This window comes from Microbacterium paraoxydans, from assembly GCF_900105335.1.
Classification (GTDB): Bacteria; Actinomycetota; Actinomycetes; order Actinomycetales; family Microbacteriaceae; genus Microbacterium; species Microbacterium paraoxydans.
Genome location: NZ_LT629770.1, coordinates 2,679,033 through 2,734,134, shown reverse-complemented (window position 1 = coordinate 2,734,134; position 55,102 = coordinate 2,679,033). Strand labels below are relative to the sequence as shown.

At 70.7% G+C, this 55,102-nt stretch carries 58 protein-coding genes (2 of these 58 only partly in view); 22 read left to right on the top strand and 36 right to left on the bottom strand.

The window, feature by feature from the left end:
• The 4 genes in view from BLU02_RS13425 to BLU02_RS13410 are tightly spaced (at most 15 nt apart) and all read right to left on the bottom strand, a layout consistent with a single transcriptional unit that may run on beyond the window.
• Positions 1–115, bottom strand: partial view of an AMP-binding protein gene (locus BLU02_RS13425; protein WP_082750067.1) — the 5' portion only. The gene continues 1,037 nt to the left of window position 1, outside the view; 115 of the gene's 1,152 nt are visible here — the first part of the coding sequence; the start codon lies at positions 113–115; its stop codon lies off the left edge, out of view.
• A gap of 15 nt (positions 116–130) precedes the next feature.
• Entirely contained in the window at positions 131–1,051 is a 921-nt protein-coding gene (locus BLU02_RS13420) for a 1,4-dihydroxy-2-naphthoyl-CoA synthase (RefSeq protein ID WP_060922345.1), read from the bottom strand.
• Between the two features lie 5 nt (positions 1,052–1,056).
• On the bottom strand, positions 1,057–2,019 hold the full coding sequence (locus tag BLU02_RS13415; protein WP_060922346.1) for a permease prefix domain 1-containing protein: 963 nt from the start codon (positions 2,017–2,019) through the stop codon (positions 1,057–1,059).
• 1 nt (position 2,020) lies between these two features.
• Entirely contained in the window at positions 2,021–2,353 is a 333-nt protein-coding gene (locus BLU02_RS13410; RefSeq protein WP_060922352.1) for a PadR family transcriptional regulator, read from the bottom strand.
• 89 nt (positions 2,354–2,442) lie between these two features.
• On the opposite strand from BLU02_RS13410, the gene BLU02_RS13405 reads away from it, so the two are divergent.
• A complete protein-coding gene (locus tag BLU02_RS13405) occupies positions 2,443–3,429 on the top strand; it encodes an o-succinylbenzoate synthase (protein ID WP_060922347.1) in 987 nt (328 codons plus the stop codon).
• Here BLU02_RS13405 and BLU02_RS13400 read toward each other — a convergent pair.
• Positions 3,426–4,052 carry a TetR/AcrR family transcriptional regulator gene (locus BLU02_RS13400; RefSeq protein ID WP_060922348.1) on the bottom strand — a complete coding sequence of 209 codons (627 nt, stop codon included), beginning with the start codon at positions 4,050–4,052 and terminating at the stop codon, positions 3,426–3,428. The genes BLU02_RS13405 and BLU02_RS13400 overlap by 4 nt on opposite strands.
• A gap of 129 nt (positions 4,053–4,181) precedes the next feature.
• Between BLU02_RS13400 and BLU02_RS13395 the strand changes: the two genes are divergently transcribed.
• From BLU02_RS13395 to BLU02_RS13385, 3 genes are all read left to right on the top strand, one after another.
• Positions 4,182–6,968, top strand: coding sequence for an MMPL family transporter (locus BLU02_RS13395; protein WP_083371010.1), 2,787 nt, complete (start codon positions 4,182–4,184; stop codon positions 6,966–6,968).
• Positions 6,965–8,932 (top strand): YhgE/Pip family protein, encoded by a 1,968-nt coding sequence (locus BLU02_RS13390; RefSeq protein ID WP_083371009.1) that lies wholly within the window; start codon positions 6,965–6,967, stop codon positions 8,930–8,932. The genes BLU02_RS13395 and BLU02_RS13390 overlap by 4 nt, the downstream gene beginning before the upstream one ends.
• Positions 8,933–9,055: 123 nt before the next feature.
• The gene (locus tag BLU02_RS13385; RefSeq protein WP_231919578.1) at positions 9,056–9,646 is read left to right on the top strand and encodes a 2'-5' RNA ligase family protein; all 591 of its coding nucleotides are present in this window, start codon (positions 9,056–9,058) and stop codon (positions 9,644–9,646) included.
• A gap of 106 nt (positions 9,647–9,752) precedes the next feature.
• Here BLU02_RS13385 and ccsB read toward each other — a convergent pair whose 3' ends face one another.
• The 5 genes from ccsB to BLU02_RS13360 are packed head-to-tail and all read right to left on the bottom strand — an operon-like array spanning position 9,753 to position 14,438.
• Positions 9,753–10,736 (bottom strand): c-type cytochrome biogenesis protein CcsB, encoded by a 984-nt coding sequence (gene ccsB / locus BLU02_RS13380; protein ID WP_060921718.1) that lies wholly within the window; start codon positions 10,734–10,736, stop codon positions 9,753–9,755.
• A 9-nt stretch (positions 10,737–10,745) separates the two neighbouring features.
• Entirely contained in the window at positions 10,746–12,527 is a 1,782-nt protein-coding gene (gene resB, locus BLU02_RS13375) for a cytochrome c biogenesis protein ResB (protein WP_060921717.1), read from the bottom strand.
• 16 nt (positions 12,528–12,543) lie between these two features.
• Positions 12,544–13,311 (bottom strand): cytochrome c biogenesis CcdA family protein, encoded by a 768-nt coding sequence (locus tag BLU02_RS13370; protein ID WP_060921716.1) that lies wholly within the window; start codon positions 13,309–13,311, stop codon positions 12,544–12,546.
• A gap of 16 nt (positions 13,312–13,327) precedes the next feature.
• Complete coding sequence (locus BLU02_RS13365; protein ID WP_082749996.1) at positions 13,328–13,978, bottom strand: TlpA family protein disulfide reductase; 651 nt, start codon at positions 13,976–13,978, stop codon at positions 13,328–13,330.
• A 55-nt stretch (positions 13,979–14,033) separates the two neighbouring features.
• A complete protein-coding gene (locus tag BLU02_RS13360; RefSeq protein ID WP_060921714.1) occupies positions 14,034–14,438 on the bottom strand; it encodes a MerR family transcriptional regulator in 405 nt (134 codons plus the stop codon).
• A gap of 55 nt (positions 14,439–14,493) precedes the next feature.
• On the opposite strand from BLU02_RS13360, the gene BLU02_RS13355 reads away from it, so the two are divergent.
• Positions 14,494–15,387 carry an NAD(P)/FAD-dependent oxidoreductase gene (locus BLU02_RS13355; protein WP_060921713.1) on the top strand — a complete coding sequence of 298 codons (894 nt, stop codon included), beginning with the start codon at positions 14,494–14,496 and terminating at the stop codon, positions 15,385–15,387.
• Positions 15,388–15,453: 66 nt separating this feature from the next.
• Here BLU02_RS13355 and BLU02_RS13350 read toward each other — a convergent pair whose 3' ends face one another.
• Both BLU02_RS13350 and BLU02_RS13345 read right to left on the bottom strand, forming a co-directional pair.
• Positions 15,454–16,095 (bottom strand): histidine phosphatase family protein, encoded by a 642-nt coding sequence (locus BLU02_RS13350; protein ID WP_060921712.1) that lies wholly within the window; start codon positions 16,093–16,095, stop codon positions 15,454–15,456.
• A gap of 1 nt (position 16,096) precedes the next feature.
• On the bottom strand, positions 16,097–16,486 hold the full coding sequence (locus BLU02_RS13345; protein WP_025104449.1) for a DUF5684 domain-containing protein: 390 nt from the start codon (positions 16,484–16,486) through the stop codon (positions 16,097–16,099).
• Between the two features lie 132 nt (positions 16,487–16,618).
• Here BLU02_RS13345 and aspS point away from each other — a divergent pair, with 132 nt between their 5' ends.
• Complete coding sequence (aspS, locus tag BLU02_RS13340) at positions 16,619–18,397, top strand: aspartate--tRNA ligase (protein WP_060921711.1); 1,779 nt, start codon at positions 16,619–16,621, stop codon at positions 18,395–18,397.
• Between the two features lie 114 nt (positions 18,398–18,511).
• Here aspS and BLU02_RS13335 read toward each other — a convergent pair whose 3' ends face one another.
• Positions 18,512–19,285 carry a sulfite exporter TauE/SafE family protein gene (locus tag BLU02_RS13335; RefSeq protein ID WP_060921721.1) on the bottom strand — a complete coding sequence of 258 codons (774 nt, stop codon included), beginning with the start codon at positions 19,283–19,285 and terminating at the stop codon, positions 18,512–18,514.
• Positions 19,286–19,390: 105 nt separating this feature from the next.
• Here BLU02_RS13335 and BLU02_RS13330 point away from each other — a divergent pair, with 105 nt between their 5' ends.
• The 5 genes from BLU02_RS13330 to BLU02_RS13310 all read left to right on the top strand — a co-directional run bounded on the left by BLU02_RS13330 (position 19,391) and on the right by BLU02_RS13310 (position 23,992).
• Positions 19,391–19,906, top strand: coding sequence for a GNAT family N-acetyltransferase (locus BLU02_RS13330; protein WP_060921720.1), 516 nt, complete (start codon positions 19,391–19,393; stop codon positions 19,904–19,906).
• A 135-nt stretch (positions 19,907–20,041) separates the two neighbouring features.
• Positions 20,042–21,181: an ABC transporter substrate-binding protein gene (locus tag BLU02_RS13325; RefSeq protein WP_060921710.1), complete on the top strand. Its 1,140-nt coding sequence runs from the start codon at positions 20,042–20,044 to the stop codon at positions 21,179–21,181.
• Entirely contained in the window at positions 21,178–22,116 is a 939-nt protein-coding gene (locus BLU02_RS13320) for an ABC transporter permease (protein WP_082749997.1), read from the top strand. The genes BLU02_RS13325 and BLU02_RS13320 overlap by 4 nt, the downstream gene beginning before the upstream one ends.
• A complete protein-coding gene (locus tag BLU02_RS13315; protein WP_060921708.1) occupies positions 22,113–22,904 on the top strand; it encodes an ABC transporter permease in 792 nt (263 codons plus the stop codon). The genes BLU02_RS13320 and BLU02_RS13315 overlap by 4 nt, the downstream gene beginning before the upstream one ends.
• On the top strand, positions 22,901–23,992 hold the full coding sequence (locus tag BLU02_RS13310) for an ABC transporter ATP-binding protein (protein WP_060921707.1): 1,092 nt from the start codon (positions 22,901–22,903) through the stop codon (positions 23,990–23,992). Before BLU02_RS13315 ends, BLU02_RS13310 begins: the two co-directional genes overlap by 4 nt.
• A gap of 97 nt (positions 23,993–24,089) precedes the next feature.
• Here the strand turns inward: BLU02_RS13310 and BLU02_RS13305 are convergent, their stop codons facing one another.
• From BLU02_RS13305 to BLU02_RS13260, 10 genes are all read right to left on the bottom strand, one after another.
• On the bottom strand, positions 24,090–24,845 hold the full coding sequence (locus BLU02_RS13305; protein WP_060921706.1) for an amino acid ABC transporter ATP-binding protein: 756 nt from the start codon (positions 24,843–24,845) through the stop codon (positions 24,090–24,092).
• Positions 24,842–25,639 (bottom strand): amino acid ABC transporter permease, encoded by a 798-nt coding sequence (locus BLU02_RS13300; protein ID WP_060921705.1) that lies wholly within the window; start codon positions 25,637–25,639, stop codon positions 24,842–24,844. The genes BLU02_RS13305 and BLU02_RS13300 overlap by 4 nt, the downstream gene beginning before the upstream one ends.
• A 34-nt stretch (positions 25,640–25,673) precedes the next feature.
• Positions 25,674–26,486, bottom strand: coding sequence for a basic amino acid ABC transporter substrate-binding protein (locus BLU02_RS13295; protein WP_060921704.1), 813 nt, complete (start codon positions 26,484–26,486; stop codon positions 25,674–25,676).
• A 143-nt stretch (positions 26,487–26,629) separates the two neighbouring features.
• Positions 26,630–26,932, bottom strand: a complete 303-nt coding sequence (locus BLU02_RS13290; RefSeq protein ID WP_025104460.1) for a Dabb family protein — start codon at positions 26,930–26,932, stop codon at positions 26,630–26,632.
• Positions 26,929–27,225, bottom strand: coding sequence for a glutaredoxin family protein (locus BLU02_RS13285; RefSeq protein WP_060921703.1), 297 nt, complete (start codon positions 27,223–27,225; stop codon positions 26,929–26,931). Before BLU02_RS13285 ends, BLU02_RS13290 begins: the two co-directional genes overlap by 4 nt.
• Positions 27,222–27,524, bottom strand: coding sequence for a rhodanese-like domain-containing protein (locus BLU02_RS13280; protein ID WP_060921702.1), 303 nt, complete (start codon positions 27,522–27,524; stop codon positions 27,222–27,224). Before BLU02_RS13280 ends, BLU02_RS13285 begins: the two co-directional genes overlap by 4 nt.
• Positions 27,525–27,603: 79 nt before the next feature.
• The gene (locus BLU02_RS13275; protein ID WP_003792170.1) at positions 27,604–27,702 is read right to left on the bottom strand and encodes a 30S ribosomal protein bS22; all 99 of its coding nucleotides are present in this window, start codon (positions 27,700–27,702) and stop codon (positions 27,604–27,606) included.
• Positions 27,703–27,816: 114 nt separating this feature from the next.
• On the bottom strand, positions 27,817–28,008 hold the full coding sequence (locus BLU02_RS13270; protein WP_025104463.1) for a helix-turn-helix domain-containing protein: 192 nt from the start codon (positions 28,006–28,008) through the stop codon (positions 27,817–27,819).
• Between the two features lie 75 nt (positions 28,009–28,083).
• Entirely contained in the window at positions 28,084–29,010 is a 927-nt protein-coding gene (locus BLU02_RS13265) for a cyclase family protein (protein WP_060921701.1), read from the bottom strand.
• 245 nt (positions 29,011–29,255) lie between these two features.
• Positions 29,256–29,672, bottom strand: a complete 417-nt coding sequence (locus BLU02_RS13260) for an ArsR/SmtB family transcription factor (RefSeq protein WP_060921700.1) — start codon at positions 29,670–29,672, stop codon at positions 29,256–29,258.
• A 104-nt stretch (positions 29,673–29,776) separates the two neighbouring features.
• Between BLU02_RS13260 and BLU02_RS13255 the strand changes: the two genes are divergently transcribed.
• From BLU02_RS13255 to BLU02_RS13240, 4 genes are read left to right on the top strand one after another with little or no spacing between them, the layout of a single operon-like run.
• Positions 29,777–31,207 (top strand): TrkH family potassium uptake protein, encoded by a 1,431-nt coding sequence (locus BLU02_RS13255; protein ID WP_025104469.1) that lies wholly within the window; start codon positions 29,777–29,779, stop codon positions 31,205–31,207.
• Positions 31,200–31,871 carry a potassium channel family protein gene (locus BLU02_RS13250; RefSeq protein WP_025104470.1) on the top strand — a complete coding sequence of 224 codons (672 nt, stop codon included), beginning with the start codon at positions 31,200–31,202 and terminating at the stop codon, positions 31,869–31,871. The genes BLU02_RS13255 and BLU02_RS13250 overlap by 8 nt, the downstream gene beginning before the upstream one ends.
• A 57-nt stretch (positions 31,872–31,928) precedes the next feature.
• Positions 31,929–32,705, top strand: a complete 777-nt coding sequence (locus tag BLU02_RS13245) for an ABC transporter ATP-binding protein (RefSeq protein ID WP_060921699.1) — start codon at positions 31,929–31,931, stop codon at positions 32,703–32,705.
• Positions 32,687–34,279, top strand: a complete 1,593-nt coding sequence (locus BLU02_RS13240; RefSeq protein ID WP_060921698.1) for a hypothetical protein — start codon at positions 32,687–32,689, stop codon at positions 34,277–34,279. The genes BLU02_RS13245 and BLU02_RS13240 overlap by 19 nt, the downstream gene beginning before the upstream one ends.
• 115 nt (positions 34,280–34,394) lie before the next feature.
• On the opposite strand, the gene proC is transcribed toward BLU02_RS13240, so the two are convergent.
• Entirely contained in the window at positions 34,395–35,234 is an 840-nt protein-coding gene (proC, locus tag BLU02_RS13235; RefSeq protein ID WP_060921697.1) for a pyrroline-5-carboxylate reductase, read from the bottom strand.
• Positions 35,235–35,293: 59 nt separating this feature from the next.
• Between proC and BLU02_RS13230 the strand changes: the two genes are divergently transcribed.
• On the top strand, positions 35,294–36,265 hold the full coding sequence (locus tag BLU02_RS13230; protein WP_060921696.1) for a cation diffusion facilitator family transporter: 972 nt from the start codon (positions 35,294–35,296) through the stop codon (positions 36,263–36,265).
• 4 nt (positions 36,266–36,269) lie between these two features.
• On the opposite strand, the gene BLU02_RS13225 is transcribed toward BLU02_RS13230, so the two are convergent.
• The gene (locus BLU02_RS13225; protein ID WP_060921695.1) at positions 36,270–36,725 is read right to left on the bottom strand and encodes a nucleoside deaminase; all 456 of its coding nucleotides are present in this window, start codon (positions 36,723–36,725) and stop codon (positions 36,270–36,272) included.
• An 81-nt stretch (positions 36,726–36,806) separates the two neighbouring features.
• Between BLU02_RS13225 and upp the strand changes: the two genes are divergently transcribed.
• Positions 36,807–37,439, top strand: coding sequence for a uracil phosphoribosyltransferase (gene upp, locus BLU02_RS13220; RefSeq protein ID WP_025104476.1), 633 nt, complete (start codon positions 36,807–36,809; stop codon positions 37,437–37,439).
• A gap of 19 nt (positions 37,440–37,458) precedes the next feature.
• On the opposite strand, the gene BLU02_RS13215 is transcribed toward upp, so the two are convergent.
• From BLU02_RS13215 to nadE, 3 genes are all read right to left on the bottom strand, one after another.
• The gene (locus BLU02_RS13215) at positions 37,459–38,262 is read right to left on the bottom strand and encodes a GNAT family N-acetyltransferase (RefSeq protein WP_231919577.1); all 804 of its coding nucleotides are present in this window, start codon (positions 38,260–38,262) and stop codon (positions 37,459–37,461) included.
• Positions 38,259–41,741 (bottom strand): TM0106 family RecB-like putative nuclease, encoded by a 3,483-nt coding sequence (locus tag BLU02_RS13210; protein ID WP_060921694.1) that lies wholly within the window; start codon positions 41,739–41,741, stop codon positions 38,259–38,261. Before BLU02_RS13210 ends, BLU02_RS13215 begins: the two co-directional genes overlap by 4 nt.
• 86 nt (positions 41,742–41,827) lie before the next feature.
• The gene (gene nadE / locus BLU02_RS13205; protein WP_025104479.1) at positions 41,828–42,646 is read right to left on the bottom strand and encodes an NAD(+) synthase; all 819 of its coding nucleotides are present in this window, start codon (positions 42,644–42,646) and stop codon (positions 41,828–41,830) included.
• A 110-nt stretch (positions 42,647–42,756) separates the two neighbouring features.
• Here nadE and BLU02_RS13200 point away from each other — a divergent pair, with 110 nt between their 5' ends.
• Positions 42,757–43,314 (top strand): phosphorylase family protein, encoded by a 558-nt coding sequence (locus tag BLU02_RS13200; protein WP_060921693.1) that lies wholly within the window; start codon positions 42,757–42,759, stop codon positions 43,312–43,314.
• A 2-nt stretch (positions 43,315–43,316) separates the two neighbouring features.
• Here BLU02_RS13200 and BLU02_RS13195 read toward each other — a convergent pair whose 3' ends face one another.
• The 4 genes from BLU02_RS13195 to BLU02_RS13180 all read right to left on the bottom strand — a co-directional run bounded on the left by BLU02_RS13195 (position 43,317) and on the right by BLU02_RS13180 (position 48,577).
• Positions 43,317–46,310, bottom strand: a complete 2,994-nt coding sequence (locus BLU02_RS13195; protein ID WP_083371008.1) for an AAA family ATPase — start codon at positions 46,308–46,310, stop codon at positions 43,317–43,319.
• Entirely contained in the window at positions 46,310–47,479 is a 1,170-nt protein-coding gene (locus tag BLU02_RS13190) for an exonuclease SbcCD subunit D (RefSeq protein WP_060921404.1), read from the bottom strand. Before BLU02_RS13190 ends, BLU02_RS13195 begins: the two co-directional genes overlap by 1 nt.
• A 254-nt stretch (positions 47,480–47,733) precedes the next feature.
• The gene (locus tag BLU02_RS13185) at positions 47,734–48,216 is read right to left on the bottom strand and encodes a DIP1984 family protein (RefSeq protein WP_060921403.1); all 483 of its coding nucleotides are present in this window, start codon (positions 48,214–48,216) and stop codon (positions 47,734–47,736) included.
• 52 nt (positions 48,217–48,268) lie between these two features.
• A complete protein-coding gene (locus BLU02_RS13180) occupies positions 48,269–48,577 on the bottom strand; it encodes a GNAT family N-acetyltransferase (protein WP_025104484.1) in 309 nt (102 codons plus the stop codon).
• A 330-nt stretch (positions 48,578–48,907) separates the two neighbouring features.
• Here BLU02_RS13180 and BLU02_RS13175 point away from each other — a divergent pair, with 330 nt between their 5' ends.
• From BLU02_RS13175 to BLU02_RS13160, 4 genes are read left to right on the top strand one after another with little or no spacing between them, the layout of a single operon-like run.
• Complete coding sequence (locus tag BLU02_RS13175; protein WP_060921402.1) at positions 48,908–49,621, top strand: winged helix-turn-helix domain-containing protein; 714 nt, start codon at positions 48,908–48,910, stop codon at positions 49,619–49,621.
• 55 nt (positions 49,622–49,676) lie between these two features.
• Positions 49,677–50,636 carry a DNA-3-methyladenine glycosylase family protein gene (locus BLU02_RS13170; RefSeq protein WP_060921401.1) on the top strand — a complete coding sequence of 320 codons (960 nt, stop codon included), beginning with the start codon at positions 49,677–49,679 and terminating at the stop codon, positions 50,634–50,636.
• A gap of 38 nt (positions 50,637–50,674) precedes the next feature.
• The gene (locus tag BLU02_RS13165; RefSeq protein WP_025104487.1) at positions 50,675–50,872 is read left to right on the top strand and encodes a hypothetical protein; all 198 of its coding nucleotides are present in this window, start codon (positions 50,675–50,677) and stop codon (positions 50,870–50,872) included.
• A 4-nt stretch (positions 50,873–50,876) separates the two neighbouring features.
• A complete protein-coding gene (locus tag BLU02_RS13160) occupies positions 50,877–51,548 on the top strand; it encodes a nucleoside/nucleotide kinase family protein (protein ID WP_060921400.1) in 672 nt (223 codons plus the stop codon).
• Here BLU02_RS13160 and BLU02_RS13155 read toward each other — a convergent pair.
• The 4 genes in view from BLU02_RS13155 to BLU02_RS13140 are tightly spaced (at most 48 nt apart) and all read right to left on the bottom strand, a layout consistent with a single transcriptional unit that may run on beyond the window.
• Positions 51,542–52,297 carry an iron ABC transporter ATP-binding protein gene (locus BLU02_RS13155; RefSeq protein ID WP_060921399.1) on the bottom strand — a complete coding sequence of 252 codons (756 nt, stop codon included), beginning with the start codon at positions 52,295–52,297 and terminating at the stop codon, positions 51,542–51,544. The genes BLU02_RS13160 and BLU02_RS13155 overlap by 7 nt on opposite strands.
• Complete coding sequence (locus BLU02_RS13150; protein ID WP_060921398.1) at positions 52,294–53,322, bottom strand: iron chelate uptake ABC transporter family permease subunit; 1,029 nt, start codon at positions 53,320–53,322, stop codon at positions 52,294–52,296. Before BLU02_RS13150 ends, BLU02_RS13155 begins: the two co-directional genes overlap by 4 nt.
• 7 nt (positions 53,323–53,329) lie before the next feature.
• Complete coding sequence (locus BLU02_RS13145) at positions 53,330–54,316, bottom strand: ABC transporter permease (RefSeq protein ID WP_060921397.1); 987 nt, start codon at positions 54,314–54,316, stop codon at positions 53,330–53,332.
• Between the two features lie 48 nt (positions 54,317–54,364).
• On the bottom strand, positions 54,365–55,102 hold the 3' portion of the coding sequence (locus tag BLU02_RS13140) for a siderophore ABC transporter substrate-binding protein (RefSeq protein WP_060921396.1). Its footprint extends 258 nt past the window's final position; the window shows 738 of its 996 coding nt (coding positions 259–996); the start codon falls outside the window, past its right edge — the gene reads right to left on this strand; the stop codon is at positions 54,365–54,367.

Sequence of the window (55,102 nt, the reverse complement as noted above, 5' to 3'; positions counted from 1 at the left end):
CCGGGGCGTCGGCGAGCATGCCGAAGCCGAGAGCCGGTCCCGCGTCGAGAGCTCGGAGCAGCGCCTCCCGCAGGAGCCCGGTGTCTTCGGCGTCGGTCGGGATGAGGGCGGTCACGATCGTCCCTCCGGCTCAGTAGTGCCAGGGGAACGAGGACCAGTCGGGGGCGCGCTTCTCGAGGAACGAATCCCGCCCCTCCACCGCCTCGTCGGTGCCGTAGGCGAGACGCGTGGCCTCGCCGGCGAACACCTGCTGCCCTACGAGCCCGTCATCGACGGCGTTGAAGGCGAACTTCAGCATCCGGATCGCGGTCGGCGACTTCGTCAGCACGGTGCGCGCCATCTTCAGCGCCTCACGCTCGAGCTCGGCGTGCGGCACGACGCGGTTCACGGCGCCCGCCTCGTAGGCCCGCTGCGCCGAGTACTCCTCGGCGAGGAAGAACACCTCCCGCGCGAACTTCTGCCCCGTCTGCCGGGCCATGTAGGCGGAGCCGTACCCGGCATCGAAGCTGCCGACGTCGGCGTCCGTCTGCTTGAAGCGCGCGTGCTCGGCCGACGCGATGGTCAGGTCGCACACCACGTGCAGCGAGTGCCCGCCGCCGGCCGCCCACCCGGGGATCACGGCGATGACGACCTTCGGCATGAACCGGATGAGCCGCTGCACCTCGAGGATGTGCAGCCGCCCGACAGCGGGGGCGGCTCCTTCCCCCTGGGTTGCTGAGCCTGTCGAAGCATACTTGTACCCGTCCCGGCCGCGGATGCGCTGATCACCGCCGGAGCAGAACGCCCAGCCGCCGTCCTTCGGGCTCGGTCCGTTGCCGGTCAGCAGCACCGCCCCGATACGCGCGTCCTGTCGCGCGATGTCGAGCGCCCGGTAGAGCTCGTCGACCGTGTGCGGGCGGAAGGCGTTGCGCACCTCGGGTCGGTGGAAGGCGATGCGGGCGACCCCGCCGTCGCGGCTCACGTGCGCCGTGATGTCGGTGTAGTGCTCGGCGCCGGGCGCCAGCTCCCACTCGGCGGGATCGAACAGGTCGGAGACGAAGGCATCGGTCACGATCTTCAGCCTATTCCCCGGGCACGCGCCGTCTTCATCCACCCGTCGACGATGTCCCAGGCCGGGAAGGCCACGAGGCAGACGCCGGTGATCACCGTGAGCACGCGCATCGTGTCGGCATCCACCCCGTTGTCCGTGAACACGAACTCGAGGAAGGCCGGGTTGAGGAGCTCGCCCTGCAGGAGCAGGGTGAGGGCCCACACGGCGAAGCCGACGGCGAGGACGGTGTTCACGACGGCCGCGGCGACGGTCCACCGCCGACGCGCGTACACGGCGACGGCCAGGACGGCCTCCGCGATCATGAGCGCGAGGAGGATGCCGATGCCCACCGGCCAGAGCGCGGGCGCCAGGATCGGGATGGGGTCGCCGCCGGTCGGGAAGAATCCGAGCGTCGCGTCCCACACGATCGCGCCGATGCCGGCGAGGAGGAACACGAGCGAGGCGATCACGTCGGCGCGGGCGGCCCCGTGCTCCGTCGGCTCGGGAAGCTGGTCCACGTTCCAGCGCACGCCGGTGTCGGCGCCGGTGCGCTCCAGCACGACGAAGACGAGCGTGACCCAGAAGCACAGGTGCACGATCACCGACAGCGTGACCGAGACGACCGCGCCGATCACCTCTCCGGGTCCGCCGCCGTTGATCAGCTGCCCGATCGCGACGCCCACCGCGGCGAACGGCGGCACGATGAACAGGAGCAGCTTCAGCAGCCGCCACCAGGTGAGGTAGTAGCGCGGACCGATGAGGTGGAGCGGTCGGTCGGCGTATCCGGCGGCGAGGATGCCCGGGTCGCCGAGGTCGGTGAGGACGGCGCGCTCCGCCTCCTCCGGGCTCTCGCCCTGTTCCCGCCGCGCGTCGACGGCGTCGGCGATGGCCGCTTCGAGTTCAGCACGGACCTCGCCCTGCGCCTCCGGCGCGAGGCTGCGGATCGTGGCGCTGATGTAGCGCTCGGTGAGCGTGCTCGTGGGGGTCATGTCAGTTCTCCTCGGGGGTGAGGGAGGCGATCGCGGCGGTCAGCGCGCGCCACTCGTCGGTGAGGGTGTCGGCGAGCCGGGCTCCGGCTTCCGAGGTGCGGTAGAACTTGCGAGGCCGGGCCTCGTCGGTGTTCCACTCGCTCGTGAGGTACTCCTGCTTCTCCAGACGACGGAGCAGCGGGTAGAGCGTGTTCGCATCGGTGGCGAAGCCCCGACTCTCGAGCTGCTCGAGCAGCGCATACCCGTACTCCGGCGTGCGCAGCAGCTGCAGGCAGGCGAGCACCACGGTGCCGCGGCGCAGTTCCTGCAGATGCGTGTCGAGCGATTCGTTCATGCCGACCACATTAGTGTGCGTCACACACCATTGTCAATGGCACAGATACGTGCCACATCCTGTCGAGGGTCGTGGCGCACAATGGGGTCATGATCCCCGCCGTCACGGAGCTCCTCGATTCCGCCCGCGTCGTCGCCCTGCCGATGCAGACCCGCTTCCGCGGCGTCGACACCCGCGAGGCCCTGCTGTTCGAAGGGCCGGAGGGCTGGGCCGAGTTCTCCCCGTTCGTCGAGTACGACGACGCCGAGGCCGCGACCTGGCTGGCGGCCGCGATCGACTACGCGTACGCCCCCCAACCCGCACCGCTGCGCGACCGCGTCGGCGTCAACGCCACCGTGCCCGCCGTCGACGCCACCCGCGTGCCCGAGGTCCTCGGGCGTTTCGCCGGATGCCGGACCGCGAAGGTCAAGGTCGCCGAGCCGGGACAGGTACTGGCGGACGACGTCGCCCGGCTCCGCGCTGTCCGGGAGACGCTCGGGCCGGAGGGCCGCATCCGGATCGACGCGAACGGCCTCTGGAACGTCGATGAGGCCGAGCACGCCGTGCACGCCCTCGCCGTCTTCGACCTGGAGTACATCGAGCAGCCCTGCGCCTCCGTGCCCGAGCTCGTCGAGCTGCGCCGGCGCATCGCCTACATGGGGATCCCGGTCGCCGCGGACGAGAGCATCCGGAAGTCCGGCGACCCCCTCGCCGTCGCCCGCGCGGGCGCGGCGGACATCGTCGTCATCAAGGCGCAGCCCCTGGGCGGCCTGACCCATGCCCTGCAGATCGTCACCGCGGCCGGCCTTCCCGCGGTCGTCTCCAGCGCCCTGGACACCGCGATCGGCCTGTCGCAGGGGGCCGCGCTGGCCGCCGCGCTCCCCACCCTCGACTACGACTGCGGTCTGGGCACGGCCTCCCTGTTCCAGGACGACGTCGCCGACCTCCGCCCCGTGGACGGCGCGATCCCGGTGGGACGCCTGTCCCCCGACCCGGCAGCGCTCACCCGGCTCGCCGCCGCGGACGAGCGTCGGGAATGGTGGCTGGCCCGACTGGCCCGCTGCCACCACGAGCTGCTCGCAGCCCGCAGCGCCTAGGACTCGACGAGGAGTTCCACGAGCCGCCCCAGCTCCTCGCCGCCGGAGTGCCGCAGGGCCGCGTCGTCACGACCGGCCATCGCACCGCGGACGGTCATGCCCTCCCAGAGGATCATGAGCATGCGCGCCGCATCGGTGGCCGGCAGCCGGAGGCGCAGCGTCCCCGCTGCCTCCACGATGTCCTCCACGATGCGCGCGATGCTCGCCACCATCTCGCGCTCCTGGGCGAGGTAGGCCTCGCCGAACTGCGGATCACGCAGGGCGCGGATGCGGATCTCGCTCATGAGCATCACGCCCAGGCGGTCGTCGCTGCCGAGCTCCATGATCTGCTGGACGAGATCCTTCGGGTCGCAGTCGTCGGCGAGCTCGCCGTCCGCCCGCATCTGCTCCACGCGAGTCCGCACGGCTGCCACCCTCGCGTCGGCAACCCCGGCCGCGAGGGTCAGGAACAGCTCGTCCTTCGACTCGAAGTTCGAGTAGAACGCCCCGCGCGTGAAGCCGGCGCGCTCGCAGACCGCCTCGACCGAGGCCCCGTCCAGGCCGACCTCGGCGAACACCTGCGCGGCGGCCTCCAGCAGACGCGCTTTCGTGTTCTCCCGGCTGCGGGTGGCGGGTGACGACATCGGAACCTCCTGGCCTTCCCTCTCGACGATTCACACCCGGTGCACAGACTCCGGATGGCGGATGACCTTACGATACATCTATGTATCGGATACACCTGTGTATCCACCCGGCACCCCACGGAGATTCGCGTGTCCACACTCCTCTCGTCCCTCGGACGCTGGTCCTTCCGTCACCCGTGGCGCGTCCTCGTCTCCTGGCTCCTCGCCCTCGGCATCGCCGGAGCCGGAGCCGTGGTCCTCGGCGCCGGCACCGACAACACGTTCTCCATCCCCGGGACCGAGTCCCAGGCCGGCCTCGAGCAGCTCTCCCGCTCCTTCCCGCAGGTGAGCGGCACGAATGCGCAGTTCATCGTCGTGGCCGCCGACGGCGACGAGATCACCGATGACGAGTACCGCGAGCCGATCGAGGATGCCGTGTCGGAGCTCGGCGACCTCGACGAGGTCCTCGCCGCCACCTCGCCGTACGACGAGATGGTCAACGGCATGATCAACGACGACGGCACGGCGGCCATCGTGCGCCTGCAGTTCGACGGTGAGTCCACCGACGTCTCCGAGGAGACCAAGGACGCCCTGCGCTCCACCGTCGACGAGCTCGCGGCAGAGCTCCCCGACGGTGCGCAGGCCTCTCTCGGCGGCGACCTCTTCGCGATCTCGATCCCCGGCGTCACCCTCACCGAGGCGGTGGGCCTGCTCATCGCGCTCCTCGTGCTCATCGTCACGTTCCGGTCGTTCGTGGTCGCCGGACTCCCCCTGCTCACCGCGATCCTCGGTGTCGGCATCTCCATGGCCGGGATCTTCACGGCGACCGCCTTCGCGACCGTCTCCTCCACCACGCCGCTGCTCGCCCTGATGCTCGGACTCGCGGTGGGGATCGACTACGCGCTCTTCATCGTCGCGCGCCACCAGGACCAGGTCCGGGACGGCGTGGAACCCGAGGAGTCGGCCGCACGGGCCGTGGGCACGGCCGGGTCGGCGGTCGTCTTCGCCGGCGTCACCGTGCTCATCGCGCTGATCGGCCTGGGCTTCGCGGGCATCCCGTTCCTCACCACCATGGGCGTCGCGGCGTCCGTGGCCGTCGCGGTCGCCGTGGCGATCGCGGTGACACTGACCCCGGCCCTGCTCGGATTCCTCAAGGGCCGCGTGGCCGGACGACCGAAGCGCGCGAAGGCCCCGAAGAAGGCGCCCGCGAAGGACGCCGTCACGAAGCCCCGCGGCAGCCGTCGGTGGGTGGAGGGCGTGACGAAGCACCCCGTCCTCGTCTCCCTCGCGGTCGTCCTCGGCCTCGGCATCGTCGCCGTCCCCGCTCTCAGCCTCGACCTCGCCCTGCCGAACGCCGGCGTCTTGCCGAAGGACTCCGAGGCGCGACAGAACTACGACCTCGTCGGCGAGCAGTTCGGCCCCGGGTTCAACGGCCCCCTCATCCTCACCGGCACCATCGTCACCTCCACCGATCCGCTCGGTCTCATGGAGGACCTCGGAGACGCAGTGGCCGAGGTTCCCGGCGTGAAGGAGGTCGCCCTCGCGACGCCGAACGAGACCGCCGACACCGGCATCGTCCAGATCATCCCGGAGACGGCTCCCGACGACCCCGCGACGGCCGATCTCGTGCGCGAGCTCCGCAGCCACCACGACGAGTGGCTGGACGAGTTCGGCATCGACCTCAAGGTCACCGGTTTCACCGCCGTCGGCATCGACATCTCGGATCAGCTCGGGGCGGCTCTGCTGCCGTTCGGGATCTTCGTGATCGGTCTCTCGCTGATCCTCCTCACCATCGTGTTCCGCTCCCTCTGGGTGCCGATCACCGCCGCGGCGGGCTACCTGCTGTCGATCGTCGCCGCCTTCGGCGTCGTCGGGGCGGTCTTCGAGTGGGGCTGGTTCGCCGACCTCCTGCACGTCGCGAAGGTCGGCCCGATCATCAGCTTCATGCCGATCATCCTCATGGGCGTGCTCTTCGGCCTGGCGATGGACTACCAGGTGTTCCTCGTGTCGCGGATGCGCGAGGACTTCGTGCACGATCCCGACCTCCGCGAGGGTGCGGGATCGGTGAACCGCGCCACCCGACGGGCCGCAGCTCTGCGCGCGGTACGGAGCGGGTTCACCGGTTCGGCGAAGGTCGTCACGGCGGCCGGCCTCATCATGTTCGCGGTGTTCGTCGCCTTCGTGCCGGAGGGCGACTCCTCCCTCAAGCCCATCGCCCTCGGACTCGCCGCCGGCATCGCCTTCGACGCCTTCCTCGTGCGCATGACGCTGATCCCGGCGCTCATGGCGATCCTCGGGGAGCGCGCGTGGGAGATCCCGTCGTGGCTCGAGCGGATCCTCCCCCGGGTGGACATCGAGGGTGAGGCGGTGGAACGCGAACGGCACCTCGAGGCGTGGCCGAGCGACGGGTCGCTCGTCGCGGCCGATGACCTGGAGCTCGGCGCGGGCGCCGCGGCGACGGAGGGACTGTCGCTGCGGCTCGCACCCGGCGCGGCCCTGGTCGCGAGCGGCGCGGACGCCGGGACGCTGCGGGCCCTCGCGCTCACCGTCGGCGCCCGCATCGCTCCGGCCGACGGACGCCTCCGCGTCGCCGGGCACCTGCTCCCCGGTCGGGCGGCCTGGGTCCGTTCCCACGTGGGCTGCGTGCTCCCGGGTGACGACGCCCCGGTGCTCGCCGACCTCCGCGAAGCCCTCCGCGGCCGTTCCGAGCTCGTGGTGATCGACGGCGCGGACCGGCTCCGCGGCGGCGAGCGCGACCAGGTCGCCGCGATGCTGCGCGACGCGAGGTCGCGCCGAGAGCTCGCCGTCTTCGCCACGGCCGCCGACCCCGACGCGGCCCGCTCCCTCCTCGCGGATGCCGGATGGCCGTCCGCCGACGTACTCGACACGCGCGCGCCCCGCCCGAGCGCCGCAGAAACGACCGAGGTGCCCGCATGACCCTCCCCCTCGAGCGTGCCCGCTCACGCAAGCCCATCACCTGGCTCACCGTCCTCGGCGTTCTGCTGCTGCCGGCCGCGATCGGCGGCATCCTCATGGCCGCGCTCTACAACCCGACCGAGCGTCTCGACTCCATGACCGCGGCGATCGTGAACCTCGACGAACCCGTCGAGATCGACGGCCAGACCGCTCCCCTCGGGCGACAGCTCGCGTCCGGCCTCGTCGAGGGCTCGGACGATCTCGACTCGAACCTCACGTGGGTCATCTCCAACGAGGAGGACGCCGCCGACGGGCTCGCCGACGGCACCTACCAGGCCGTCATCACGATCCCCGAGGACTTCTCGGCCGCGGCGACCTCCGCGGGTCAGGCGGTCGCGGACGGCGGCGGGGACGCGGAGCAGGCGACGATCCAGGTGACGACGCCCGACGACGGCCTCGTGGCGGACGACCTCATCACCGGGCAGATCGCCGACGTGGCGGCCTCGACGCTCGGCACCACCCTGTCCGAGGCCACGACCGAGAACATCCTCGTCGGCTTCACCACCATCGGCGACCAGATCGGCGATGCGGCGGACGGGGCCCTGGAGCTGGCGCAGGGTGCCCGTGACGCGGCGACCGGCGCCGCGGCCCTCCCGGAGGGCGCGACGCAGCTCGCCGCGGGTGCCGGAGAGCTGGGCAGCGGGGCCTCGACGCTCGCGTCCGGCCTCGACACGATCGCGGGGCAGACGCGGCAGGCGGCGACCGGCGCAGGGACGATCGGCGCGGGACTCACCTCCGCGGCGACTGAGCTGCAGGGCCGGGTCGCCGGCGTCCAGAAGCTCACCGGTAGCATCCAGTCGGCGGGCGCGTCGGCGAAGTCGGCCGCGACGGACTCGGCCACGGTCGCACAGGGTCTCGGGACGATGGCGGCCACGGCGTGCGCCGCCGACCCGGACTCGGCGGAGTGCGGGCAGCTCTCCGACCTCGCCGCGAAGGCGGCGGCAGCGGCGAAGTCGGCGGGGACCGCCTCCGGCATCCTCAACAGCCCCCAGGTCGCGGGTGGAATCGCCGCGCTTCCCGCGTCCTTCTCCACGCTCGCCACCCAGCTCGGCGAGGCGGGCGCCGGGGCGACCGAGCTCGCCGGCGGGCTCAACCGCCTCGCGACAGAGGGCGTGGATCAGTCGGCCGCGGGAGCGCGGGCGCTGTCGTCGGGCGCGACGCAGCTCGCCGACGGCGCGACCCAGCTCGCCGACGGCAGCACGGAGCTCGCCACCGGTCTCGACACCCTCGCGACCGGCACCGGCGATCTCGCTGGCGGACTGCGCACCGCGGCCGACTCCCTCCCGTCCTTCAGCGACGAGGAGTCGACGTCGCTGGCGTCGGTGATCGCCGACCCCGTGGCGACCGACTCCTCGATGGGCTCGCTCTTCGGCCCCACCGCGATCCCGCTGCTCACCGCGGTGGTGCTGTGGTTCGGCGGTCTCGCGTCCTTCCTCGTGCTCCGTGCCCACACGGCGCGCACCCTCACCTCACGACGCTCCTCCGCCTCCCTCACCCTCCGCGCGTTCTGGCCGGCCGCAGCGATCGGCGCGGCACAGGGTCTGCTCGTCTCGCTCATCGTGCAGATCGTGGCCGACTACGACCTCGCGGAGTGGTGGGCGTTCGCGGGGACCGCCGTCCTCGCCGGGGTGGTGTTCGCCGCGGTGAACCAGGCCCTCGTCGCGGTGTTCGGCGGCGTCGGACGCTGGATCGCCGCACTGATCGGGGTCATCGCCGTGGCGACGGGACTCATCTCGACCGTGCCCGACTGGCTCGCGAGCATCGGGGCCGCCCTCCCGACCGCACCGGCCTTCGCGGGTCTCGTGGAGGCGAGCGGGGCCGCCGTCGCCGCCCTCGTCGTCTGGGGCGTGCTCTCGCTCGTCGCCACGACGGTGGTCGTCGCGGTCCGCCGCACGACCACGGCGCGCGCCGTCGTCACCGCCTGACCCCGGGCACAACTTCGGAGATCACGCACGACACGCCGCCGGACAGCCCGCTCCGGCGGCGTGTCGGGTCCGATCTCCGAGACTGTGCCCGGACACGACGGCGATACCCCGTACCCTCGTGCCATGCGCCGACCGTTCATGGACACTCCGGACCAGCTCGCGGGCCTCGACGGGCAGCAGTATCTCGTCCTCCGGCCGACGGGTGCCGTCGCCGTGGAATACCGGGCGATCCAGGAGGCTGCGCTCGGTCGTCTGGACACGCCGCTGCGGCATCCGCACACGGAGCACGTGACGCTTCGAGGCTTCTTCGAGCCGGAGCGTCGGGAGGAGCTGCGAGCCGTGATCCGCGCCTGGGCTACGGAACAGAGTCCTCTCGAGCTCACCGCCGACGCCGTGGACGTCTTCCCCGCGCCGTGGCAGATCGTGATCCTGCGCCTCGCCCGCACGCCCGCCCTCGTGCACGCATACGCCTCACTGACGGAGGTGCTCCGGCCGACGGACTTCCGTCGCCTCGACGAGCTCTCCGTCGAGGACTGGACCTTCCACCTCTCGGTGCTCTACGGCAAGACGCTGGATCCCGAGACATGGCAGCAGCTCGCCGCCACCCAGGTCCGTCCGCTCTCACCCGTCCCGACGGAGGTCGTCACCGAGGCCGAGTTCGTCTGGTACGAGGGCGGCGTCGAGCACGCCGAGGTCATCCCGCTCGGCGGCTGAGCCCTGCTCCGGCAGGCACGACGTCGGAGATGGCGGACGACACGCCATGACCGAGCCCCGCCCGGCGGCGTGTCCCTCGCGACCTCCGAAGCTGTGCTCGGCGGGCTCAGCTCAGGCCGGAGTAGGCGTGCAGGCCCTTGAAGAAGACGTTGACGATGGTGAAGTTGAAGATCACGGCGGTGAAGCCGACGATCGAGAGCCAGGCCGAGGGGTTGCCGCGCCAGCCGCGCGTCGCCCTGGCGTGGATGTACCCGGCGTAGAGCACCCAGATCACGAAGGTCCAGGTCTCCTTCACGTCGAAGCCCCAGAAGCGGCTCCACGCGTAGTACGCCCAGATGGACCCGGCGATGAGCGTGAAGGTCCAGAGGATGAAGCCGATGATCGTGAACAGGTACGCCAGGCTCTCCAGCCGCTCCGCCGGCGGGAAGGTCCGCAGGAAGCCGGGGCCGGTCTTCGCCGCCCCCTCGCCGAGCAGCCGCTCGCGTCGCGCCTGCATGAGCTGGATCACCGAGAGCGCGAAGGCGAGGGCGAAGAACGCGGTCGCGAGCGAGGCGACGAACACGTGGATGATGAGCCACACGCTCTTCAGCGGGTCCATCAGCGGCGAGACCTCGACGTAGAAGTTCGTCGCGCCGAGACCCAGGAGGACCACCACGAGGCCCGTGATGAAGGTGCCGAGGAAGCGCAGGTCGAGGCGGGTGAGCACCGCCAGGTAGACCGCGATGATGAGCAGCGTCCCCACCATCGCGAACTCGTACAGGTTCGCCCAGGGCACCCGTCCCGCGGCGATACCGCGGGTGAGGGTCGCCGCGAGGTGGAACACGAAGCCGAGCACGGTGAGCGAGGTGCCGATGCGGGCCATGACGAACCGCTGCGGCGCCGCCGTCGGGGCTCCGGTCGCATCGAGCGGAGCGGAGACGGCACCACCGGAACGACCGGCGGCCACGAGCTCACCCTCACGGACGGTGTGGGCGTCGGCGGTCGCCTGCGAGCGACGCGCGAGATCGAAGGCATAGGCCACGAAGGCCGCCGCGTAGATCGCGATCGCCGTCCAGAGCAGGACCGGCGAGATCACGTTGAGCTCGAGCATGGTGTCAGTCTACTTTCCGGGTGCCGGGGCCGCGGGGTCCGCGGCGGCGTCCGCGGCGTCCTCGTCGGCGTCTTCAGGGGTGCGGGCGATCGTGCCGCCCGCGGCGTCGAGCAGCCGGGCGTGACCGGCGCGGAGGTCGTCCACGGCGCGGGCGAGCGTGGGGTCCTCCCCTCGGGCCAGGGCCGCGTACTCGAGGTCGACGGCGCCCTCCGCCGCGGTGGCCTTCACCCACACGCGCCGACGCGGCACGAACAGGGCGAGCATGAGGCCGCCGAGCGCCAGCAGTGCGAACCCGAGCACGAACACCCCGGACTCGTCGCGGTGGATCTGCAGGGAGGCGAAGCGCTTGACGGACTCCGAGGAGTCGGTGGCGCTCTCCGGCGACTCGTCGTCGAAGGTGACCGAGCCCAGGCCGTTCGGCAGCTGCGCGGTCTCACCCGGTGACAGCTCGATCGACTCGACGTCGGTGCTGCGTCCGGTGAGCTTGGTCATGTCGGAGGTGTCGAGCACGTACACCGAGCGCGGCACGCCGTCGTTGATCCCGAGGTCGCCCGTGTACACGTCGAGCGTGAGTGTCGGGTTGGTGAGGTCGGGGTAGGCGGAGAAGAAGGCGCCCGTGTCGAGCACGCCGGTGGTCGGGTAGAAGAAGCCGACGAGGCCCACCTGCTCGGCCAGGCCGTCCGGCACCTTGAGCACGCCGAGCGAGGTCATGTTGTTGTCCTGCGGGAGGAACGGCGTGCTGTTGTGGAACACCACGTTGCCCTCGGGGTCGCGCACGGTGACCGTCGGGGCGTACCCGTTGCCGAGCAGGAACACGTCGTCGTCGGCCACGCCCAGCGGCTCGTTGACCTTGACGGCGCCCTCGCGCTCCTCGCCGTTCTCCTGGATGGTCATGTTCGCGGAGAAGTTCCCGGCCTGGCCGGAGCCGGGCTCACCGAACGGCTGATACGTGACGTCGAAGGAGTCCAGCCGCATCGAGTACGGCGCGAAGGAGTCGTCGGCCACGAAGCGCCCGCGGTTCATGGAGTCGTAGTCGAGCAGCGTATTGGCGAAGGTCTCCCCCTCGACGAGCACGCGCTGGCCCGTGTACGCGAAGCCGCCGCCGACGCCGATCGTCACGAGCACACCGACGAGGGCGAGGTGGAAGAGCAGGTTGCCCGTCTCCCGCCAGTAGCCGCGCTCGGCCGACACCGAGTACGTGTGCTCGCGGTCGTAGCGCTCCACGCGGTAGCCGAGTGCCTTGAGCTGCTTCGTGGCGACGTCGATCGAGGCGGCGGCCTCCGCGGCGGCGTCCCCCGTGCGCGTGCCGGAGTCGGCGACGGTGTCGCGGGTGACGGCGCGGTAGTCCTCCAGACGTCGCAGCCGCGCGGGTGTGCGCGGCGGGCGGGCCTGCAACGCCTTGGCGTGGTGCTTGATGCGCGGGATCACGCAGCCGACGAGCGAGGTGAACAGCAGCAGGTAGATCGCCGAGAACCAGGGCGACAGGTACACGTCGAAGAGCTTGAGCCCGTCGAGCACCGGGAACAGATCGGGGTTGTCGCGCTCCCACTGCGTCACGCCGTTCGGGTCGGCCATCCGCTGCGGGAAGATCGATCCGGGGATCGCCGCGATCGCCAGGACGAGCAGCAGGACGAGCGCCGTGCGCATCGAGGTGAGCTGACGCCACCCCCACCGCAGCCAGCCGACGAAGCCGAGCCGCGGCTGGGTGATGGTGTCGTCGCCGTCGACGTGGTCGGACGGGCGGAGCGGATCGCTGGAGTCGTTGGTCACGGCACTCTTGTTCTTCGTCATGGTCGTCTCGGAGCGGTCAGAGCGGGAGGATGACACTGCCGATCACCGCCGTCAGCCGCGACATGATGTCGGTCCACAGGCCGGTGACCATCAGGACACCGAGGAGGATCAGCAGCACGCCGCCGAGGATGTTCACGACCCGGATGTGGCGGCGCAGGAACCCGATGGCCTTGGTCGCCCAGCCGAAGCCGAGGGCCACGAGCAGGAACGGGATGCCGAGGCCGAGGGAGTACGCGAGGCCCAGGAAGCCCGCACGGACGGGGTCGCCGGCGTTGAAGGAGAGCGCGAGGATGGCGGCGAGCGTGGGACCCATGCAGGGCGCCCAGCCGATGCCGAGCGCGACGCCGAGGAGCGGGGCACCGACCATGCCGGCCTTCGAGTCGACGTGGAAGCGGAGCTCCTTCTGCGCGAACCCGAAGAGCCCGAGGAAGACCAGGCCCATCGCGATGATGACGACGCCGAGGATGCGGGTGATGAGGTCGCCCCACTGCAGCAGGAACACGCCGGCGGTGCCGCCGAGCACCGTGTAGAGGATGAAGACCACGGTGAAGCCGAGGATGAACAGCAGCACGCCGAGGACGAGGCGGCTGCGCGTCGCCGTCTGCGTGGTACCGCCGCCGGTCGTCGAGGTGTTCCGCGGCGTGACGGCTCCCCCGAGGAAGCCGAGGTACCCCGGAACGAGCGGGAGCACGCACGGCGAGAGGAACGAGACGAGTCCGGCGAGCATCGCCACCGGGACCGCGATCCAGAGGGCTCCGGATCCGATGATCGCGTCGGGGTTCACGACGACCTCGCGGACATCAGGAGTCCTCCGCCAGCGCGTCCTTGACGAGCGTGGAGAGCACGGAGGTGCCGTCGATCGGACCGATGATCTTCGCGGCGACGCGGCCCTGCTTGTCGAGCACGAGCGTGGTGGGGGTGGCCGAGATCGGCACGACCTTCGCGAAGGCGAGCTTGGCCTGCGCGGTGTCCACGTCGATGAGGCTCGGGTAGGTGATCCCGAACTCGTCGGCGAACGCGACAGCCGTGTCCGCCTGGTCGCGCGTGTTGATGCCGATGAACTGCACGTCCGCGTCCTGGTGCTCCTGCCAGACGGCCTCCAGGTCGGGGGCCTCGACGCGGCACGGGGCGCAGCCGGCGTACCAGAAGTTCACGACCGCGACCTTCCCGGCGATGTCGGCGCTGTCGAAGTCCTCGCCGTGCTCGGTGACCCCGGCGAACTCGACCGGCTCGCCGCGTTCGGCGACGGGGATCTCGACGATCGCGCCGTCGGCCGCGACATAGCCGGTGTTCTCGCCGTTCAGGAACGACTCGCTCACGGCGTCGGGAGCGCAGGCGCTCAGACCGACGGCGAGCACCGCAGCGAGCGCGGCTCCGCCCAGGCGGCCGAGGGGCCGAAGACGGGAGGGGCGGCCGTTGCGGATCGGGTGAATCCTGGAAGCGCGGGACACGTCTCCGAGTTTACGCAGAGCTTCCTATGCATCGGCCGGGTACCCCCGGGGGGAGTCAGAAGCGCGCGAGCACGTCGTCCACCCCGGCGCGGAACCGCGGACAGGTCGCGATGTCGTGCGCCCGGCACCCCATGGCGTGCTCGGTCATCTCCCGCGATCGCCGCATCTCCTCCATCCGCCGGTCGAGGTCGTCGAGATGTTGCTGCAGCACCTGATGCCGCCCGGCGCTGCCGTCGTCGAGGAGCACGGCGATCTGGTCGAGGCTCATCCCGGCGGCCTTGCTGCGCTGGATGACGGCGATGCGTACGACTTCGTCCTCGCCGTACCGTCGCCGGCCCGCCGGGTCGCGGGGCGGCCGCAGCAGTCCGACCGTCTCCCAGTGCCGCAGGACGTTCGTCGGCAGGTCGAACCGCGCGGCGACCTCGCCGACGGACCAGGGGTGCGGGTCGCTTGACTTCATGTTGACATGAAGTCACAGACTGGTGCCGAACGCAAGACGCGAGAAGGGAACCCCCATGTACGACGCGATCGTGATCGGTGCCGGCCCCGCCGGACTCCAGGCGGCGCTCACCCTCGGACGGATGCACCGGCCCGTGCTCCTGCTGGACTCCGGCGAGTACCGCAACGGCACCGTGCGGCACATGCACAACATGATCGGCGCCGATGGGAAGGCCCCGGCGGACCTCCGCGCCCAGGCCCGCACGGAGCTCGCGGCCTATGCGGACGTCGAGGTGCGCGACGCCGCGGCGCAGCGGATCTCGGGCGACGCGGGGACGGGCTTCACGGTGAGCTTCGCCGACGGATCGGCGGCCGACGCCCGACGGGTGATCCTGGCGACCGGCGTCGCGGACGACCTCCCGCCGGTGCCTGGTCTCGCCGAGCTCTGGGGCGTCCGGGTCTTCAGCTGCCCGTTCTGCGACGGACACGAGCACGCCGGGAAGCCGATCGCGATCCTCGGGGCGGCTCCCCGGGCGGCCCATCTGATCGGGTTGCTCGGCCGTATCGTCGGCGAGATCACGGTGGTCCCGGTGGGAGAGCCGTTCGCCGCGGAGGACCGTACCGCGCTGGAGGAGCTCGGGGTGCGGGTGGCCTCCGCTCCGGTCGAGGCTGTCGCCGCAGACGGAGACGGGGTGCGGGTGCGCAGCGCAGAGGGCGACCTCGGCGTCGCGGGGGTGTTCGTGGCCTCCGGCACGATGCGGCACCGGGCGCCCTTCGCCGCGGACCTCGGGCTCCGGCTCCTGGAGTCGGGGTCCATCGAGATCGACGAGTTCGGGAGGACGTCGCTTCCGGGGGTCTTCGCCGCGGGCGACCTCGCCCATCGCGCGACCCTCCCCGGCCCGATGGCCTCGGTCCTCCTCGCCGCCGCCGCGGGACAGCTCGCCGCGGTGGGGGTGCTCCAGTCCCTCTGACTTCGAATCGCCCGATTGGTCCCATCTCCGGGCCGGATGGGGCCATTCAGGCGATTCGAACGGGGATCAGACAGCCCCGACGTCGACAGCACCGCCGGTCGCGGCGGGCTCGGCGTACGAGACCTCGCGCCAGACGTCGCCCACGCGTTCGAACGAGGTCACACTCGACAGGGCGCAACGGCGGGTCCGCGGATCGTGCTGCAGCGGGAGGCCGGCGACGCGGAGGTGCGTGATCCAGATCGGCGCCTGATGCGACACCATGACGATGTCCCCCGCGGTCGGGATCTCGGCGGCGGCCGTCCACGCCTCGTCCATCACGCCGAGCATGCGCTCCGCGATCGAGGCGTACGGCTCCCCCCAGCTCGGCAGCGACGGCTGACGCAGGTGCCACCAGTTCATCGGGTTCATGAGCGACCGCCGCATCCGGGTGCCCTCGAACACGTTCGTCGGCTCGATCAGGCGGATGTCCGTCTCGGGCTCGAGGTCGAACACCTCCGTGAACGGGGCGGCCGACTCCTGCGCACGCTCCAGCGGCGACGCGAACAGGGCGGTCACCGGATCGCCGAGCCCCGCCACGTGCTCCGCCGCCGCCTGGGCCATCTCCTCCCCTGCGGTGCTGAGGTGATAGTCGGGCAACCGTCCGTAGAGCACGCGGGACGGGTTGTGCACCTCACCGTGGCGAACGAGGTGCAGAAGTGATGCCGCCACGTCAGACCTCGCGGTACCGGGAGTCGCCGAACCCGAGGATCAGATAGCCGATGTAGGGGAACAGGAACAGCAGGAAGAACGAGAACACCCCGCCCTTGCCGAAGCGCGCGCCGAGCTTGAACGCGACGATGACCCCGAGGATGAAGTTCGCGATCGGCACGAGGTAGAGCAGGGCGAACCAGCCCGACATCCCGGCGATCTTCACGAGGAACACGACGTTGACGATCGGGATGATCGCGAGGATGCCGGGGTATCCCGCCTTCGTGAAGACCTTCCACAGTCCGACCACGACGAGGATGTAGAAGATGAGGGCGATGAGTCCCGTCGTGCCGGAGAAGATCGCGCCGAACAGGTCGGGAAGGCCGTTGCCGTCCGAGATGGAGAGGTGCATGGGGGTCCGCCTTTCGTCGTGGCGATCCTACTGAGGTGCCGCTGCTCCGCGCTGGCGACCCGGCCGGGAAGGGCCGGGACGCCCGCGTAGACTGGGCGGGTTCATCTTTCCCCGGATCAGGAGGAATCCTCCGTGCTGCGCACCCACTCCGCAGGCTCCCTGCGCGCCGAGAACATCGGTCAGACCGTCACCCTCACCGGGTGGGTCGATCGTCGTCGTGACCACGGAGGCGTCGCTTTCATCGATCTGCGGGACGCGTCGGGCATCGCCCAGGTCGTCATCCGCGACGAGGAGATCGCCCACCCGCTGCGCAACGAGTTCGTCCTCAAGGTCACCGGCGAGGTGTCGCGGCGCCCCGAGGGCAACGCGAACCCGAACCTCCCCTCCGGCGAGATCGAGGTCATCGCGGCCGACGTCGAGGTGCTGAACGAGTCGGCCCCGCTGCCGTTCCAGGTCTCGACCGCACTGGCCGACACCGAGACCGTCGGCGAGGAGGCGCGCCTGAAGTATCGCTACCTCGACCTCCGCCGCCCGGCCGCCGCCTCCGCGCTGCGCCTGCGGTCCGACGTCTACAAGGCGATCCGGGACGTGCTGCACGCCGAGGACTTCACCGAGGTCGAGACCCCGACCCTCACCCGTTCCACGCCGGAGGGCGCCCGCGACTTCGTCGTCCCGGCCCGTCTGCACCCGGGCAGCTGGTACGCCCTGCCCCAGTCGCCGCAGCTCTTCAAGCAGCTGCTCATGGTCGGCGGTGTGGAGAAGTACTTCCAGATCGCCCGCTGCTACCGCGACGAGGACTTCCGCGCCGACCGTCAGCCCGAGTTCACGCAGCTCGACATCGAGATGAGCTTCGTCGACCAGGAGGACGTGATCGCCCTCATGGAGTCGCTCATCGTGGCGATGTGGAAGACGATCGGCGTGGAGGTGCAGACCCCGCTGCCGCGGATGACCTACGCCGACGCCATGGCGAAGTACGGCTCCGACAAGCCCGACCTCCGCTTCGGACTCGAGCTCGTCGAGGCGACCGAGTACTTCAAGGACACCCCGTTCCGCGTGTTCCAGGCCGAGTACGTCGGTGCGGTGCGCATGCCCGGCGGTGCGAGCCAGCCGCGCAAGCAGCTCGACGCCTGGCAGGACTGGGCCAAGCAGCGCGGCGCGCGCGGTCTCGCCTACGTGCTGTTCAACGAGGACGGCACCCTGGGCGGCCCCGCCGCCAAGAACCTGTCCGAGGCCGAGCAGGCGGGCCTGGCGGAGTTCGTCGGCGCCGAGCCGGGCGACTGCGTGTTCTTCGCCGCCGGTGCCACCAAGGAGAGCCGGGCGCTGCTCGGTGCCGCACGGGTCGAGATCGGCCGCCGCCTCGGGTACCTGAACCCGGACGAGTTCGCCTTCACCTGGGTCGTCGACGCCCCCATGTTCGAGCCGGCCGCCGACGCGGTGGCCTCCGGTGACGTCGCGGTGGGCGCGGGTGCGTGGACGGCCGTGCACCACGCGTTCACGGGTCCGAAGCCCGAGTTCGAGGACACGTTCGACACCGACCCCGGCTCGGCCCTCGCCTACGCGTACGACATCGTGTGCAACGGCTCGGAGCTCGGCGGCGGGTCCATCCGCATCCACCGCGAGGACATCCAGAAGCGGGTCTTCGAGGTCATGGGCATCAGCGACGAGGTCGCGCAGGAGCAGTTCGGCTTCCTCCTCGACGCGTTCAAGTTCGGCGCTCCCCCGCACGGCGGCATCGCGCTGGGCATGGACCGCGTGCTCCAGCACCTGACGAAGACCGAGTCGATCCGCGACGTCATCGCCTTCCCGAAGTCCGGGAACGGTTTCGATCCCCTCACCTCCGCTCCCGCGCCGATCACCCCCGAGCAGCGCGCCGAGGCCGGTGTGGACTTCACCCCCGAGGACGAGGCCTGACCCGCCGAGACCCCGTCTTTCCGCCGAGACCCCGGGACACTGCCGCTGGCAGCCCGGGGTCTCGTCGCGTACCCGGGGCCTCGGCGAAGAGAGAAAGGGGAGGAAGAAGGGAAATCAGGCGAAGAGGGGGGCGAGGTTCTCGTTCCACACGTCGACGCCGAGCTTCGCGATGAGAGCCACCACGACGACGAGGAACACCACGCGGATGAACGTCGTGCCGCGGGAGATGGCCATCCGCGAGCCCAGGTAGCTGCCCCCGACGTTCGCGACCGCGAGGATGCCCCCGAGCAGCCACAGCACCGAGCCGTGCGGGATGAAGAGGAGCAGCGCCCCCGCGTTCGTCGCGAGATTCACGATCTTGGCCTTCGCGCTCGCCTGCAGGAAGTCGTAGCCCAGCAGCGCGACGAGGGTGATCACGAGGAAGGTGCCCGTCCCCGGACCGATCATCCCGTCGTAGAACCCGATACCGAGCCCGGCGAGCCCGGCCATGATGTGGTGCTTGTGCCCGTGGAAGCGCAGCTGCGTCGCCGCCCCGAGCTGCGGCCGGAGCGCCGTGAACAGGGCCACCGCCAGCAGGGCGATCACGATGATGGGCTTGAAGGCGGCCGGGGGCAGCACCGTGGCGACCGCCGCGCCCCCGAACGAGCCGATCAACGCGATCACCGCCATCGGCAGGGCCGTACGGAGGTCGGGCTTGGCCCGGCGGTAGTAGGTGATGCTGCTGGTCGCGGTCCCGAACACGGAGGCGAGCTTGTTCGTCGCGAGCGCCTGGACCGGGGCGATGCCGGGGATGAGGAGGAGCGCCGGGAGCTGCAGCAGCCCTCCGCCGCCGACGACCGCGTCGATCCACCCGGCGCTGAACGCCGCCACGATGATGAGGATCAGCATCCCCCAGGTGAGCTGCTCGAGTCCGAGGAGGCTGCCGATATCCACTCCGCCATGATTCCAGACCCGCGGGCGCCGTCCCGCATCCTCCGCTGGCAGACTGGGCTCATGCTCGCCGCTCTCCCGCTTCCGCATCCGTTCGCGTCGAGGAGCGGGGACGCCGTGCTCCGGCGGGCGACCGAGGCCGATGCCGACGCCGTCATCGCGCTGCTCGCCGACGATCCGATCAGCGCCGCCCGCGGCGACGTGGCGTCCGACGAGGACCGTCCGGCGTACGAGCGCGGCCTCCGCGAGATCCTGGCCGATCCCTCCAACGACCTCCTCGTGGTCGAGCTCGACGGCGCGGCGGTCGGCACCCTTCAGCTCACGTCGATCCCGGGCATGGCACGCCGCGGCGCCCGGCGGCTGCTCGTCGAAGCGGTCCGGGTGCGCAGCGACCTGCGCTCGTCCGGCATCGGCTCCGCGGTCATGCGCTGGGTCGGCGACGCGGCGGCGCCCGCGCTCGGTGCGGCCATGGTGCAGCTCACCTCCGACGCCGCCCGCACCGACGCCCACCGGTTCTACGAGCGCCTCGGCTACGTGGGCTCGCACCGCGGCTTCAAGTACACCGTCCCGCAGCGCTGAGTCCGCGGCGCACTCCCGCGCCACCCGCCCGACACCGACCGTTCACCGGAGCCGCTCCGCGTGGCCACCTCGGACTCGTAGTGTCCTCTCGCAACCCGACACCGGCTCACAGCGCCGGACACCGAGAGGACACTCATGGCACGCTCCATCCGCCGCGCACGCATCGGCGCCGGCATCGCCCTGGCCACCACGGCCGTCATCGCTCTGACCTCCTGCGCCTCCGCGACCGACGCCCCGGCCGCCGGTGACGACGCCGTGGACGCGGCGAGCGCGACCTCCGTCGCGGACTTCGGCTCCTTCGCCGACCTGGAGGCGGCCGCGAAGGAGGAGGGTCAGCTCAACGTCATCGCCCTCCCCCGCGACTGGGCGAACTACGGCGAGATCCTCGACCTGTTCGCGGAGAAGTACCCCGAGATCACCATCAACGAGGCCTCGCCCGACGTCTCCAGCGCCGAGGAGATCCAGGCCGCCGAGACGAACAAGGGCCTCGACACCGCCCCCGACGTCTTCGACCTCGGCCTCACCGTCGCCCTGCAGAACACCGATGCGTTCGCTCCGTACAAGGTCCAGACCTGGGACGACATCCCCGAGGAGCTGAAGGAGCCCTCCGGCCTCTTCGTCGGCGATTACGGCGGGTACATGTCGATCGGCTACGACTCCTCGAAGTTCGAGGCGCCGGCTGAGCTGTCCGACCTGCTCTCCGCCGACTACAAGGGTGCCGTCGCCATCAACGGCGACCCGACGCAGGCCGGCGCCGCCTTCGCCGCCGTGGGCCTGGCGACGGTGCAGTCGGACGGCACGCTCGACGACTTCCAGCCGGGCATCGACTTCTTCTCCGACCTGCAGAAGGCAGGGAACCTCCTCAAGGTCGACGTCACGACCGCGACCGTTGCCAGCGGCGAGACCCCCGTGGTCTTCGACTGGGACTACCTGAACGCGGCCCACACGGCCGACAACCCGGACTGGAAGGTCGTGGTCTTCGACGGCACCGGCTACGCGGGCTACTACAACCAGGCCATTAACGTCGACGCCCCGAACCCGGCCGCCGCGCGTCTGTGGCAGGAGTTCCTCTACAGCGACGAGGTGCAGAACCTGTGGCTGAAGGGCGGCGCCCGTCCGGTGCGCATGGAGGCGATGACCGAGGCCGGCACGATCGACGAGAAGCTCGCGGCCGCTCTCCCCGAGGCCCCGGAGGAGACCGTCGTGCCGACCGAGGAGCAGTCCGAGAACGCCGGCACGCTGCTCGGCGAGAAGTGGGCAGCGGCGGTCCAGTGACCACCGTCGTCGCACCGGGGGTGGACGCCGCGGCGTCCGCCCCCGGCACCACCGCCGGACCCGCGTCGCACACGCGGGCCCGGCGGTCGGTGCCATCCGTGGCGTGGCTGGGGCTCGTACCGTTCGCCGCCTACGTGCTGCTCTTCCTCGCCGTGCCGACCGTGCTCGCGATCGGCTCCGGGTTCTTCGACGGCGACGGTGCTTTCACCTGGACGAACGTCGCCGCCCTCGGCGACCCGGTGGTGCTCACGACCTTCGCGAACTCGGCGGGGCTGTCGCTGCTCACCGCGGCGGTCGGTGCGGTCGTGGGCGCCCTCGTCTCCTACGCTCTGCTCGGCATGAACCCGGACGGCGTCGTGCGCCGCTCCGTGGACGCGGCCGCCGGGGTCCTCGCGCAGTTCGGCGGCGTCATGCTCGCCTTCGCCTTCATCGCCACGATCGGCATCCAGGGCGTGGTCACGGTCTTCCTCCGCGACACGTTCGGCATCGACATCTTCGCCGAGGGCACGTGGCTGTACGAGCTTCCCGGCCTCATCCTCCCGTACATCTACTTCCAGGTGCCGCTCATGGTCATCACCTTCCTCCCCGCCCTCGCCGCCCTGAAGCCGCAGTGGGTCGAGGCGAACCTCGCCCTCGGGGGCAGCAGGACGAGCTTCTGGCTGCGGATCGGCCTCCCGGTGCTGGCGCCGTCGTTCCTCGCGAGCCTGCTGCTGCTCTTCGCGAACGCGTTCTCCTCGTACGCCACGGCCGCGGCGCTCGCGAGTCAGGGCTCGCAGATCGTCCCGCTGCAGATCCGCACGGCGCTCACGAGCGAGACCCTGCTCGGCCGGGAGAATCTCGCGGGCGCTCTCGCCCTCGGCATGATCGTCGTGGTCGGCGTCGTGATGGCGCTGTACTCGGTCATCCAGCGACGCGCCGCGCGGTGGCAGGCATGAACGGCCTCGCCCCGTCCCGCGCGACCCGTGCGGTGATCGGCATCGTGGTCGGCGCGTTCTTCGCTGTGCCTCTCGTGTCGACGTTCCTCTTCACGCTGCGCGGCACGGACGGCCTCTCCTTCGCGCACTGGGCCGCCCTCTTCGACCCCGCGGCGTCGGCGAGCCTCAAGCCCATCTGGACGGGGCTCGGCAACTCGCTGATCCTCGCAGTGGTGACCGTGGCGATCGTGCTGTTCCTCCTGGCCCCCACGATGATCCTCGTGAACCTGCGCTTCCCCAGACTGAAGGCGGCCTTCGAGTTCGTCGCGCTCCTCCCGATCTCGATCCCCGCGATCGTCCTCGTGGTGGGCCTCGCGCCGATCTACCTGCAGATCGGTCGCACCGTCGGCACCGGCACCTGGACCCTCGCCTTCGCCTACGGCGTCACCGTCCTCCCCTTCGCCTTCCGCTCGATCCAGGCATCCATCGATGCCGCCGATCTGCGCACGCTGTCCGAGGCAGCACGCTCGCTCGGGGCGGGGTGGACGACGGTCGTGCTCCGTGTCCTCGCGCCGAACCTCCGACAGGGCCTGCTCGCCGCCGCGCTGATCTCCATCGCGGTGGTGCTCGGGGAGTTCACGATCGCGTCCCTCCTCAACCGGCAGGTCTTCCAGACGGCGATGGTCGTGGTGCAGAAGCAGGACCCGTTCGCGCCCGCGATCTTCACGCTGCTCGCCCTGCTGTTCGTCTTCCTCCTGCTCCTGCTCATCGGCCGCGTCGCCCGCGGTCCGCGAAAGGCCCGCTCATGACCCTCGATCACGCGCTCCCGCGCACCAAGGACAACCTGCTGCTCGCCCAGGCCGGCGAGGGCACGCGGGTCGAGCTGCACGGCATCGTGAAGAGCTACGGCGGCACGAGGGTGCTGCACGGCGTCGACCTCGACATCGCTCCCGGGGAGTTCGTCTCGCTGCTCGGCCCGTCCGGCTGCGGGAAGACCACCCTGCTCCGCGTGCTCGCCGGACTCGAGGGCGCCGACGAGGGGACTGTCCTCCTCGGCGGCGGAGATGTCTCGCGGGTGCCGACCAACCGGCGCGACATCGGGATGGTGTTCCAGTCGTACTCGCTGTTCCCGCACCTCCGCGTCGTCGACAACACGGCCTTCGGGCTCCGTCGTCGGGGTGTCGGCAAGGGTGAGGCGGCGCGACGGGCCCTCGACGCGCTCGCCCTCGTGGGTCTGGCCGACCTGGCCGACCGTTTCCCGCATCAGCTCTCCGGCGGGCAGCAGCAGCGGGTGGCCCTGGCTCGCGCCCTCGTCACGGAGCCTCGGGTGCTGCTGCTCGACGAGCCGCTGTCGGCGCTCGACGCCAAGGTGCGCGTGCAGCTCCGCGACGAGATCCGGCGAATCCAGCTGCGGCTCGGCATCACGACCGTCTTCGTCACGCACGATCAGGAGGAGGCCCTCGCGGTGTCCGACCGGATCGCGGTCATGAACGCGGGTCGCATCGAGCAGATCGGCTCCCCGGAAGAGCTGTACACGACTCCCGCGACCGCCGAGGTCGCCGCATTCGTGGGCCTCTCCAGCGTCGTGTCCGGCGTCGCGGACGGCGAGCACGTCGTCGTGTGGGGGCAGCGTCTCCCCTTGCAGACCCCCGCCGACGGCCCCGTCGACGTATACCTCCGTCCGGAGAACGTCCGCTTCACCTCCGCGGAGGATGCCGCCACCGATGCGCTCGTGGAGGAGAGCACGTTCCTCGGCAGCATGCGGCGGACCCTCGTGCGCACGGAGTCGGGTGAGCTCGTCCGCGTGCAGCACGATCCCGCCGTGCACCCGTCGTTCGGCGACCGCGTCCGCATCGCGGTGACCCCCGCCCCGGTGGTCGCGCGTCCCCGCGGCTGATCGAGACCCCGGGTTCACGTCGAGACCCCCGGCTGCAGACGTCTGCAGCCGGGGGTCTCGGCGAATGCCCGGGGTCTCGGCGACACCGGGGCGAGAACTACAGGACGCGGGAGAGGAAGTCCTTCGTGCGCTGGTGCTGCGGATTCGCCAGCACCTCGCGGGGGTCGCCCTCCTCGACGATGTGTCCGCCGTCCATGAAGATCAGCCGCGAACCGACCTCGCGCGCGAAGCCCATCTCATGCGTGACGACGAGCATCGTCATGCCCTCGTCGGCCAGCGACCGCATGACCTGCAGCACCTCGCCGACGAGCTCCGGGTCGAGGGCCGACGTCGGCTCGTCGAACAGCATCATGTCGGGGTTCATGCACAGCGCCCGGGCGATGGCCACGCGCTGCTGCTGCCCGCCCGAGAGGTGCCCGGGGTACGCGTCGGCCTTCTCCGCGAGACCGACGCGCTCGAGCATGGCGCGGGCCACCTTCTCGGCTTCCGCCTTCGAGCGCTTCTTCACCCGCTGCTGGGCGATCGTGAGGTTGCCGAGCACGCTGAGGTGCGGGAAGAGGTTGAAGCTCTGGAACACCATCCCGATACGGGTGCGCACGCGGTCGATGTCGATGTCGGGATCGGTGATGTCGATGCCCTCGATGAGCACCTTGCCGCCCGTGGGCTCCTCCAACAGGTTCACCGAGCGGAGCAGCGTCGACTTCCCGGATCCGGACGGGCCGATCACGCAGACGACCTCGCCGGCGAGCACCGTCAGGTCGATGCCCTTGAGCACCTCATTGTCGCCGAAGCTCTTGTGCAGGTCCTGGATCGCGATCGCCGGGGCCTGCACGTCGATCAGGTCGGTGCTCATCGTGTCCTCGCCATCCGACGCTCGAGCCACGCGCTGAGACGCGTGAGCGGGATCGTCACGATCAGGTAGAGGATCGCCGCCATGATCAGCGGCGTTCCGTTGGCGTTCTGCGTCGCTGCGTCACGAGCGAAGTTCGTGAGCTCCTTCGACCAGATGAAGGAGCCCGCGACGAACAGCAGCGACGTGTCCTTCAGCAGCAGCACGAACTCGTTCGTCAGCGGCGGGATGATGATCCGGAAGCCCTGCGGGACCACGATCCAGAAGGTCGTCTTCATGGGCGACATGCCGAGCGAACGCGCCGCCTCGGTCTGTCCCTTCGGGACTGCCTGGATTCCGGCCCGGATCGTCTCTGCCATGTAGGCGGAGGCCACGAGGATCAGACCGATCAGGCCCAGGACCACCGGCCCGCCGAGGCGGGTCGCCGGCACACCGAGACCGATCGGCAGGATGAACGCGATCGCGAAGATCGTGAGGATCGCGGGCAGACCGCGGAACAGCTCGATCCACGCCGTCGCGATCCACCGGAACGGCGCGATCACCGAGAGCTTCATCAGCGCCAGCAGGATGCCGAGCAGCAAGCCGCCTGCGAACGCCACCGCCGTGAACCACAGGGTGTTGACGAGCGCCGTGGTGATGATGCCCGGGAGCATCTTCGCCGCGACCTCGGGGTTGAAGTAGAGCTGCGCGATCCGCGCCCAGTCGGTGCTGACGATCGCCCAGACGACGATCGCGAGCAGCACCGCGTAGATCGAGTACCGGTACAGCTTCTGTTTCGTGGTGCGCCTCAACGCCATTGTCAAGGTCCTCCCGACCGACTCAGCTCTCGACTCAGTTGGCCGTGAAGTACTCGTTGTAGATGGTGTCGTACTCGCCGTTGTCCCGGAGCTCCTGCAGAGCCTCGTTCACGGCCTCGCGGAGTTCGTCCTTCTCCCCCTTGGCGAAGGCGAAGCCGTAGGACTCGTCGGTCTCGTACGTCTCGACGATCTTGTAGGCGGAGTCGGCCTTCTCGTGCTCGAGGTTGACGGGCTGATCCTGCAGGATGGCGTCGATCTGCCCGGCCTGCATCGCGGGCCACAGTTCGCCGTCCGACGGGTACTGCACGAGCTGCGCGCCCTTCGCGTTCTCCGTGGCGTAGGCCTCGCCGGTCGTGCCCTGCTGCACGCCGACGTTCTTGCCGTCGAGGTCGTCGATGGACTTGATCCCCGAGTCGGTGCGCACGAGGAGCGACTGCAGCGAGTCGTAGTACGGGTCCGAGAAGTCGATGTTGGCCTTGCGCTCGTCGGTGATCGTCATGGCCGAGGCACCGATGTCGCACTGGCCGGCGGCGAGAGTCGTGCCGGACTGCAGCGCATCGAAGCCCACATCCTGCACGGAGAGCTCGAGGTCGAGCTGCTCGGCGATCGCACCGAGGAGGTCGATGTCGAAGCCGGTGTACTCACCGTCGTCGCCCTCGAACTCGAACGGCGGGTAGGGGATGTCGGAGCAGACGGTCAGCTTGCCCGCCTCGATGAGTCCGTAGTCGTCACCGGCAGCGGACTCGCCGCCGCTGCCCGCATCGGAGGAGCCGGTGGCGCATCCGGCGAGTGCGAGGGTGGCGGTGGCCGCGATCGCGAGGCCGGCGAAGAGGTTACGACGGGACATGTCGGCTCCTGGGAGTCGGGGGGCGGGTGAGCCCACGGACGGGTAGGAGTTCATCTAAACACGCGGCTCGTCGCGTGACCAATGACATCCCCTCGCGCCGCATTACGTTTGTGTTTCGGTGCCGCGGGGACGACGCTCGACGCTCAGAGCTCGGCGTCGACCGCCACACGGCCGGAGACGACCGAGCGGATGTACCCGGCGACCTCCTCGTGCGCAGGGTGCACCTGGTACTGCTCGAGGTCGGCGACGGAGTCGAAGTCCGCGACCAGCGTCACGTCCCAGTTCGCGTCCGGGTAGACGTCGTTCGCACCGGCCCAGATGCTGCGCAGCTGCGGCACGACTCCGTCGAGGGCGTTGAGCCGACGGGCGACCTCGGCCGCCTGGGCCTGTCGCTCCCCCGCGTCCTCCGCGGCGAGCTTCCAGGTCACGACATGGCGGATGGTCATCGCAGCTCCTTCTGGTCGGCGCGGGCCTCCGCGTCGACGGCTTCTTCCAGCGCCTCGCGCAGTCGGTCGGGGGACACCCGCCAGTGCGCATGCATTCGCCCGTCGATGAGGACGACGGGGATCTTCTCCCACCACTGCTCGTACAGGGCGGGGTCGTCCTGGATCGACGCCTCGACGATCTGGATGCGCTCCGCGGCGGCGTCCGGCAGTTCGGCGACGACCGCGTCGACGACCTCGGAGGCCACGGCGCACAGATGGCAGTCGGGCTTGCCGATGAGGGTCAGCGTCGTCACGACGACGGGACCTCGACCTCGCGTCCCTGCGCGATCCACTCGCCGGTACCGCCCTCGACGTTGGTGGCGTCGTAACCGCGGGACTCGAGCGCCTCGACCACGCGGGCCGAGCGGCCGCCGGCCTGGCAGATCACGTCGAACGACTCGGCGGGGAGCTCGTCCAGGCGGTTGCCGATCTCCGACATCGGGATGTTCACGGCGCCGGGAACGTGGCCCGCCTGGAACTCGTTCACCTCCCGGACATCGATGAGGGGCGTGCCGGAGCGCTCGGCGAGTTCGGCGACGGTGATCGACTTCATGACATCCTCTCGGCGGTGCGGAACGGCGCGCAGAGACACAAAGCGCCCGTCCGAAGACAGGCGCTCGGTGTCTGGCCGCTTACTTCTTGTTGCGGCGCTGGTGGCGAGTCTTGCGAAGCAGCTTGCGGTGCTTCTTCTTCGCCATGCGCTTGCGGCGCTTCTTGATGACAGAACCCACGGAAACCTCACTAAGTCAGGGGCTGGGTGTCGCCGGAATCGGACACCCGGGTACGAGCACGAAAAATGCCTCGGATCATCCTAGCAAACTCAGAAGGGTGCCCCGCGCCCTCCGTCAGCCGGCGTCGGCGATGGGCCGCTGCAGAGCCTCCGCGACGGCGGACTCCGGCACGCGGTAGCTCCGTCCGAATCGGATGGCGGGGAGGTCACCGGCGTGCACGAGCCGGTACACGGTCATCTTGGACACGCGCATGAGCTCGGCGACTTCGGCCACCGTCAGGAATCGGACGTCTGGAACCTCGGGCATCCCACGTACCCCTTTCTCGATGAGCACACTCTATGGGGTCGCTGGGACGCGTGTAAACCCGCGTGGCTGTTGTGATCAGTGGGATGTCGGCACGGTCGCGAACGCCCGGACCGGGAACGTCCCGAACCCGTGGATCGCCGGAGGCGCCGCGGTGAACCGCGCCCCGCGCGCGGGGAGGAGATCCAGAGCGGTGAGGTGCTCGACGACATGCACGCCCGCCCCGAGGAGGATGCTGTGCGCCGGCCGCTCCCCGCCGCTCTCCGTGTCGTCGATGTTGAGCGCGTCGATGCCGACCAGGCGCACCCCCGCGTCCACGAGGAAGCGCGCCGCGTCCTCGGTGAGGAAGGGCGAGCCGGTGCCGTATGCGGGCGTGCCGAACAGCCGGCTCCAGCCGGTGTCCAGGAGCACCGCGCTGTCGCGGAGCTCACGATCCGCGAGCGTCGCAGCCTTGATGCCGCGCCGATCGGGCGTCCACGCGTCGCGGAGGTGGAAGACCTCGGCGGGCAGGTCCACGAGGGTGTCGAGGTCGAGCGACGCCAGGTCGGCCCCGTCCGCATAGCGGTGGAACGGCGCGTGGAGATAGGTGCCCGTGTTGCCGATCATCGTGATCACGTCCATCGCGAACTCCGTCCCCGGCGCGTAGCGCTCGCGCGAGGCCGCGCGGGTGAGGTGCGGGGTGATGGTCGGCGCCGGCAGCCCGGGATAGGTGACCATGCCCTCCGCGATCGGGTGGCTCAGGTCCACGACCCGTTCGGTGCGGTCTCCACGAGCCGGAGCCGCGACGCCACGGCTGCCGCGGTGCGGCTCGGCGACGATCTGCAGGTCGCGGAGCTCGACCTCGCCCACGAGTGCCAGACCGAGGTGCGACACGAGCAGCCCGGAGATCTCCTCGACCGTCATGTCTCTCGTCGGCAGATCGAGTCGGAACCCCTGCCCCTGCAATCCGCCGCCGTTGGCGAAGGTGATCGCGAAGTCGAAATGCGCGCGGTACTCGTCCGTCATGGGCCCATCCTGCCGGAGACAGCCGACACTGTGATGTGCGCGCCCGCCCTGCTCGAACCGGCACACCGACGTCCAGCCCGCGCATAGCCCGCATTGCCCGATCGCTCAGACAGCCCTGCCAGTGTCGGTGCGGGACCCGTGCCGGCACCTGCCGAGTCCGCGCGGATCTGGGGTCCGCACACCGCCCCCGACGGCATCCCCCCTGCCGTCGGGGGCGGTTCCCGTCCGTGCAGGGGCGCGCGGGATCAGGCGCCGAGGCGCTTCAGCGCGTTCGTGACCACGTGCTTGGCGGACGCGGCCGCACGCCCGACGACCTCGGCCGCGTGCGCAGCGCTGTCGGGGATCGGGGCGCCGGGGTACGCGATGTCCGGGGCGGCATCGCCGAACGCGTCGACGAGGAAGGGGACCAGCCAGTCGTCGACGGCCTCCAGCGGCGCGACGGACAGGCTGTAGAAGCGACGCTGCCCGTCTTCGCGGACGGTGACGAGCTCGGCGTCGCGGAGCACCTTGAGGTGCTTGGAGACCGTGGGCTGGCTGATGCCGAGGTCGGCCACGATCTGGCTCACGCTCGTGCCGGACTCGCCTTCGGACGTGCGTCGGAGCAGGAGCTGGAGGATGTCGCGCCTCGTACCGTCTGCGATCACGTCGAAGATGTCCGTCATGTGATCAGGGTAGTGCGCCCCGGCACGGAGTACCATGACGAAGGCTCGGCGAGAGGCGCCGCGCGGCCGCCGGGGAACGGACGGCGCAGAAGAAGGGGGCAGCGATGTCGGGCATCGTTTCGGCGTCGTCTCCTCGCACCGGTCTCCCCGGAGCCGCCGGCCGGGTGAAGCACCTCATCACCTCGTCGCCGTCCCGGTTCGCCATCGCGGTCTTCGCGCTGCTGATCCTCGTGTTCACGGTGCTGTTCTCGCTGCCGATCGCGTCCGCCAGCGGCACGGTGACACCGCTCAGCGACGCGCTCTTCACCGCCGTCTCCACGATCTGCGTGACGGGCCTCGCGACCGTCGACATGGCCAACCACTGGTCGCCGTTCGGGCACGTCGTCGTGTTCATCGGCGTCAACATCGGAGCCCTCGGCGTGCTGACCCTCGCCTCCCTCATGGGGATGCTCATCTCGAAGCGCCTCGGGCTGCGCGCGAAGCTCATGGCGGCGGGCGACACGAACCCGCTCCGGGCGCACGGCGGCGTGGTCAACGAGAGCCAGACCGTGCGCCTCGGCGAGGTGGGCCAGCTGCTCACCACGGTCGCCCTCTCCGCCCTCTTCATCGAAGCGGCCCTCGCGGCCCTCCTGTATCCGGCGCTGGTGATGGCGGGGGTCGACCCGATCGCCGCGCTCTGGGAGGCCCCGTACTTCTCGGCGATGGCGTTCACCAACACCGGCTTCGCCCCGAACGACGGCGGAGTGGCCGTCTTCGCCGACGACTACCTCGTGCTGTCGCTGCTCATGGTCGGCGTGTTCCTCGGGAGCATCGGCTTCCCGGTGATCTACACGCTCGCGAAGCACGTCTGGCACGTCAAGCGGTGGTCGCTGCACTCGAAGCTGACCATCGTCACCACGGTGCTGCTCTTCATCCTCGGCGCGGCCGCCTTCCTCATCCTCGAGTACGACAACCCCAAGACCTTCGGGTCGATGGACGCCGCGGACACGACCTTCCAGGCGTTCTTCCTCTCCGCGATGACCCGCTCCGGCGGCTTCAACGTCATCGAGATGGACGACCTCAACGGCTCGTCGCTGCTCGCCGCCAGCATGCTCATGTTCGTCGGCGGCGGGTCGGCGTCGACGGCGGGCGGCATCAAGGTGACCACACTCGCGGTCCTCGCGATCGCCGTCTGGTCCGAGGCGAAGGGCCGCCAGTCCGTCGAGGCGTTCGGCCGCCGCATCCCCAGCGACGTGCAGCGCGTCGCGCTCAGCGTCGTCGCCTGGGGCGCGACCATCGTGGCCCTGTCGACCATCGTGATCGCGCAGATCACCAAGGCGGACATCAGCCATGTGCTCTTCGACGTCATCTCCGCGTTCGGCACGGTCGGGCTCTCGACGGGCCTCACCGGGGAGCTTCCGGATTCCGCCTCGTACGTCATGGCCGCGACGATCTTCATGGGCCGCGTTGGTACAGTGACTCTCGCTGCGGCAGTCGCCGCGACATCGCGCACGCAGTACTACTCACTGCCCGTGGAAAGGCCGATCGTTGGTTGAAGTCCTTCGGGGGGACGCTCCCGTCCTCGTCATCGGTCTCGGCCGGTTCGGTGCCGCCTGCGCCGGCGAGCTCGACCGCCTCGACCGCGAGGTCCTCGCGATCGACGACAACCTCGAGCTCGTGCAGAAGTGGTCGGACCGCGTCACGCACACCGTGCAGGCCGACGCCCGCAACATCGACGCCCTCCGCCAGATCGGCGCCCAGGACTTCCAGGTCGCGGTCGTCGCCGTCGGCTCCTCGATCGAGGCGTCCGTGCTTATCACGGCGAACCTCGTCGACCTCAAGGTGCCGCAGATCTGGGCGAAGGCGGTCTCGCAGTCGCACGGCAAGATCCTGGCCCGCGTGGGCGCCAACCACGTCATCTACCCCGAGCGTGAGGCCGGCGAGCGGGTCGCCCACCTCGTGAGCGGGCGCATGCTCGACTTCATCCGCTTCGACGACGACTTCGTCCTGGCCAAGATGTACCCGCCGAAGTTCATCCGCGGCGTCGGCCTGAACGAGTCCGGTGTGCGCTCGAAGTACAAGGTCACGGTCGTCGGCGTGAAGAGCCCTGGCAAGCCGTTCCGCTACGCGGAGGCCAACACGATCGTGACCAACCACGACCTCATCATCGTCTCCGGGACGAACAGCGACATCGAGCGCTTCGCCGCCCTCGACCGCTGAGCCGGGTCCTCCCCGCGGCGGATGCGCCGGTCGCGGCAGGCGTGGTGGGATGGGGGCATGAGCGATCACGCCCCCGCACCGCCCGTCCTCGCCCTCCGCGGGCTCCGCAAGCAGTTCGGCCAGAAGGTCGCCGTCGACGCGCTGTCGCTGGACGTCCCCGCGGGCTCGATGCTGGGGCTGCTCGGCCCGAACGGTGCGGGCAAGACGACGACGCTCGCCATGACCACGGGGCTCCTGCGCCCGGACGCCGGGACGGCCTGGGTGCTCGGCACCGACGTCTGGCAGGATCCGGCCGCCGCGAAGGCGCGGATGGGCGTGCTTCCCGACGGCATCCGGATGCTCGACCGGCTCAGCGGCGCCGAGCTGCTGCGGTACACCGGCCTGCTGCGCGGGATGCCGGAGGCGGAGGTCGTCTCCCGCTCCGGTGAGCTGCTGGACGCGCTCGGCCTGACGGAGGCCCGCGACACGCTCGTCGTCGACTACTCGGCCGGCATGAAGAAGAAGATCGGCCTGGCCTGCGCGCTCATCCACGCGCCGCGGCTGCTGATCCTCGACGAACCGCTCGAGGCGGTGGACCCGGTCTCCGGACAGACGATCCGGCAGATCCTCCGCTCCTTCGTGGACGACGGCGGCACGGTCGTCCTCTCCAGCCACGTCATGGAGCTCGTCGAGTCGCTGTGCGACCGCGTCGCCATCGTCGCCGAGGGGCGTCTGCTCGCCCACGGCGCCCTCGACGAGGTGCGGGCCGGACTCACGCTGCAGGAGCGCTTCCTCAGTCTCGTCGGCGCCCACGACCTCGGAACGGAGACCCTCGCGTGGTTGCGCTCCTCGTAGGTCTGCGGCTGCGACAGCTCGGGCATCAGCTCTCCCGCAACCCCTGGATGATCGTGACCCTCGTGATCGTGGGTCTCATCGCGCTGAGCATGCTGGGACTGCTGACCGTGGGGCTGATCGCGCTGCGGGTGGGCGCTCCGGACGCCGCCGTGACCGCGATGGTGCTCACCGGCGCCGTCATCGTGCTCGGGTGGTGGATCGGGTCGATCCTGGTCAGTGCGGACGACTCGCTGGCGCCCGAGCGCTTCGCCCTGCTCCCGGTGACCGCCCGCACCCTCCTCCCCGGTCTCGTCGTGGCGGGGATGACGACGATCGGCGGCATCGGCACCGCCCTGGCCCTGCTACTGATGCTCGTGGGATGGTCGGTCAGCGCTCCGGCCCTCCTCGTCGCGGTGCTCATGGTCCCCGTAGCCCTCGCGACCTGCGTGCTGGGCGCCCGAGTCGTGAGTGGACTGCTCGCGGGGTGGCTCGCCCGCCGGCGGACGCGCGACCTCGTCCTCACCCTCGGCGTGGTGCTGCTGGCCTCCTCCGGCCTCCTCCTCAACATCGGGCTGCAGGCACTGTCGACCGTGCGCGACGTCGGCGGCGCCTTCACCGCGGTCGCCGAGATCGCCGCGTGGACGCCGGTGGCGGCCGTGTTCGGGGTCCCGGCCGCGGTGGCACAGGGCGACGTGCTCACCGCCCTCCTGCGACTGCTCGTCGCCGCCGGCACCCTCGTCGTCTTCTGGGTCGCCGCGCGCCAGATGCTCGCTGCGCGCCTCGTCGCCCCCCTGCAGTCGAGCGGGGGCGGACGCGTGCGCTCGGGAGGCGTGCTCGACCGTATCCTTCCCGCGGGGCCCGTCGGCGCCATCGCGGGACGGACGCTCCGCTACTTCCGCCGCGACCCGCGTCAGGTCGTCAACATCGTGATGCTCCTGCTGCTCCCCGCGATCTTCCTCGGGCTCGCGCTCATGAATGGACTGCAGCAGGACAGTGCCGGCTTCGCTCCCGCGATCACCCTCATCCCCGCGATCAACGCCCTGCTCGCCGGGAGCATCGTGCAGATGGCGATCGCCTACGACAACGACGCCGTCGCGCTGCACATCCTCACCGGGGTGAGCGGGACCGCCGACCGCCTCGGACGCCTGCTCGGGTTCGCGCTGGTGGCAGTGCCGATCACGATCCTCCTGTGCGTCGTGACCTGTCTGCTGGCCGGGCGCCCGGATCTGCTTCCGGGCAGCCTGGGCGCTGCTCTCGGACTCATGGCGGTGTCGGCGGGCGCGGGCTCCTGGGTGGGCGCGTTCCTGCCCGGGCGAGCTCCGGCTCCCGAGGCCAACCCGTTCGGACGCGGCTCCTCCGGCGGCGCGCAGTCCTTCCTCGCGATGCTCATCATGTCGCCGATCACGCTGCTGCTCGGCGGCCCCGCCCTCGGCTTCGCGATCGCGTCGATCTGGATCCCGCTGCTGGGCTGGGCGAGCCTCACGGCCGCCGTCGTCCTCGGTGGTGTCGCGCTGTGGGGCGGCACGGTGCTCGGCGGTCGCACCCTGCAGCGGCGCTGGCCCGAGGTGCTCGCCGAGGTCGCCAGCGAGGCCTAGCCGCACCTCGCCGCAACAGGCACTCGCGCGCGTTCAGGCTCCAGGAGCACTGGCTGCCTGAACTCGCGTGATCGCCTGTTCTCGCGGGGTGGAGGCGCGCGAGAACAGGCAGGGATCAGGCGCCGGCGGCGAGCTCCTTCGCGCGGGCGAGAGCGGCGGCAGCGGCGGCGGCGAAGGTGTCGGACAGGTGCGCGTCCTGGAGCACGGCGACCGCGCGCTCCGTCGTCCCCTTCGGGCTCGTCACCCGGCGGCGCAGCTCGGCGGGGTCCTCCCCCGTCGAGTCCAGCAGCGCGGTCGCGCCGATGAAGGTCTGCTCGGCCAGCAGCCGGGCGTCCGCGTCGGCGAAACCCATCTCCCGCGCGGCTGCGGTGAACTGCTCGATGAGGAGGAAGACGTAGGCGGGACCGGAGCCCGAGATCGTCGAGAGCGCATCGATCTGCGCCTCCGGGACCTCCACCACCGCCCCCACCGTCTCGAACAGACGACGCACGAGCGCGACGTCGTCGGGGGTCGCCGCGGCGCCGGCCGCGAGGCCCGTGACCCCCTTGCGGATCGTCGACGGGGTGTTCGGCATGGAGCGGATGACGCGGGCCTCCGGGCCGAGGACATCCGCGAACGTCTGCAGCGTGACTCCCGCGGCGAGGCTCACCACGACGGTCTCGGGGCTGAGGTGCGGCGCGATCTCGCGGAGCAGGTCGGGGACCATCGCCGGCTTCACCCCGACCAGGACCACTCGTGCGCCGGCCACGGCGTCGGCATTGCCCTCCGGCCGCTCGGACAGCGCGATGCTGGTGACGCCGTCCAGGCCCGCGAACGCCTCCGCCTTCTCCGGCGTGCGGTTCGTCGCGGTGATCCCTCCGTCCACAGGGACCCCCGAGGCGAGCACACCGCGGAGGATCGCTCCTCCCATGGATCCGGCACCGAGGAACGCGAGAGACGGGAGCGCATCAGCCATGTCGTCATCCTACGGCGGGCGCTCCTGTGCCGCTCGGGCTCCCGTCCTAGACTCGTCGCATGAGTGCATCCGGAGGCAGCAAGGCCATCGTCGCGGCGTTCCTGGCGAACCTGGGCATCGCTCTCGCGAAGTTCCTCGCGTGGGCCCTCTCGGGCTCGGCCTCGATGCTCGCCGAGGCGATCCACTCCGTCGCCGACTCGGGGAACCAGCTGCTGCTGATGCTCGGCGGCCGCAAGGCGAAGCGCCACGCGGACCGCTCGCACCCGTTCGGCTACGGCCGCGAACGCTACGTCTACGCGTTCGTCGTGTCGATCATCCTCTTCTCCGTCGGCGGGCTTTTCGCGATCTACGAGGGCGTGGAGAAGCTCACCCACCCGCATGAGATCGACCAGACCTGGTGGTGGCTCCCGCTCGTCGTGCTGTTCATCGCGATCGGCCTGGAGTCGTTCTCGCTGCGGACCGCCGTGCGCGAGAGCAACGTCGTCCGCGAGAAAGGCCAGTCCTGGTTCTCCTTCGTCCGGCGGTCCAAGGCGCCGGAGCTCCCCGTGGTCCTCCTGGAAGACGTCGGGGCCCTCACCGGCCTCACCTTCGCCCTGCTCGGCGTCGGCCTCACGCTCCTCACCGGCAACCCTGTGTTCGACGCCCTCGGCACAGTGATGATCGGCGTCCTGCTCGTGCTCATCGCGATCGTGCTGGGCGTGGAGACCAAGAGCCTGCTCGTCGGCGAGGGCGCGACCCCCGCCGATTACGACCGCATCGTGGACGCGATCAACGACGGTCCGGAGATCGAGAAGATCATCCACATGAAGACCCTCTACCTCGGGCCGGACGAGCTGATGGTCGCCGCGAAGATCGCGCTCAACGCCGACAAGCCGCTGCGCGAGGTCGCCGACGACATCGACGAGATCGAGGCCCGCATCCGCGCCGCCGTGCCGGTCGCCCGGGTCGTCTACATCGAGCCGGACGTCTACCGTCCCGCGATCGATCCGGAGCCCTCGACGGACGTGTTCGTCCTCAAGTCCTCGGACTGAGCGTTCAGCGACGGTCCTCGAAGAAGGCACGCAACAGAGCGATGGACGCGTGCTCGTCCACGCCGCCGATCACCTCCGCGCGATAGGGCAGGCGGCGGTCACGCAGCACGTCGTACATCGAGCCGGCCGCTCCCGCCTTGTCGTCCCACGCGCCGAAGACCACGCGGCCGATGCGTGCCTGAAGGATCGCGCCGGCGCACATCACGCAGGGCTCGAGGGTGACGACGAGTGTGCAGCCGTCGAGGTTCCACGACCCGCGGACCGATGCCGCGCTGCGGATCGCCTCGATCTCGGCGTGCCCGGTCGGGTCGTGCGTGGCCTCGCGGGTGTTGCGCCCTTCGGCCACGACAAGGCCGTCCGCGTCGAGCACGACGGCACCGACGGGGATCTCCGCGGCGGCGGCGGCCTCGGCGGCGAGCTCGAGCGCACGCTGCATCGCGAGGCGGTCGGCGGCGGTCATGCCCCGAGCCTACGGCAGCGCGGGGCGGCCGCCACGGCACCCGATGTCGTGCGCGGACGCGGCGCGCATTAGCCTGTATCCATGCGTGTTCACGTCGCCGACCACCCTCTCATCACCCACAAGCTCTCGGTGCTGCGCGACGCGCGCACCCCGTCGCCGGTCTTCCGCCAGCTGACCGAAGAACTCGTGACGCTCCTCGCGTACGAGGCGACGCGGAATGTGAAGGTCACGCCCATCGAGATCACGACGCCGGTCACCACGACCACGGGTGTGAAGATCTCCGAGCCGCGACCCATCGTCGTCCCCATCCTGCGCGCCGGTCTCGGCATGCTCGAAGGCCTCGTCAAGCTCCTCCCCACCGCGGAGGTCGGGTTCCTCGGCATGGTCCGCGACGAGGAGACCTTCGAGCCCACCACCTACGCAGAGCGGCTTCCGGACGATCTCTCCGACCGCCAGTGCTTCGCGATCGACCCGATGCTCGCGACCGGCGGCTCTCTCGCCGCGGCCATCCAGTTCCTGTTCGACCGCGGCGCGAAGGACGTCACCGCGATCTGTCTGCTGGGCACCCCGGAAGGCGTGGCCGCGATCGAGGCAATGGCCGGCGACCGCGATGTGACCCTCGTCCTCGGAGCTCTCGACGAGCGCCTCGACGAGAAGGGCTACATCGTGCCCGGCCTCGGCGATGCGGGCGACCGCCTCTACGGCACCGTCTGACCTCGCTCGCGCTCTCGACTCAGAGGGTCAGGCGATAGCCGCGCTCCTCGCCGTAACGCGTGAAGCCGGCCCTCGCGAGGATCGGCGCCGAGGTCGAGACGCGGCCCTTGACGAGCGCCGTTGCGGCCCCGCGCGCGGCGCTCTCTCGCAGGCGCTCCGCGAGGACCGCCCGATACACGCCGCGCCCGCGGTCGGTTTCGAGTGTCGCGGCTCCCCACAGGCGGGTGAACCCGTCGACGATCGTGCAGCCGCCGGTGCTCACCGCGCGGCCGTCGATGCGGCCGAGCACCCGGAAGCCCTCCCCCGTGGACAGGGATGCGGTGAGTTCGGCGAACTCGGCGGCCAGACCGTCCTCATCCAGCGGCTGCTGCTCCCAGACGGGGACGTTGATCGCGTCGACCTCGCGGAGCTGGTCCCTCGTGCGCACGACCTCGGCGGTGACCCCGGGCGGCACGTCGACCGCGGCTCCGATTGTCGGACGCGCGAACACCGTGACAGTGTCGACATGCACCGCACCGCGGCGCTGGAGCTCGTCCTCGAGGTCCGGGTCGTCCGCGGGGTTGGTCCAGAATGTGAAGACGTTCTCGCCCCAGGCTCTGGTGCGTTCCAGTGCCCCGTCCAGCACCTCAGCGGCGGGCCGCGTCGACGTCACCTGGGAGCCGCGGACGCCGCCCCCGAACCGCTCCGGGTAGCGCACGAGCAGCAGGTCGTCGCGGACGTCCTCGCTGCCGCGAGGAAACCACGCCCATGCGGCGGCGGCGCGCAGGATCTCGTCGACCGTCGGCGTCTCGACGGAAGCGGACCCGGGGACGGACGACATCATGATCCCTCCTCTTCCGCCGCCCCCACCAGGCGGGCGAAGGCACTGAGCCTCGCGACCCCTTCGGGCGTATACGGCAGGTCGTCGAGCAGCGCCGGCGAGTGGATGAGGTAGGCCACGACCTGCGCGCGGGAGATCGCCACGTTGAGCCGGTTCTGCAGCAGCAGGAACTCCGGGCCGCGCGGGGCATCCCGACCGCTCGAGGCGGCGAGCGTCGTGATGGAGACGACCGCCTCCTTGCCCTGGAAGTTGTCGACGGTGCCCACCGGGACTCCGCCGAATCCCGCCGCCGCGAGCGCATCGTGCACGAGCTGCCGCTGCGCGTTGTACGGCGCCACCACGATGATGTCCTCCGGCGTCAGCGGGCGGACGGTGCCCTCGGCGTCGTTGTCGTGGAAGGTGCGGCCGACGAGATCGCCGACGATACGCACCACCTCTGCGGCTTCCTCCGGCGACTGGGTCGCGTTGCCGCGGTGCCGCAGGGGCACCACGTGCAGCCCCGGGTCGATGCCCTCCACTGCGCGTCGCTCCGTTCCGGGAGCGGAGGCGAGCTTCCCGGCATAGGCGAGCTTCGACACCGGAGCAGCGACATACGGGTGCATCCGCCAGGAACGGGCGAGGAAGTAGCCGTACTCCGGACGAACGACGGGATCGCCGTCCATCACCCAGCCGAGCGCAGAGGTGTCCACCGGCTCCGGGTGGGCGCCCTGGCTGACCTGGGGCAGCTGCTGAGGGTCGCCGAGGAGCAGGAGCCGCTGCGCACCGGCGGCCACCGCGATCGTCGAGGCGAGCGAGAACTGTCCGGCCTCGTCGATCACGAGCAGGTCGAGCTCTCCCCTGGCGACCCGCTGCGTGTTGCTGAAGTCCCACGCGGTGCCGCCCACGACGGCACCCTCGTTCTCATGCTCGGCGAGGAAGGCGGCCATCCCGGTCTTCGGGATCACCGTGTAGCCGGGATCGGCATCGGCATCCTTGGGGCACTTCGCCACCTGAGCCGGGGCGACGCCGTCGGCGACCACGCGCTCCAGGAGCGTCTCGATGATCGCGTGGGACTGCGCGACGACGCCGATGCGGAAGCCGTGCTCGTTGACGAGCCGGGCGATCACCTGGGAGCCCGTGTAGGTCTTCCCCGTGCCCGGAGGCCCCTGCACCGCAAGGTAGCTGTGGTCGAGGTCGAGGACTCCGCGGACGATCGCGTCGATCGGATCGTCGCCTGCGGCCGGAAGCGCGTTCCCCGACACCGTGCGCGGAGGCAGGCGGCGGAGGATGTCGGTGGCCGCGTCCTCAGGGAAGTCCGGGGCGGCCGCGTGCACCGCGTCCGCCCACTCGTCGATCGCCTGCTGCAGCGACACCACGCGAGGCGGCGCCGCAGGGGTCAGCGCGACGGGGAGGTCGTCCCAGGTCTGTCCCTGCACGGCGGACTCGATCACGAGGTACCCGTCGTCCAGCACCTCGACGACCGTGACCCCGTGCGGTACGTGCACGGCCCGCGACGGGACGTCGGTGTCGAACGGGGCCGGGACGTCGTAGAGCGCGAACGGCTGCGCGCCGGGGCCGAGCGTCGTGCCCGGGGACACCTCGCCGCGGATCTCGAGCTCCCGCGACAGCACTCGGCGCCCTTCGCCGATGCTCCAGTCGCGGCGCACCCGCGAGCGGGTGGCATCGACCTTCACCACATCGCGCGTGCCGTCCCACATGGTGACCGGCTCCCGCAGCCGCTGGAAGTGCGCGACCCAGAAGCTCTTCGCCTCGCGGGGGAAGTAGTCGATGGCGGCCGCCGCGATCCGGTGCACGAGCCCGTCGTCACCGGCCTCCACCGCACGCTCCGCATCGCCGAGCAGAGCGAGCGAGCGCGGAGACGGCTCGTAGATGACCTCGTCCGCATCGTCCGGCGGGGCCGGCGTGACGCCCTCCGCGCGGGCGATGTCGATGAGCCAGTTGCGCAGCCGGCGGGTCGAGACGCAGTCGTAGCGGTTGTAGTCGGCGAGGTCGGCGAACACGGCATCGGCCTCGGACTGCGCCCCCGCCGCCGCGAGCTCCCGCGCGGCGACGTACTGCACGATGGAGTCGTCGCCCTTCTGGACGTCGCTCGTGCGCACGTCCTCCCCCATGTAGAGGGGCTCGAGCTTCTTGATGGAGTAGGACCGCGAACCGACCCGCACGGTGCGCAGCACCAGCGGGTACAGGTCGACGAACACGCCTTCGCGGAGGAGGCGGTCCACCTCGCCCTCGCGCACACCGTGGCGGGCGGCCATCGCGACGAGATGCGAGGTCTCGTAGGGGGCGTAGTGGTAGATGTGCATGCCGGGGTGGGCGGCTCGACGCACCTTCACGAAGTCGAGGAAGGTCTCCAGCGCCCGCCGTTCCTCCGCGAACGAGTGCGCCCAGAGCGCGGTGTACTGGTCGGCGTTGTCGACCCAGCCGAACAGGTAGTCGATGCCCCACTCCGCCTCGCCGTCGGGGGCGGGCTCGGTGTACAGCGGATCGCCCTCGAAGTCGAAGAAGATGTCGCCGTGGCTGGGCACCGGGAGGGTGTGGATCGCCGCGGCGTAGTGCACGTCGTACGTCGCCGCGCCCTCGGCATCCGCCCGCAGCTGCACGCGGGCCTGGGCACGGAGGTTCTCGAACGTGTCGACGTTCATGCCCTCGGGGGCCTGCGTCGCCGCAGCCAGGTCGTCGATCGTGAGGATCCCGGCGGCGCGGAGACGGGCCCGCTGTACCGGACGCATGCGGGCGACCATGAGGAGGTCCCGGTGGGCCAGCACCTGCTCCTCGCACGTGGCGCAGCGCCCGCAGGCGACCACGCGCAGGTCGCCGCGGTCGTCACCCCACGCGAGGGGCGCCCCGGCGACGCCCTCGGCCACGGCGCGGTCCGCGATGAGAGCGCGCAGCCGCGACCGACGCACCCGGAACAGCGGAAGGAGGTCGTCGACCGCGTGCGTGCTGACGCTGTTGTCGCCGTGGATGAGGTCGACCTCGTCCGCTCGGGGGATGCCGAGCCGGTCGAGCTGGTCGACATATGCCGCGAGCTGCATGAGGGCGGTCACCCGGGCCTTGCGCGCGAGCTTCGAGTCCTGCACACGCCAGCGCCCGTCTTCATCGCGGCGGAGGAAGTCGGCGAACCCGACGAACTCGTCGGTGGCGAAGGCCGCCTGGAAGACGACCAGCGCGTCGGACCGCAGAGCGCTCAGCGTCTCGTCGACGGCGGCCGCGAGGGCCTCAGGATCGCTCGAGGAGACCTTGGCGATCCGATGCACCCGTTCGTCGCCGAGCTCCCGGATATAGCGGTCGAGCACGTTCTGCTCGTGCACGTCTCCCAGCTGGGCGGCGCGGAGGAGCGTCGCATCCTCCGGCTCCTCGACGGCGGGGACCCGCCCCAGCTTCGCGTCGATCGCGCGGGACCACGCGAACTCGCACTCGGCGGCCGCCTTGAGGTCGCTCGCGCTCCAGATGACCCGCCGCGCCTCTGTGTCGATCCGCACGATTCTCCCGTTCTGTCGGCTGCTTCGACACTATCCGCGGCGTCCGACACGGCGAAAAGCGGGCGGTCCCGCGTGCGCGGCTCCGGTCAGCGCCACCAGGTGTCGTCGGGGGTCACCGGGAGATGACGCTTGTGCTGGGTCGCGAGGTACCGCGCCTCAATGCGGCCGGCGACCTCGGGGTCGACCTCCCGGCCCTCGAGGAAATCGTCGATCTGCTCGTACGTCAGCCCCAGCTCGTCCTCGTCCGTCCGCCCCGGCTGGTCGTCGAGGAGGTCGGCGGTGGGGACCTTGAAGGCCAGGCGCTCCGGAGCGTCCAGGAACTGGAGCAGGGCCCGCCCCTGTCGCTTCGTGAGACCGGCCAGCGGGAGGACGTCAGCGGCCCCGTCGCCGAACTTCGTGTAGAACCCCGTGACGGCCTCGGCGGCGTGGTCGGTGCCGATGACGATCAGTCCCTCGTGCCCGGCGAGCGCATACTGGGTGACCATGCGGAGGCGGGCCTTGATGTTGCCGCGGTTGAAGTCGGAGATGTCGCTGGAGACGGCGGACTCGATGTCCTTCTCGACGCCCTCGACACCGTTCTGGATGTTGACCTCGATCGACGAGTCCGGCGCGATGAAGTCCAGGGCCGCCTGCGCATCGTCGGCGTCGTGCTGGACGCGGTAGGGCAGGCGCACCGCGAGGAAGGTCGCCTCCCCGCCCTCCGCACGTACGCGCTCCACCGCGAGCTGGGCGAGGCGCCCCGCGAGCGTCGAGTCCTGTCCGCCGGAGATGCCGAGGACGAAGCCCTTCGCGCCGGTCGTGCGCAGGTAGTCCGCGAGGAAGCCGACGCGACGCTCCACCTCCGCTTCGGGATCGATGTCGGGCCGGGCGCCCAGGTCTTCCGCGATCTGCTTCTGCAACGACACGTTGTCCTCCGCTCATCGGTTCGGCTCCAGTATCCCCCTTCCGTGTTTCGTGCGGGTCACGCCACTGCGCCGGGACGCGGTATCCGGCCGCGACCTGAGAGACTGAAGCGGTGAAGCTCCTCGTCGCCGCCCTCGAGTCCGAACTGTCCGCCTTCCCCGAGGAGCTCGCCGGCTTCGACCGGCTGGTCACCGGCCCCGGAAAGCTGCCGGCGACGTACGCCCTGACCCGCGCCCTCGACGCGAAGACCTACGACGAGGTCGTCGTCGTAGGCACCGCGGGCTCCATCGAGAAGGGGCGTGCGTACGCGGTGCACGAGATCGCGACCGCGGTTCAGCACGACGTGATCGACCTGGACGGCGTCGTCGGACGGCACGTCTCGCTTCCGCCGCAGGTGACCACAGGCCGCGAGGGCGTCGTGATCGCCACGGGTGACCACTTCGTGAACGACGCCGAGGTCACCGCCGTGATCCGGCCGATGGGTGCGGCGCTGGTGGACATGGAGACCTACGCCTACATCTGGGTGGCGGGGCAGTTCGGCGTGCCGATCCGCGCGTTCCGCGCCGTCTCCGATCAGGCGGAGGACGGCGCTCTGGCCGACTTCCGCGAGGCCATCGCCCGGTGCAGCATCGAGCTGCGGGAGGTGATCCGCGCCGAGTACGGGGTCTGACCTCAGCGCGTCTCGATGACGCTTGGTCCGTTCGGCAGCGCACGGACCGTGAGCTGCGCGGGGATCTGCTCCTGCATGGCCTCGACGTGGCTGATGACACCGACCGTGCGCCCACCCTGCCGCAGCTCGTCGAGCGTGCGCATCGCGACGTCGAGCGTGTCGCCGTCGAGGGAACCGAACCCCTCGTCGATGAAGAGCGTGTCCAGGCGGATGCCTCCGGCGCGAGCCGTCACGACCTCGGCCAGCCCGAGGGCGAGCGCGAGGGAGGTGAGGAAGGTCTCGCCGCCCGAGAGCGACTGTGGCGGACGGGTCTGCCCGGTGAAGGCGTCGGCGACCACGATGCCCAGCCCGGACGCCGCACCGCGCGCAGCCAGCGCATCGGAGTGCTGCAGCCGGTAGCGTCCTTCCGACATGTCGTGGAGCCGGCGGTTCGCGGCGTCGACGATCTCCTCGAGCTCCGCCGCCAGCACGAAGGTCTCCAACGTCATCTTGCGGGTGTTCGCCCCTCGTCCGGCGATCGTGTCGGCGAGGGCCTGGAGCACCTCGAACGCCGCTGCATCCTCCGCCGTGCGGGCGTACTCGTCCTTCGCGGCGTCGATGAGGCCGGCCAGCCGCACCGCGTCGCCCGCCGCCCTGGTGGCTCCGTCGACGGCGGCGGACCATGCCGCCCTGGCCTCGCGTGCAACCTGCTCGACCGGTGCGAGGTCGATGGGCTCCTCGGGCAGCGTCCGCAGCTCGAGGTCGAACAGGAGGGCGCGCTCCTTCTCCCGCTGCACCGCGTGCATCCTCACCCGCTCGTCCAGCTCCATCTGCACCGCCGGCGGACGCAGCGCCGCGGTGGCGGCCTCGACGTCGGAGAATTCGGAGGCGTCGAGGGCGGCATCCCTCTCGGCAGCCGCCTCCGTCGCCGCCTGCTGCCTCCGCGTCCGTTCGGCTTCGGCGTCGAGGAGGCGGCGTGCGACGGCGAGGTGGGCGGTGGCCTCCGTCATGCGCTCAGCCACCGACGCGTAGCTCCCTCGCGCCTCGTCGATCGCGGTACGGGCGTCCTCGTCGCGCTGGACGACCAGGGCGAGCTGCTCGCGGGCTTCGGCGAGGGCCGCCTCGTCCTGGACGCGCCGCTCCTCGAGCGCGCTCTGCTGGGCACCGAGCTCGACGAGCTCGCCGTCGCGCAGCCGCGCGGTGTCGGCCGCGGCGCGGGCCTCCTTCTCGGCAGCCACGGCGGCATCGAGCTCGGCCTTCGCCGTCTCGACGTCTCGTCCGTCCGCACGCGCCAGAGCCGCAGCGAGCTCGACTTGCAGCGACGTGCAGGTCGCCGCCGCCTGCTGCTCGCGGCTCGCCGCCTCGTCCCTCCGAGTCTCCGCAGCCGCGATGTCCTCCACGGAGACCGCGGCGCTGTGGTCTGCCGGCGCCGGATGCTCCCGCGCCCCGCACACCGGGCAAGGCTGATCCTCGATGAGAGCGGACGCCAGCTCCCCGGCCATGCCGTCGATCCGGCGCTGGCGCAGATCGGCCAGAGCCGACTGCGCGGCGGCCTGCGCGGACGTCGCCTCGGCGAGGACCCGGTCGGCCGCGGCGCACTCCTGCTGCAGACGTGCCGCCTCTTCCGCCGCCTCCCGGCGGAGCTCGGCCGCGACGCGCGCGCTCTCCATGGCGGGGAGCCGGTCGCCGAGCCGACGGGCGTCGTCCCGCTCGGCGGTGACGGCGGCGATCCTCCCGGGCAGCGCCCCGCGCTCCGCCTCGCCGTCGGCGCACCGGCGCTCGGAGGTGGCGACGGACTCCGCTGCGGAGACGCGCTCGGCGGCGCGGCGCGGTGCCTCGGCCTCCAGCGCGACGGCGCGCTCCCAGACCCCGGACGCCCGTGTCCGGTCGGCGATCCACGCATCGAGGTCGTCGGTCTCCACACCGAGCTGACCCCAGTCCGCGCGTGCGCGCTTCTCCGCAGCCACCGCGTCATCAGCCGCCGTCACGGCACGGTCCGCCGCGGTGATCAAGGACCGCAGCACCTCGGCCGCCCGCGCCCTGGCGAGTTCCGCCTTCGCCTCGGCGATGGCTCCCTCCTCGGCGTCCAGACGCGCCATCGCCGCACGGGCACGGTCGCGCTCGCTCTGGGCACGCTGATCCTCCCGCGCGGCGGCCAGAACAGCATCGGCGGCCTCGAACCGCTTCTCCGCCTCCTGACGCTCGGCAGCGCGCCGTTCGGCCCGGTACGCGGCGCGAGCCTGCGCCCGTTCCAGCTCCGCCAGGCGATCGGCCGTCGTGACGGCCTCCCCCTGCACCTCCGGTCCGACCTCGCCGTCGGCGTCGCCGGCGTCGCGCCCGAGGTCGGCATCCGCCACGAGGCGCTCGGCCTCGTCCAGCCGGGCGGACACCGTGGCGAGACGCGCCCCGAGGCGCTGCTCGGCGTGGCGCCGCCGCTCGTCGAACCGCGCCTGCACGTCTTCGAAACGCTCAGTGCCGAAGAGCCGGCGCAGCAGGGCCTGCCGGTCCCTGCTGCCCGCGAGCAGGAACTCCGAGAACCGGTTCTGGGCCAGCAGGATCACCTGCAGGAACTGCTCGCGGCTGAGCTGAAGGATGTCGTCGAGCTCGTGCGCCACGTCGACGGCCCGCGCCGCGCGACCGACCCAGCCGTCGTCCGTGAGCTCCTCCAGGGAGACCGCCGCCGCCTGCTTCGTCAGGCCGCCTCCCCGCCGGGCCGGCCGGAGGTACTCCGGCGAACGCGTGACCCGGTAGCGGCCAGACGGCGTGCTGAACTCGACGACCACCTCGGAGAGGTCGTCCGGTTCACTGTGGTCGCTGCGAAGCCTCTTCTCCCCGCCGTCGTACCGCGGCACCCCGCCGTACAGCCCGAAGCAGACCGCATCGAGGATGCTCGACTTCCCCGCTCCGGTACGGCCGGCGATGAGGAAGATCCCGTCGTCAGCGAAGGCGTCGAAATCAACGGTCTGCCGCGCCCGGAAGGGCCCGAACCCCTCGACCTCCAGTCGATGCAGCCGCACTAGACGAGGGCTTCCGCGCGGACCCGGTCGTCGAGCACCTCACGGATCAGCTCGCGTTCGACCTCGGTGGCTCCGTGGCCGGCCCGGACATGCTCGAGGAACGCCTCGATCCGGTCAGCATCGGTCACCGCTGAGCGCAGCCGCTCACCGTACGAGCGCTCCTGCATGCCCGTGACCACCGCGGGCTGATGGAGCACGATCGCACAGTGCGGGTACGCCTCGCGGAGCCGTCGCATGGGCTCGGTCTGCGGCACGGCGTCGGTGTAGACGGCGCACACCCAGGCGTCGGCGTGCGCGGCCACGCTCTCTGCGGAGAGGATCTCCTCGAAGGTGCCGGTCAGCGTGACCAGTCGCCGCGGAACCGGCAGCTCCAGCCACTCGACGCCCGCAAGGCCGTCGGCATCCAGGTCGACGAGCCAGGAGCCGCGCGGCTTGTGCTGTTCGCCGAAGCTGTAGTGCAACGGAGCGCCGGCGTATCGAACCCGCTCGCTGACCTGCTGACGACCGTGGATATGACCCAGTGCGACGTAGTCGGGTCCGTCGAACGCACGGAGGGGGACGACGTCGAGGCCGCCCTGTCGCACCTCGCGCTCCAGGCCCTCCGTCGGCTCCACGCCCGCGGCGAAGCAGTGGGCGATCGCGACCGAACGACCCGCGTGCTTCTGCATGCCCGCGCGGACGAGGGTCATCGCGTGCGTCATGGTCTGCGCCTGCGTGCGCAGCTGCCGTCCCTCGGCGTCGCCCTCCGGCCAGTGCTGGCGGACGATCGCAGGCTCCAGATACGGGATCCCGAAGAAGTGCACGGGACCGTGGGCGTCGTCGATCGTGACGGGGGTGCCGACCGCGAGGGGATCGGTGAGCACGTGGATGCCGTCGCGCAGGAGCCGAGCCTGGAATCCCAGGCGGGCGGCGGAATCGTGATTCCCGCTGGTGACGACCACGCGTGCGCCCGTCTCGTGCAGAGCGACGAGGGCATCGCCCAGCAGCGTGTAGGCAGCGGCCGAGGGCGTGGCGGAGTCGAACACGTCGCCCGCGACGATCACGACGTCGACCTCGTGCTCCCTGACCTGCGTGGTCAGGGCGGCGAGCACCTCGGCGAGCGCATCCATGGTGGAGTTGCCATGGAACGTCCGGCCGATGTGCCAGTCCGAGGTGTGCAGGATCCGCATACCCCCACGGTACGAAGACCCTCGGACATTCCCTCCGAGGCGTGCCGGGAGCGCCGTCTCCCGAGGCACGAGGAGGAAGCGGAAGGTCCCCTGACCCACCCTCGTCGCGGCGACCGGCACGCGGTGATGCGAGATGCGCTGTGCACCTTCACCTGTGCGGCGTGCGGGGCTGCGCGATGCGAGATCAGGGCTGCCCTCCGCCCACAGGGGCCGGCTTGCCCCGCCGGCTGAGGGTTGTGCCCGCTCCGTCGCGACTACCGACTTCCGCTCTCCTCCTCGAGGTCGTGCGACCAGTTCGCCTGCTGGATCCGGTTGTCGAGCTCGCGGAGCTCCTGGGCGACCGCATCCGCCCGCGCACGCAGCGCGGCGACGGGCAGCGCCGACACCTGCCGCAGCTCGGAGCGCATCTGGCGCAGGTACTGCTCGTTCGCGCCCGAAGCCGCGGCCGCCGCGTCCGTGAGCAGGGCGTGGCGCAGGCGCAGCACGTCCCGCGCGGCCAGCGCATCGGTCATCGTCCCGTCCGGGCCGAGGTCGAGCCGGGCGTTCGTCGCGTTGATGCGGCGGATGAGGCTCTGCAGCCGGGTCAAAGCGACCTCCGCCTCCTCGATCAACGCCGTCGCGTCCTCGGCGGGCTCCTCGCCCTCCTGGTACCGGGCGTTCGCGACGATGCGCGCCCGCAGCTGCTCGATGCGGCGCTGCAGGTCGGCGCGGGCGGCGAGGGCTTCGGCGAGTCTCATGCCCTCATCCTCGCAGGCGGCGGCCGTAACAGTTCGTAATACAGGCGCAAGGTCAGCGCGTGCGGAGAAGACCCGACTGCTCGGGGTGCGCGGCGAACCACTCCGCCACGTACCAGCAGACGGCGTCCACCTTGCGGTCGCCGCGCTCCGCGATGTCGGCCACGGCCCCCTCGACCACCTTCCCGGCGTACCCGTTCCCGCGGAATGCCGGGACCGTGTAGGCCCGGGTGAGGGCGACCGTGTGGCCGTCGTCCCGGTAGTCGAGCACGCTGACGAGCTTCCCGTCGCGCGTGAGGGTGTACCGCGATGCGTCCTTCTCGTCGGTCAGGATGAAGCCGCCGACGGTGTGCGAGATCGTCATCCGTGTCACGTTACGCCTCTTGCGACGCGCCCGGGCGTTTTGACATGTCCCGTCACGATCGGACATAATCCCCCCATGACCATCAACGCACGCCCTTTGTCCGCCCAGGAGGCGAACGGGACTGCCGGGATGATGATGCCCGGTCGCGTTGACATGTGTTGCCGAATGTGTCGCTGAACGAACAGCCACCCCGCCTGACCTGACTCCTCGCCATCTGCGAGAGCAGTGTCCCGAGCACACACCCGTGCTCGCTTCCCCGGCTCCGCCGGTCATTCGTGCAACGCATCCGAGCCCTCTCCCGTCGGGCTCACGTCCTGAGGACCCATCATCATGTCGAACTCCGCCCTTCTCGAGCGTCCCGCCGTCACCGCCCCGAACCGCACCGTCCGACCCGCCGAGTCGTCGGCTCCCCTGGCCCCGGCCGGCGCCGACCTCCCCGCCGTCCGCTCGCCCCGCGGCTTCGCCCTCTACGTCGGCCTGGACGAGATCAAGGCCGCCGAAGCCGGTGTGAGCCTTCCGCTGCTCGTCGACGCGCTCCGCCGCACGCTGGCCGAGCTCGCGCCCGGCGCCGAGACCCACGCCACCGTCGCCCTCGCACCGCACGGCTCCGGCGGCCGAGACCTCGACGTCGTGCGTCTCGCCCTGCAGGAGCCCGGCGCGATCGCCCGCACCAAGGCCGCCGCCGAGGAGGAGACCACGCCCGAGGAGTCCGGCGTCACCGTCGACATCTCCCGCAAGCGCGTGCTCATCGACGGCGAGTCCGCCGCCTTCACCTACAAGGAGTTCGAGCTGCTGCAGTACCTCGTCCTCCGCGAGGGCCGCACGATCGAGCGCAGCGAGCTCGTCGCCGCCCTCTGGCAGGCTCAGGACGACGAGACCCCGGGCGAGCGCACGATCGACGTGCACGTGCGCCGGCTGCGGGCGAAGCTCGGCCGCTACGAGGACATCGTCCGTACCGTGCGCGGCATCGGCTACCGCTTCGACCGTCACGCCGACGTCGTCATCCGCTACGGCCACGGAACCCCGTCGCCGGACCGCTTCTGACCCGCCCCTGCTCAGCCCGGAGGCCGGTGTCAGGAGCCGCGCGTAGGGTGGGCGCATGACCCTCGCCGCCGCCCCCGCGACGGCGGGCGCCGTCCACGCGGATGCCCCGCGGGAGACGACGTACCGCCCGCCGCACCCGCTCGATCTCCGGCGCACCGTCGGTATGCTGCGCCGCGGCGGCACCGATCCGACGACGGTCTTCGACGGCCCCGTCATCTGGCGAGCGGTCCGCACGCCGCAGGGTCCGTCGACGTTGGCCCTGCGGATGTCGGGGAACGAGGTCAAGGCGACCGCCTGGGGTCCGGGCGCGGAGCACGCTCTCGCCCTCGTGCCGGCGTTGTGCGGCGCCGGCGACGACCCGACCGGCTTCGATCCCTCCCTGCACCCCCTCATCGCCGAGGCGGCCCGGCGACACCCCGGCATCCGGCTCGCACGGACGGACGAGGTCTTCGATGCCCTCGCCTGCGGCATCCTCGAGCAGAAGGTCACCTCCATGCAGGCCTTCGGCGCGTGGAGGTACCTCGTGTCGCGTTACGGCGACCCGGCACCGGGGCCGACGCCGCGACCGATGGCCGTCGCCCCCACGGCGGCGCAGTGGCGACGCATCCCCTCGTGGGCGTGGCACCGCGCCGGAGTGGAGCCGCCCCAGTCGAAGACCATCGTGCGGGCGGCGGAGCGCGGCGACCGCATCGCCGCTGCCGTCCGAGCGGCCACGACCGGCGCTGACCGTGACCGCGTGCTCACGAGCCTGCCCGGAGTCGGGGTCTGGACCGCCGCGGAGACCCGGATCCGCGCGCTGGGCGACCCCGATGCCGTCAGTGTCGGCGACTACCATCTGGCGCACGAGGTCGGGCATGCCCTGACCGGGCACCGCACGGACGATGCCGGCATGATCGAACTGCTCGCTCCCTGGGCCGGCCACCGGCAGCGCGTCATCCGGCTCATCTTCGCGAGCGGCATCGCCGAGGCGCGGCGCGGGCCCCGGCTCGCCCCGGAGGACCACCGCCGACGCTGATCGGCCTGTGATCGCAGCGACCGACGTATGCTGAGCGCATGTCCCGTACCGCCCTGCGCATCTTCGTCACGGTCGGCCTGCTGATCGCCGGTGTCGTCCTCGGCCTCATCTTCCAGAACGTCTGGCTGGGCGTGCTGCTCGCCGCGATCGTGTGGTTCGGCTGGTTCCTCGGCTACGAGTCCCGCCGCGGCCACAACGCGGGCGTGAACGACGAGGACCACGGCGTCGAGCTCTGACGCCGTGGAGCGGCAGTCCAGCGCCGACCGGCGCGCCGTGCTCTCCGAAGTGGCGTCGGGCGTTCCCTCGCCCGAGGGCCTCCGCCGCAACGTGTTCGTCGGCATCGACGGCGTGGACGGCTCGGGGAAGACGGTGTTCGCCGACGAGCTCGCCGAACTCCTCGCGCCGCGGCACCCCACGGTGCGGATCTCCATCGACGGGTTCCACCGGCGCAGGACGGAGCGCTATCGGCGCGGCCGGCACTCTCCGGAGGGCTTCTTCCTCGACTCCTACGACTACGCGGCCTTCGATCGTCATGTGATCGCCCCGCTCCGGGCCGGCCCTGGACCGTACCTCACGGCGTCGCACGACCTCGACAGCGACGAACTGCTCGACGCGCCCGCACACCACCTCGCCGCGCCATCGGTGATCGTCGTCGACGGGATCTTCCTCCACCGGCGGGAACTCCGTGCGATGTGGGACTTCTCGGTCTTCCTCCGTGTGGACTTCGCCGTCTCCGCCGCGCGCATGGCACGACGCGACGGCTCGGATCCGGACCCGGAGGCGGCGAGCAACCGTCGCTACGTCGAGGGTCAGCGGATCTACCTGCGAGAGGACGCCCCGGAGCGGCGTGCCGCTGTGATCGTGGAGAACGACGACCTCGAGGCCCCTCGGATCGTCGGGTCGGGTCAGTAGTAGACGGCGAGGGGGCCGGACGGGCCCTCCACGACCTGTACCGGGGTGTCGAACACCCGGCTCAGCACGTCGTCCGTCATGATCTCCGCCGGCGGGCCGAACTCCACCACCCGGCCGTCCTTCATGGCGCAGATGTGGTCGGCGTAGTGCCCGGCGAAGTTGATGTCGTGCAGCACGATGACGATCGTGCGCCCGAGCTCCTCCGCCGCCCGCCGCAGGTGCTTCATCATCTGCACGGCGTGCCGCATGTCGAGGTTGTTGAGGGGCTCGTCCAGCAGCACGAACTCCGTGTCCTGCGCGAGGACCATGGCCACGTAGGCCCGCTGCCGCTGTCCTCCGGAGAGCTCGTCGAGGTAGCGCCCCTCGAGCGTCCCCAGATCGAGGAAGTCGATGGCCTGGCTGATGACCTCCTCGTCGGCCCTCGTCAACCGCCCCTGGGAGTGCGGGAAGCGGCCGAAGCCCACGAGCTGGCGCACGGTGAGCCTGGTCACGAAGTGGTTCTCCTGACGGAGGATCGAGACCACCTTGGCCAGATCCTTCGACTTCGTGGAGGCGACGTCGAGCCCGGCGATCTCGATGGCTCCGGCGTCCATCCCGTTCAGCCGGCCGATCATGGTCAGGAGCGTCGACTTGCCCGCACCGTTCGGCCCGATGAGGGCGGTGATGCCGCCGGTCGGGATACGGAGGTCGACGGGGCCGATCGCCACCTCGCTGCTGTAGTCACGGCGGACGCCGTCGAGTGCGATCACAGTCTGCCCTTTCGGAGGATGACGATGAGGAACACGGTGCCACCCACGATCTCGATGAGGATCGACACCATGCCCTGCGCGTAGAAGACGTTCTTCATGACGAAGTACGCCCCCGCCAGGATCGAGAACGCGGTGAGGACGGCGACCGGGAAGATCAGCCGATGGTCGTGCGTGTCGGCGAACTGGTAGGCGAGCGTCGCCACGAGGAAGCCCAGGAAGGTCATCGGTCCGACCAGGGCGGTGGAGGTGGCCATCAGCACCGCGACGAGCGTCAGGACCAGGAACTGCTCCCTGCGGTGGTCGAGCCCCAGCGATCGCGCGGCATCGGGACCGAGCGCGAGCACGTTCAACCGCCGGGACCGCAGCCACAGCAGGGCGGACGCCGCGATCACGAGCGGGACCGCGAGCGGGAGGTACGAGGGGTCGGCGTTGGAGACGTTGCCGAACAGCCGGGCGGCGAGCACATCGAACTCGCTGGGGGTGAGCAGCCGCTGCATGAAGGTGGCGATCGCCCCGAGACCTCCCCCGATCACGATGCCCACGAGCAGCATGATCTGGAGGTTGCCGTACCGCCCGGACAGGAGCCACCCGTAGAGGAGGACGGCGAGCGCGACCATGATGAGCACTTGGAGGGCGAACTGGCCGACGCCCTGGATCGCCACCAGCCCCGCGACCCCGAAGAGGTACACGGTCGTGGTCTGGACGACGCGGTACAACGACTCGAAGCCCATGATCGACGGAGTGATGATCCGGTTGTTCGTGACCGTCTGGAAGCTGACCGTGGCGACGGCCTGGGCGACGGCGACGAGGGCCATCACGACCACGGCGGTCGCGCGGTGCTGCGCGATGCGCCAGAATCCGGGTGTGCCGACCGGGAGCGGGTTGTCCCAGGCGAGGAGACCGAACGCGGAGCCGACGGCGATCACGCCGAGCACCACCAGCACGAGCACGTAGCGGCGTCGTGCCCGCGGGGTCGTGAATGCCCCGGCCGACCGCGTCGTCCGGGGGGCCTCCATCGCCGTCATCGTCGCCTCAGCCACGTCGGCGCTGCCGCAGGAGGAGAAGGACGAAGACGACGGCGCCGACGACACCGAGGATCAGCGACACCGGCACCTCGAACGGCATGATGATCGTCCTCCCGATGATGTCGCAGACCGTGACGATGGCGATGCCGAGCAGGCACACCCACGGCAGGTTGCTGCGCAGGTCGTCACCGCGGACCATCGAGACGATATTGGGGACGATGAGCCCCAGGAAGGGGAGGTTGCCGACGACGACGGTCACCACGCCGGTCGTCACCGCGATCAGCGCGGTGCCGAGCAGGATCATCCGGTTGTAGTTCACCCCGACGTTGGTGGCGATCTCCTCCCCCAGCCCGGCGATGGTCAGCCGGTCGGCCACGAGGAAGACGATGACGCCGATGATCGCGACGATCCACAGCATCTCGTACTGGCCGCGCATGACCGACGTGAAACTGCCCGCGAACCAGACGCCGATGATCTGCAGCGAGTTCGTGACGAGGGCGAAGTAGGTCGTGATCGCCCCGACCACCGCACCCAGCATGATGCCGACGATGGGCACGATCAGCGACGACTTCAACGCGACCCGGCGGAGGAACGCGAAGAACACCATCGTGCCGACGAACGCGGCGAGCACGGCCCCGGCCATGCGCAGCGGAAGGGAGGGCTGCGGTACGAGCACCATCACGATGAGGAGCCCGAGCCCTGCCCATTCCGTCGTCCCGGTGGTGGTCGGCTCGACGAAGCGGTTCTGCGTGAGGAGCTGCATCACGAGGCCGGCCATCGCCATGGCCGCGCCGGCGAGCACGAGCGCGATGGTCCGGGGGACGCGGGTGATCTGGAACATCTGCGCGCCGTCGTCCGCGCCGGCGATGTCGTACACACCCGTGAAGAGCGAGATCGCCAGAAGCACCGCCACGACGAGGATGCCGACGAGCAGCTTCGGATCGAACAGCCGTGCGGACGATCGCGGTGTCGATGTGAGGAGTGGAGAGGTCATGGGGGGATGCCGGCGGCGGCGCCCGGCCGGGACGCCGCCGCACAGCCCTTACTTGTCGGCGCTCTTCTCGAGCGCGTCCGCGAGGTCGTTGAGGAACGTCGTGTACGTCTGGATGCTCTCGTTGAGGTAGGTGTCCGTGGGCATGTAGACGATCTGGTCGTCCTTCACGGCGGTCACGCCGGCGAGCGCCTCGGAGCTCTCGATGATCTCCGCCGCCTGCACGTAGTCCGGCGTCTCCGCGGCGAACACGGCATCGCGGTCGAGCACGAGGATCCAGTCGGGGTTCGAGGCGGCGATCGCCTCGACCGAGATCTCGTCGCCCTGGTGGTCGTCGGTCGCGTCGTCGACCTGCAGTGCCGGTGCGAGGCCGAGCATGTCGTAGATCGGTCCCAGCGAGCGTCCGACGGTCGGAGCGAGGTAGCCGATCTGTCCACCCGAGGTGTTCACCGCCATGACGGTGTCGGCGTCGTCGTAGGCCGCCTTCGCGCGGTCCACAGCGGCGTCGAACTCCTCGACGAGCTTCTGGGCCTCGTCCTGCTTGCCGAAGATCTCGCCCAGGGCGGTGGTCTGCCGCTTGAGCTCTTCGTCGAACGGCTCGCCGTCCCGCGGCTCCAGGTCGATGATCGTGGCGTCAGGGACGAGCTCCGCGATGGCCTCGTTGTGCTGCGTGAACCGCTGCCCGCTGATGATGAGGTCGGGGTCGGCCGCCACGATGGCCTCGAGATCGGGTTCCGTGTGCAGGCCGATGTCGACGACGTCCTCGTCCTTCACGTAGGAGACGGTCTC

Coding starts and splice junctions, on each gene's coding strand:
- BLU02_RS13415 (WP_060922346.1), bottom strand. CDS start 2,019: ATGACCCCCACGAGCACGCTCACCGAGCGCTACATCAGCGCCACGATC.
- BLU02_RS13410 (WP_060922352.1), bottom strand. CDS start 2,353: ATGAACGAATCGCTCGACACGCATCTGCAGGAACTGCGCCGCGGCACC.
- BLU02_RS13405 (WP_060922347.1), top strand. CDS start 2,443: ATGATCCCCGCCGTCACGGAGCTCCTCGATTCCGCCCGCGTCGTCGCC.
- BLU02_RS13400 (WP_060922348.1), bottom strand. CDS start 4,052: ATGTCGTCACCCGCCACCCGCAGCCGGGAGAACACGAAAGCGCGTCTG.
- BLU02_RS13390 (WP_083371009.1), top strand. CDS start 6,965: ATGACCCTCCCCCTCGAGCGTGCCCGCTCACGCAAGCCCATCACCTGG.
- BLU02_RS13385 (WP_231919578.1), top strand. CDS start 9,056: ATGCGCCGACCGTTCATGGACACTCCGGACCAGCTCGCGGGCCTCGAC.
- ccsB (WP_060921718.1), bottom strand. CDS start 10,736: ATGCTCGAGCTCAACGTGATCTCGCCGGTCCTGCTCTGGACGGCGATC.
- resB (WP_060921717.1), bottom strand. CDS start 12,527: ATGACGAAGAACAAGAGTGCCGTGACCAACGACTCCAGCGATCCGCTC.
- BLU02_RS13360 (WP_060921714.1), bottom strand. CDS start 14,438: ATGAAGTCAAGCGACCCGCACCCCTGGTCCGTCGGCGAGGTCGCCGCG.
- BLU02_RS13355 (WP_060921713.1), top strand. CDS start 14,494: ATGTACGACGCGATCGTGATCGGTGCCGGCCCCGCCGGACTCCAGGCG.
- BLU02_RS13345 (WP_025104449.1), bottom strand. CDS start 16,486: ATGCACCTCTCCATCTCGGACGGCAACGGCCTTCCCGACCTGTTCGGC.
- BLU02_RS13335 (WP_060921721.1), bottom strand. CDS start 19,285: ATGCTGATCCTCATCATCGTGGCGGCGTTCAGCGCCGGGTGGATCGAC.
- BLU02_RS13330 (WP_060921720.1), top strand. CDS start 19,391: ATGCTCGCCGCTCTCCCGCTTCCGCATCCGTTCGCGTCGAGGAGCGGG.
- BLU02_RS13325 (WP_060921710.1), top strand. CDS start 20,042: ATGGCACGCTCCATCCGCCGCGCACGCATCGGCGCCGGCATCGCCCTG.
- BLU02_RS13315 (WP_060921708.1), top strand. CDS start 22,113: ATGAACGGCCTCGCCCCGTCCCGCGCGACCCGTGCGGTGATCGGCATC.
- BLU02_RS13310 (WP_060921707.1), top strand. CDS start 22,901: ATGACCCTCGATCACGCGCTCCCGCGCACCAAGGACAACCTGCTGCTC.
- BLU02_RS13305 (WP_060921706.1), bottom strand. CDS start 24,845: ATGAGCACCGACCTGATCGACGTGCAGGCCCCGGCGATCGCGATCCAG.
- BLU02_RS13300 (WP_060921705.1), bottom strand. CDS start 25,639: ATGGCGTTGAGGCGCACCACGAAACAGAAGCTGTACCGGTACTCGATC.
- BLU02_RS13295 (WP_060921704.1), bottom strand. CDS start 26,486: ATGTCCCGTCGTAACCTCTTCGCCGGCCTCGCGATCGCGGCCACCGCC.
- BLU02_RS13290 (WP_025104460.1), bottom strand. CDS start 26,932: ATGACCATCCGCCATGTCGTGACCTGGAAGCTCGCCGCGGAGGACGCG.
- BLU02_RS13280 (WP_060921702.1), bottom strand. CDS start 27,524: ATGAAGTCGATCACCGTCGCCGAACTCGCCGAGCGCTCCGGCACGCCC.
- BLU02_RS13270 (WP_025104463.1), bottom strand. CDS start 28,008: ATGCCCGAGGTTCCAGACGTCCGATTCCTGACGGTGGCCGAAGTCGCC.
- BLU02_RS13265 (WP_060921701.1), bottom strand. CDS start 29,010: ATGACGGACGAGTACCGCGCGCATTTCGACTTCGCGATCACCTTCGCC.
- BLU02_RS13260 (WP_060921700.1), bottom strand. CDS start 29,672: ATGACGGACATCTTCGACGTGATCGCAGACGGTACGAGGCGCGACATC.
- BLU02_RS13255 (WP_025104469.1), top strand. CDS start 29,777: ATGTCGGGCATCGTTTCGGCGTCGTCTCCTCGCACCGGTCTCCCCGGA.
- BLU02_RS13245 (WP_060921699.1), top strand. CDS start 31,929: ATGAGCGATCACGCCCCCGCACCGCCCGTCCTCGCCCTCCGCGGGCTC.
- proC (WP_060921697.1), bottom strand. CDS start 35,234: ATGGCTGATGCGCTCCCGTCTCTCGCGTTCCTCGGTGCCGGATCCATG.
- BLU02_RS13230 (WP_060921696.1), top strand. CDS start 35,294: ATGAGTGCATCCGGAGGCAGCAAGGCCATCGTCGCGGCGTTCCTGGCG.
- BLU02_RS13225 (WP_060921695.1), bottom strand. CDS start 36,725: ATGACCGCCGCCGACCGCCTCGCGATGCAGCGTGCGCTCGAGCTCGCC.
- upp (WP_025104476.1), top strand. CDS start 36,807: ATGCGTGTTCACGTCGCCGACCACCCTCTCATCACCCACAAGCTCTCG.
- BLU02_RS13215 (WP_231919577.1), bottom strand. CDS start 38,262: ATGATGTCGTCCGTCCCCGGGTCCGCTTCCGTCGAGACGCCGACGGTC.
- BLU02_RS13190 (WP_060921404.1), bottom strand. CDS start 47,479: ATGCGGATCCTGCACACCTCGGACTGGCACATCGGCCGGACGTTCCAT.
- BLU02_RS13185 (WP_060921403.1), bottom strand. CDS start 48,216: ATGAGACTCGCCGAAGCCCTCGCCGCCCGCGCCGACCTGCAGCGCCGC.
- BLU02_RS13180 (WP_025104484.1), bottom strand. CDS start 48,577: ATGACGATCTCGCACACCGTCGGCGGCTTCATCCTGACCGACGAGAAG.
- BLU02_RS13175 (WP_060921402.1), top strand. CDS start 48,908: ATGTCGAACTCCGCCCTTCTCGAGCGTCCCGCCGTCACCGCCCCGAAC.
- BLU02_RS13170 (WP_060921401.1), top strand. CDS start 49,677: ATGACCCTCGCCGCCGCCCCCGCGACGGCGGGCGCCGTCCACGCGGAT.
- BLU02_RS13165 (WP_025104487.1), top strand. CDS start 50,675: ATGTCCCGTACCGCCCTGCGCATCTTCGTCACGGTCGGCCTGCTGATC.
- BLU02_RS13150 (WP_060921398.1), bottom strand. CDS start 53,322: ATGACGGCGATGGAGGCCCCCCGGACGACGCGGTCGGCCGGGGCATTC.
- BLU02_RS13145 (WP_060921397.1), bottom strand. CDS start 54,316: ATGACCTCTCCACTCCTCACATCGACACCGCGATCGTCCGCACGGCTG.